The organism is Bacillus sp. OTU2372, assembly GCF_038440275.1.
GTDB lineage: Bacteria > Bacillota > Bacilli > Bacillales > Cytobacillaceae > Neobacillus > Neobacillus bataviensis_B.
In genome coordinates, this window is the sequence record NZ_JASATK010000021.1 from 1 (window position 1) to 56,174 (window position 56,174).

At 41.1% G+C, this 56,174-nt stretch carries 70 protein-coding genes and 2 other annotated features; of the genes, 68 read left to right on the plus strand and 2 right to left on the minus strand.

The window, feature by feature from the left end:
* The first annotated feature begins 243 nt into the window (after positions 1-243).
* From AAHB15_RS23445 to rpsI, 66 genes are all read left to right on the plus strand, one after another.
* The gene (locus tag AAHB15_RS23445; RefSeq protein WP_098533279.1) at positions 244-705 is read left to right on the plus strand and encodes a CtsR family transcriptional regulator; all 462 of its coding nucleotides are present in this window, start codon (positions 244-246) and stop codon (positions 703-705) included.
* 27 nt (positions 706-732) lie between these two features.
* Entirely contained in the window at positions 733-1,281 is a 549-nt protein-coding gene (locus AAHB15_RS23450) for a UvrB/UvrC motif-containing protein (RefSeq protein WP_098533277.1), read from the plus strand.
* A gap of 1 nt (position 1,282) precedes the next feature.
* Entirely contained in the window at positions 1,283-2,353 is a 1,071-nt protein-coding gene (locus AAHB15_RS23455) for a protein arginine kinase (RefSeq protein ID WP_144568222.1), read from the plus strand.
* 17 nt (positions 2,354-2,370) lie between these two features.
* Complete coding sequence (gene clpC / locus AAHB15_RS23460; RefSeq protein ID WP_342043488.1) at positions 2,371-4,812, plus strand: ATP-dependent protease ATP-binding subunit ClpC; 2,442 nt, start codon at positions 2,371-2,373, stop codon at positions 4,810-4,812.
* Positions 4,813-4,965: 153 nt separating this feature from the next.
* Positions 4,966-6,348, plus strand: coding sequence for a DNA repair protein RadA (radA, locus tag AAHB15_RS23465; protein ID WP_335573442.1), 1,383 nt, complete (start codon positions 4,966-4,968; stop codon positions 6,346-6,348).
* 3 nt (positions 6,349-6,351) lie between these two features.
* Positions 6,352-7,425, plus strand: coding sequence for a DNA integrity scanning diadenylate cyclase DisA (gene disA, locus AAHB15_RS23470; protein ID WP_335573443.1), 1,074 nt, complete (start codon positions 6,352-6,354; stop codon positions 7,423-7,425).
* 203 nt (positions 7,426-7,628) lie between these two features.
* Positions 7,629-8,717, plus strand: a complete 1,089-nt coding sequence (locus tag AAHB15_RS23475) for a PIN/TRAM domain-containing protein (RefSeq protein ID WP_335573444.1) — start codon at positions 7,629-7,631, stop codon at positions 8,715-8,717.
* 87 nt (positions 8,718-8,804) lie between these two features.
* Positions 8,805-9,497: a 2-C-methyl-D-erythritol 4-phosphate cytidylyltransferase gene (gene ispD / locus AAHB15_RS23480; RefSeq protein WP_335573445.1), complete on the plus strand. Its 693-nt coding sequence runs from the start codon at positions 8,805-8,807 to the stop codon at positions 9,495-9,497.
* Entirely contained in the window at positions 9,497-9,979 is a 483-nt protein-coding gene (gene ispF / locus AAHB15_RS23485) for a 2-C-methyl-D-erythritol 2,4-cyclodiphosphate synthase (RefSeq protein WP_335573446.1), read from the plus strand. The genes ispD and ispF overlap by 1 nt, the downstream gene beginning before the upstream one ends.
* Positions 9,980-10,052: 73 nt before the next feature.
* Entirely contained in the window at positions 10,053-11,510 is a 1,458-nt protein-coding gene (gltX, locus tag AAHB15_RS23490; RefSeq protein WP_335573447.1) for a glutamate--tRNA ligase, read from the plus strand.
* A 220-nt stretch (positions 11,511-11,730) separates the two neighbouring features.
* Positions 11,731-11,988, plus strand: a binding site (T-box leader).
* Between the two features lie 49 nt (positions 11,989-12,037).
* On the plus strand, positions 12,038-12,712 hold the full coding sequence (gene epsC, locus AAHB15_RS23495; protein WP_144568229.1) for a serine O-acetyltransferase EpsC: 675 nt from the start codon (positions 12,038-12,040) through the stop codon (positions 12,710-12,712).
* Positions 12,693-14,090 (plus strand): cysteine--tRNA ligase, encoded by a 1,398-nt coding sequence (gene cysS / locus AAHB15_RS23500; RefSeq protein WP_335573448.1) that lies wholly within the window; start codon positions 12,693-12,695, stop codon positions 14,088-14,090. The genes epsC and cysS overlap by 20 nt, the downstream gene beginning before the upstream one ends.
* Positions 14,091-14,093: 3 nt before the next feature.
* Positions 14,094-14,516 carry a Mini-ribonuclease 3 gene (locus tag AAHB15_RS23505; protein WP_335573449.1) on the plus strand — a complete coding sequence of 141 codons (423 nt, stop codon included), beginning with the start codon at positions 14,094-14,096 and terminating at the stop codon, positions 14,514-14,516.
* Positions 14,513-15,256 (plus strand): 23S rRNA (guanosine(2251)-2'-O)-methyltransferase RlmB, encoded by a 744-nt coding sequence (rlmB, locus tag AAHB15_RS23510; RefSeq protein ID WP_335573450.1) that lies wholly within the window; start codon positions 14,513-14,515, stop codon positions 15,254-15,256. The genes AAHB15_RS23505 and rlmB overlap by 4 nt, the downstream gene beginning before the upstream one ends.
* A 3-nt stretch (positions 15,257-15,259) precedes the next feature.
* Positions 15,260-15,769 (plus strand): NYN domain-containing protein, encoded by a 510-nt coding sequence (locus tag AAHB15_RS23515; protein ID WP_144568233.1) that lies wholly within the window; start codon positions 15,260-15,262, stop codon positions 15,767-15,769.
* Between the two features lie 43 nt (positions 15,770-15,812).
* The gene (gene sigH, locus AAHB15_RS23520) at positions 15,813-16,490 is read left to right on the plus strand and encodes an RNA polymerase sporulation sigma factor SigH (RefSeq protein WP_420491171.1); all 678 of its coding nucleotides are present in this window, start codon (positions 15,813-15,815) and stop codon (positions 16,488-16,490) included.
* 116 nt (positions 16,491-16,606) lie between these two features.
* The gene (rpmG, locus tag AAHB15_RS23525; RefSeq protein WP_335573451.1) at positions 16,607-16,753 is read left to right on the plus strand and encodes a 50S ribosomal protein L33; all 147 of its coding nucleotides are present in this window, start codon (positions 16,607-16,609) and stop codon (positions 16,751-16,753) included.
* 55 nt (positions 16,754-16,808) lie between these two features.
* Positions 16,809-16,991, plus strand: coding sequence for a preprotein translocase subunit SecE (gene secE / locus AAHB15_RS23530; protein ID WP_098533249.1), 183 nt, complete (start codon positions 16,809-16,811; stop codon positions 16,989-16,991).
* 182 nt (positions 16,992-17,173) lie between these two features.
* Positions 17,174-17,707, plus strand: coding sequence for a transcription termination/antitermination protein NusG (nusG, locus tag AAHB15_RS23535; RefSeq protein WP_144568237.1), 534 nt, complete (start codon positions 17,174-17,176; stop codon positions 17,705-17,707).
* A 246-nt stretch (positions 17,708-17,953) separates the two neighbouring features.
* Positions 17,954-18,379 (plus strand): 50S ribosomal protein L11, encoded by a 426-nt coding sequence (rplK, locus tag AAHB15_RS23540; RefSeq protein WP_141561102.1) that lies wholly within the window; start codon positions 17,954-17,956, stop codon positions 18,377-18,379.
* Between the two features lie 179 nt (positions 18,380-18,558).
* Positions 18,559-19,257 carry a 50S ribosomal protein L1 gene (gene rplA, locus AAHB15_RS23545; protein WP_098533243.1) on the plus strand — a complete coding sequence of 233 codons (699 nt, stop codon included), beginning with the start codon at positions 18,559-18,561 and terminating at the stop codon, positions 19,255-19,257.
* 53 nt (positions 19,258-19,310) lie between these two features.
* Positions 19,311-19,456, plus strand: a sequence feature (ribosomal protein L10 leader region).
* A 113-nt stretch (positions 19,457-19,569) separates the two neighbouring features.
* Positions 19,570-20,070: a 50S ribosomal protein L10 gene (gene rplJ, locus AAHB15_RS23550; protein WP_144568238.1), complete on the plus strand. Its 501-nt coding sequence runs from the start codon at positions 19,570-19,572 to the stop codon at positions 20,068-20,070.
* Positions 20,071-20,130: 60 nt separating this feature from the next.
* A complete protein-coding gene (rplL, locus tag AAHB15_RS23555) occupies positions 20,131-20,493 on the plus strand; it encodes a 50S ribosomal protein L7/L12 (protein ID WP_098533239.1) in 363 nt (120 codons plus the stop codon).
* 111 nt (positions 20,494-20,604) lie between these two features.
* Entirely contained in the window at positions 20,605-21,204 is a 600-nt protein-coding gene (locus tag AAHB15_RS23560; protein ID WP_335573452.1) for a class I SAM-dependent methyltransferase, read from the plus strand.
* Positions 21,205-21,458: 254 nt separating this feature from the next.
* Positions 21,459-25,019 carry a DNA-directed RNA polymerase subunit beta gene (gene rpoB, locus AAHB15_RS23565; RefSeq protein ID WP_342043489.1) on the plus strand — a complete coding sequence of 1,187 codons (3,561 nt, stop codon included), beginning with the start codon at positions 21,459-21,461 and terminating at the stop codon, positions 25,017-25,019.
* A gap of 216 nt (positions 25,020-25,235) precedes the next feature.
* The gene (gene rpoC, locus AAHB15_RS23570) at positions 25,236-28,835 is read left to right on the plus strand and encodes a DNA-directed RNA polymerase subunit beta' (RefSeq protein ID WP_335573453.1); all 3,600 of its coding nucleotides are present in this window, start codon (positions 25,236-25,238) and stop codon (positions 28,833-28,835) included.
* 162 nt (positions 28,836-28,997) lie between these two features.
* Entirely contained in the window at positions 28,998-29,246 is a 249-nt protein-coding gene (locus AAHB15_RS23575) for a 50S ribosomal protein L7ae-like protein (RefSeq protein WP_098533231.1), read from the plus strand.
* Positions 29,247-29,348: 102 nt separating this feature from the next.
* A complete protein-coding gene (rpsL, locus tag AAHB15_RS23580; protein ID WP_026565517.1) occupies positions 29,349-29,771 on the plus strand; it encodes a 30S ribosomal protein S12 in 423 nt (140 codons plus the stop codon).
* Positions 29,772-29,812: 41 nt separating this feature from the next.
* Positions 29,813-30,283: a 30S ribosomal protein S7 gene (gene rpsG / locus AAHB15_RS23585; RefSeq protein WP_101645932.1), complete on the plus strand. Its 471-nt coding sequence runs from the start codon at positions 29,813-29,815 to the stop codon at positions 30,281-30,283.
* A 48-nt stretch (positions 30,284-30,331) separates the two neighbouring features.
* Positions 30,332-32,413 (plus strand): elongation factor G, encoded by a 2,082-nt coding sequence (gene fusA, locus AAHB15_RS23590; RefSeq protein WP_335573454.1) that lies wholly within the window; start codon positions 30,332-30,334, stop codon positions 32,411-32,413.
* A 129-nt stretch (positions 32,414-32,542) separates the two neighbouring features.
* Positions 32,543-33,730: an elongation factor Tu gene (gene tuf, locus AAHB15_RS23595; protein ID WP_335573455.1), complete on the plus strand. Its 1,188-nt coding sequence runs from the start codon at positions 32,543-32,545 to the stop codon at positions 33,728-33,730.
* Between the two features lie 391 nt (positions 33,731-34,121).
* A complete protein-coding gene (gene rpsJ, locus AAHB15_RS23600; RefSeq protein ID WP_007085291.1) occupies positions 34,122-34,430 on the plus strand; it encodes a 30S ribosomal protein S10 in 309 nt (102 codons plus the stop codon).
* Positions 34,431-34,468: 38 nt separating this feature from the next.
* Complete coding sequence (gene rplC / locus AAHB15_RS23605; RefSeq protein ID WP_098533221.1) at positions 34,469-35,095, plus strand: 50S ribosomal protein L3; 627 nt, start codon at positions 34,469-34,471, stop codon at positions 35,093-35,095.
* A gap of 30 nt (positions 35,096-35,125) precedes the next feature.
* Positions 35,126-35,749, plus strand: a complete 624-nt coding sequence (gene rplD / locus AAHB15_RS23610) for a 50S ribosomal protein L4 (protein WP_144568244.1) — start codon at positions 35,126-35,128, stop codon at positions 35,747-35,749.
* Positions 35,746-36,033: a 50S ribosomal protein L23 gene (gene rplW, locus AAHB15_RS23615; RefSeq protein ID WP_176541446.1), complete on the plus strand. Its 288-nt coding sequence runs from the start codon at positions 35,746-35,748 to the stop codon at positions 36,031-36,033. Before rplD ends, rplW begins: the two co-directional genes overlap by 4 nt.
* Before the next feature lie 29 nt (positions 36,034-36,062).
* The gene (rplB, locus tag AAHB15_RS23620) at positions 36,063-36,893 is read left to right on the plus strand and encodes a 50S ribosomal protein L2 (RefSeq protein WP_098533215.1); all 831 of its coding nucleotides are present in this window, start codon (positions 36,063-36,065) and stop codon (positions 36,891-36,893) included.
* A 60-nt stretch (positions 36,894-36,953) separates the two neighbouring features.
* Positions 36,954-37,232 (plus strand): 30S ribosomal protein S19, encoded by a 279-nt coding sequence (gene rpsS, locus AAHB15_RS23625; RefSeq protein ID WP_026565526.1) that lies wholly within the window; start codon positions 36,954-36,956, stop codon positions 37,230-37,232.
* Positions 37,233-37,249: 17 nt separating this feature from the next.
* Positions 37,250-37,591, plus strand: a complete 342-nt coding sequence (rplV, locus tag AAHB15_RS23630; protein ID WP_098533214.1) for a 50S ribosomal protein L22 — start codon at positions 37,250-37,252, stop codon at positions 37,589-37,591.
* Between the two features lie 3 nt (positions 37,592-37,594).
* Positions 37,595-38,251 carry a 30S ribosomal protein S3 gene (gene rpsC / locus AAHB15_RS23635; RefSeq protein WP_098533212.1) on the plus strand — a complete coding sequence of 219 codons (657 nt, stop codon included), beginning with the start codon at positions 37,595-37,597 and terminating at the stop codon, positions 38,249-38,251.
* 2 nt (positions 38,252-38,253) lie between these two features.
* Positions 38,254-38,688, plus strand: a complete 435-nt coding sequence (gene rplP, locus AAHB15_RS23640; protein ID WP_098533210.1) for a 50S ribosomal protein L16 — start codon at positions 38,254-38,256, stop codon at positions 38,686-38,688.
* Entirely contained in the window at positions 38,678-38,878 is a 201-nt protein-coding gene (rpmC, locus tag AAHB15_RS23645; RefSeq protein WP_098533209.1) for a 50S ribosomal protein L29, read from the plus strand. The genes rplP and rpmC overlap by 11 nt, the downstream gene beginning before the upstream one ends.
* Before the next feature lie 23 nt (positions 38,879-38,901).
* Positions 38,902-39,165 (plus strand): 30S ribosomal protein S17, encoded by a 264-nt coding sequence (rpsQ, locus tag AAHB15_RS23650; protein ID WP_066094707.1) that lies wholly within the window; start codon positions 38,902-38,904, stop codon positions 39,163-39,165.
* 39 nt (positions 39,166-39,204) lie between these two features.
* Positions 39,205-39,573 (plus strand): 50S ribosomal protein L14, encoded by a 369-nt coding sequence (gene rplN / locus AAHB15_RS23655; RefSeq protein WP_034676100.1) that lies wholly within the window; start codon positions 39,205-39,207, stop codon positions 39,571-39,573.
* Between the two features lie 36 nt (positions 39,574-39,609).
* Positions 39,610-39,918 (plus strand): 50S ribosomal protein L24, encoded by a 309-nt coding sequence (gene rplX, locus AAHB15_RS23660; protein ID WP_144568245.1) that lies wholly within the window; start codon positions 39,610-39,612, stop codon positions 39,916-39,918.
* A gap of 26 nt (positions 39,919-39,944) precedes the next feature.
* Positions 39,945-40,484, plus strand: coding sequence for a 50S ribosomal protein L5 (rplE, locus tag AAHB15_RS23665; RefSeq protein ID WP_098533207.1), 540 nt, complete (start codon positions 39,945-39,947; stop codon positions 40,482-40,484).
* A gap of 24 nt (positions 40,485-40,508) precedes the next feature.
* Positions 40,509-40,694 (plus strand): 30S ribosomal protein S14, encoded by a 186-nt coding sequence (gene rpsN, locus AAHB15_RS23670; protein ID WP_007085277.1) that lies wholly within the window; start codon positions 40,509-40,511, stop codon positions 40,692-40,694.
* Positions 40,695-40,723: 29 nt separating this feature from the next.
* Complete coding sequence (rpsH, locus tag AAHB15_RS23675) at positions 40,724-41,122, plus strand: 30S ribosomal protein S8 (RefSeq protein ID WP_098533206.1); 399 nt, start codon at positions 40,724-40,726, stop codon at positions 41,120-41,122.
* 30 nt (positions 41,123-41,152) lie between these two features.
* A complete protein-coding gene (gene rplF / locus AAHB15_RS23680; RefSeq protein WP_335573457.1) occupies positions 41,153-41,689 on the plus strand; it encodes a 50S ribosomal protein L6 in 537 nt (178 codons plus the stop codon).
* Positions 41,690-41,721: 32 nt separating this feature from the next.
* Positions 41,722-42,084 (plus strand): 50S ribosomal protein L18, encoded by a 363-nt coding sequence (gene rplR, locus AAHB15_RS23685; RefSeq protein WP_144568247.1) that lies wholly within the window; start codon positions 41,722-41,724, stop codon positions 42,082-42,084.
* Between the two features lie 24 nt (positions 42,085-42,108).
* Positions 42,109-42,609, plus strand: coding sequence for a 30S ribosomal protein S5 (gene rpsE / locus AAHB15_RS23690; RefSeq protein ID WP_098533200.1), 501 nt, complete (start codon positions 42,109-42,111; stop codon positions 42,607-42,609).
* A gap of 13 nt (positions 42,610-42,622) precedes the next feature.
* Positions 42,623-42,802, plus strand: coding sequence for a 50S ribosomal protein L30 (rpmD, locus tag AAHB15_RS23695; RefSeq protein WP_098533198.1), 180 nt, complete (start codon positions 42,623-42,625; stop codon positions 42,800-42,802).
* A 32-nt stretch (positions 42,803-42,834) separates the two neighbouring features.
* Complete coding sequence (gene rplO / locus AAHB15_RS23700) at positions 42,835-43,275, plus strand: 50S ribosomal protein L15 (protein ID WP_098533196.1); 441 nt, start codon at positions 42,835-42,837, stop codon at positions 43,273-43,275.
* Positions 43,275-44,570: a preprotein translocase subunit SecY gene (gene secY / locus AAHB15_RS23705; protein ID WP_335573458.1), complete on the plus strand. Its 1,296-nt coding sequence runs from the start codon at positions 43,275-43,277 to the stop codon at positions 44,568-44,570. The genes rplO and secY overlap by 1 nt, the downstream gene beginning before the upstream one ends.
* Before the next feature lie 55 nt (positions 44,571-44,625).
* Entirely contained in the window at positions 44,626-45,276 is a 651-nt protein-coding gene (locus AAHB15_RS23710; protein ID WP_144568249.1) for an adenylate kinase, read from the plus strand.
* A gap of 276 nt (positions 45,277-45,552) precedes the next feature.
* The gene (infA, locus tag AAHB15_RS23715; protein WP_034676129.1) at positions 45,553-45,771 is read left to right on the plus strand and encodes a translation initiation factor IF-1; all 219 of its coding nucleotides are present in this window, start codon (positions 45,553-45,555) and stop codon (positions 45,769-45,771) included.
* 42 nt (positions 45,772-45,813) lie between these two features.
* A complete protein-coding gene (gene rpmJ / locus AAHB15_RS23720) occupies positions 45,814-45,927 on the plus strand; it encodes a 50S ribosomal protein L36 (protein ID WP_000868344.1) in 114 nt (37 codons plus the stop codon).
* Positions 45,928-45,948: 21 nt separating this feature from the next.
* Positions 45,949-46,314, plus strand: a complete 366-nt coding sequence (rpsM, locus tag AAHB15_RS23725; protein ID WP_098533190.1) for a 30S ribosomal protein S13 — start codon at positions 45,949-45,951, stop codon at positions 46,312-46,314.
* 22 nt (positions 46,315-46,336) lie between these two features.
* Positions 46,337-46,726 carry a 30S ribosomal protein S11 gene (gene rpsK / locus AAHB15_RS23730; protein ID WP_026574109.1) on the plus strand — a complete coding sequence of 130 codons (390 nt, stop codon included), beginning with the start codon at positions 46,337-46,339 and terminating at the stop codon, positions 46,724-46,726.
* A 174-nt stretch (positions 46,727-46,900) separates the two neighbouring features.
* Positions 46,901-47,845, plus strand: coding sequence for a DNA-directed RNA polymerase subunit alpha (locus AAHB15_RS23735; protein ID WP_144568250.1), 945 nt, complete (start codon positions 46,901-46,903; stop codon positions 47,843-47,845).
* A 52-nt stretch (positions 47,846-47,897) separates the two neighbouring features.
* On the plus strand, positions 47,898-48,260 hold the full coding sequence (rplQ, locus tag AAHB15_RS23740; RefSeq protein ID WP_098533186.1) for a 50S ribosomal protein L17: 363 nt from the start codon (positions 47,898-47,900) through the stop codon (positions 48,258-48,260).
* Positions 48,261-48,674: 414 nt separating this feature from the next.
* Entirely contained in the window at positions 48,675-49,514 is an 840-nt protein-coding gene (locus AAHB15_RS23745; protein ID WP_335573459.1) for an energy-coupling factor ABC transporter ATP-binding protein, read from the plus strand.
* A complete protein-coding gene (locus tag AAHB15_RS23750; protein ID WP_335573460.1) occupies positions 49,490-50,359 on the plus strand; it encodes an energy-coupling factor ABC transporter ATP-binding protein in 870 nt (289 codons plus the stop codon). Before AAHB15_RS23745 ends, AAHB15_RS23750 begins: the two co-directional genes overlap by 25 nt.
* Complete coding sequence (locus tag AAHB15_RS23755; RefSeq protein ID WP_335573461.1) at positions 50,356-51,153, plus strand: energy-coupling factor transporter transmembrane component T family protein; 798 nt, start codon at positions 50,356-50,358, stop codon at positions 51,151-51,153. The genes AAHB15_RS23750 and AAHB15_RS23755 overlap by 4 nt, the downstream gene beginning before the upstream one ends.
* A 12-nt stretch (positions 51,154-51,165) precedes the next feature.
* Positions 51,166-51,906 (plus strand): tRNA pseudouridine(38-40) synthase TruA, encoded by a 741-nt coding sequence (gene truA, locus AAHB15_RS23760; RefSeq protein WP_335573462.1) that lies wholly within the window; start codon positions 51,166-51,168, stop codon positions 51,904-51,906.
* Between the two features lie 252 nt (positions 51,907-52,158).
* Entirely contained in the window at positions 52,159-52,596 is a 438-nt protein-coding gene (gene rplM, locus AAHB15_RS23765) for a 50S ribosomal protein L13 (protein WP_335557755.1), read from the plus strand.
* 20 nt (positions 52,597-52,616) lie between these two features.
* Entirely contained in the window at positions 52,617-53,009 is a 393-nt protein-coding gene (rpsI, locus tag AAHB15_RS23770; protein WP_098533175.1) for a 30S ribosomal protein S9, read from the plus strand.
* 114 nt (positions 53,010-53,123) lie between these two features.
* On the opposite strand, the gene AAHB15_RS23775 is transcribed toward rpsI, so the two are convergent.
* Positions 53,124-53,456 (minus strand): tyrosine-type recombinase/integrase, encoded by a 333-nt coding sequence (locus AAHB15_RS23775; RefSeq protein WP_335573463.1) that lies wholly within the window; start codon positions 53,454-53,456, stop codon positions 53,124-53,126.
* Between the two features lie 100 nt (positions 53,457-53,556).
* Positions 53,557-54,126, minus strand: coding sequence for a TetR/AcrR family transcriptional regulator (locus AAHB15_RS23780; protein ID WP_335573464.1), 570 nt, complete (start codon positions 54,124-54,126; stop codon positions 53,557-53,559).
* Positions 54,127-54,244: 118 nt separating this feature from the next.
* Between AAHB15_RS23780 and AAHB15_RS23785 the strand changes: the two genes are divergently transcribed.
* The gene (locus tag AAHB15_RS23785; protein WP_335573465.1) at positions 54,245-55,255 is read left to right on the plus strand and encodes an NADP-dependent oxidoreductase; all 1,011 of its coding nucleotides are present in this window, start codon (positions 54,245-54,247) and stop codon (positions 55,253-55,255) included.
* Positions 55,256-55,352: 97 nt separating this feature from the next.
* Entirely contained in the window at positions 55,353-55,652 is a 300-nt protein-coding gene (locus AAHB15_RS23790) for a putative quinol monooxygenase (protein WP_335573466.1), read from the plus strand.
* The last annotated feature ends 522 nt before the right edge of the window (positions 55,653-56,174 follow it).

Here is a 56,174-nt window from a genome sequence, read left to right on the forward strand (position 1 = left end):
AAAAAGACAACCTTAGATGGTTGTCTTTTTTTTTGTATATTTATCTTTAAGGTCTATTATTCCGTATAGTATTCATGAATTACGAAAATAGTCGAATTATATAAAGCTTATTTCTGGGCTTTCTAGGTTTCACAACCGTGAAATTTGGAGAAAATCTGTAGTAGTGAATCGTTGCATCTTCATAAAATTTTCAGTATAATTAAAGTCAAAGATAGTCAAAGTCAGAAGATGGGAGGTGGGAAGATGAGAAACATCTCCGATATTATTGAAAAGTATCTGAAGCAGGTTTTGGAAATGAGTGAAGAAGACCTTGTTGAGATTAAAAGAAGCGAAATTGCTGATAAATTTCAATGTGTCCCTTCACAAATAAACTATGTTATAAATACCCGTTTTACAATCGAAAGAGGATATATTGTTGAAAGTAAACGGGGCGGCGGTGGATATATTCGGATAATGAAGGTTCAATCCCACGACTTAGCCCATTTAATTGACCATTTGCTTTCCCTTTTCAACAATCGAATAAGTCAAACAAGTGCTGAGGACGTTATCGTAAGACTTGTTCAAGAGGAGGTCATTACAAAACGAGAGGCTAAAATCATGCTAAGTGTCATTGATCGTTCTGTATTATATATTGATCTTCCGTTTCGCGATGAATTAAGAGCAAGAATGTTAAAGGCGATGTTAACTTCCTTAAAATATAAATAATTGTGCAGCCTAAAGAGGTGAAATTAGATGATTTGTCAGGAATGCAACCAAAGGCCTGCAGCACTTCACTTTACTAAAATTATTAATGGTGAAAAAACAGAAGTTCATCTTTGTGAGAAGTGTGCTCAGGAAAAAGGTGAAATGTTTATCTTAAATGGAGAAACAGGATTTGCCTTTAATAATCTTTTGGCCGGTTTATTAAATATTGACCCAACTTTTCAAAAGCCGAGCCAAAGTCCGTTTCAGCAAGAGGAAATCCTTCAATGTCAGGATTGTTCGATGACTTTTCCACAGTTTTTAAAGGTAGGCCGCTTTGGCTGTGCTCATTGCTATGAGACGTTTAAAGATCAGTTAAAGCCAGTTTTAAGGCGTCTTCACAGTGGAAACTGGACTCATAATGGTAAAATTCCGAAAAGAATTGGTGGAGAGTTTCAACTTCGCAAACAGCTTGAAGAGTTGAAAATAGAGTTAAGAGAAGCCATCAACCATGAAGAATTTGAAAAGGCAGCAGAAATTCGCGATCAGGTCAGAAGATTAGAGAAACAATTAGCTGGAAACGAAGAAGGAGGGGAATAGCGTGTCGCTTGAACGATTTTTTAATCAAGCCGTCAGCTCTTGGATGAGCGAGGAGGGACCGGATTCCGATATTGTTCTTAGTTCCAGGATTCGTCTAGCACGAAATTTTGAAGCTTATAATTTCCCGACTGTTTTTTCACATGAAGAAGCAAAAGTTATAATTGATACAATGGAGGATATTCTTTATAACTCTCCTGTTGAGAACTACGGAAATATGGAACTTTTGAAAATGGATGAAATGCAGCCTCTTCAGAAACGGGTTTTAGTAGAAAAGCATTTAATTAGTCCATTATTGGCAGAGGATTCTCCATATGGCGCGGTTCTATTAACCGAAAATGAAGAAGTTAGTATTATGTTAAATGAAGAGGACCATATTCGAATTCAGTGTTTATTTCCAGGTCTGCAAATAGCAGAAGCTTTACATGCTGCGAATGAAATAGATGATTGGCTTGAAAATCATATCCATTATGCATTTGATGAAAAGTACGGTTATTTGACTAGTTGTCCAACCAATGTTGGAACGGGTCTTAGAGCATCTGTAATGATGCATCTGCCTGGGTTAATTTTAACACAGCAAATTAATCGAATTATTCCTGCTATCCACCAGTTAGGACTTGTCGTCAGAGGGATATATGGAGAGGGCAGCGAGGCGTTAGGGAATATTTTTCAAATTTCTAATCAGATAACCCTAGGAAAATCAGAAGAAGATATCAGCCGTGATTTAAAAGGAGTAGCCAGTCAGCTAATTTCACAAGAAAGGTCTGCTCGTGAAGCATTACGCAAAACTTCTAACATACAATTAGAAGACAGGGTGTTCCGCTCATTAGGGGTGTTATCTAATAGCCGGATTATTGAATCAAAGGAAGCAGCCCGCTGCTTATCGGATGTTCGGCTTGGTATAGATATGGGGTATATAAAAAATATGTCGAAGTCGATTTTAAATGAATTAATGATTTTAACCCAGCCGGGTTTTCTTCAGCAATATGCGGGCGGTCCATTACGGCCGCATGAAAGGGATATCCGAAGAGCCGCATTAATTAGGGACCGTATAAAATTGGAGAACGAAAAATAGGTGAGGAGGAAGAGGATATGATGTTTGGACGATTTACTGAAAGAGCACAAAAGGTACTAGCACTAGCACAAGAGGAAGCGATTCGTCTTGGTCATAATAACATTGGAACTGAGCATGTTTTATTGGGGCTTGTACGCGAAGGTGAAGGGATTGCCGCAAAAGCACTTTATGGACTTGGGTTAGGTTCAGAAAAAATTCAAAAAGAAGTGGAAAATTTAATCGGTAAAGGACAGGAAACTTCTCAAACCATACACTATACTCCGAGAGCTAAAAAGGTTATTGAACTATCAATGGATGAAGCTCGAAAATTAGGACACTCCTATGTTGGTACTGAGCATATTCTCCTTGGTTTAATCCGTGAAGGAGAAGGGGTTGCAGCAAGGGTATTAAATAATCTTGGTGTCAGCTTAAATAAAGCTCGTCAGCAAGTACTACAGCTATTAGGCAGTAATGAATCGGGCTCACACCAAGGCGGTGCGTCCGCGAATGCCAATACACCTACACTTGATAGCCTTGCAAGAGACTTAACAGCGATTGCCCGTGAAGGCAGCCTGGATCCAGTTATTGGCCGCAGTAAAGAAATTCAACGTGTTATTGAGGTATTAAGCCGTAGAACAAAAAATAACCCTGTGTTGATTGGGGAGCCCGGTGTAGGTAAGACAGCCATTGCGGAAGGGCTTGCTCAACAAATTGTCAACAATGAAGTACCAGAGATCCTTCGTGATAAGCGTGTGATGACACTTGATATGGGAACGGTAGTTGCTGGGACTAAATATCGTGGTGAATTTGAAGACCGTCTGAAAAAAGTGATGGATGAAATCCGCCAAGCCGGAAATATTATTCTCTTTATTGACGAACTTCATACCTTAATTGGTGCGGGTGGAGCAGAAGGGGCGATTGATGCTTCTAACATCTTAAAGCCATCACTTGCACGTGGAGAACTTCAATGTATTGGTGCTACTACACTAGATGAATATCGTAAGTATATTGAAAAAGATGCTGCCCTTGAACGACGTTTTCAGCCGATTCGGGTAGATGAACCAACTGCTGAGGAATCTATTCAAATTTTAGCAGGCTTACGAGACCGTTATGAGGCCCATCACCGCGTTTCAATCACGGATGAAGCAATTGAAGCAGCAGTTAAGTTATCGGACCGTTATATCTCTGACCGATTCCTGCCTGACAAAGCTATTGATTTAATTGATGAAGCCGGTTCTAAGGTGAGACTTCGTTCCTACACAACCCCTCCTAATTTAAAAGAGTTAGAGGTTAAACTTGAGGACGTTAGAAAAGAAAAGGATTCAGCTGTTCAAAGTCAAGAATTTGAAAAAGCTGCTTCGTTAAGAGATACAGAGCAGCGCCTCCGTGAACAGTTAGAAGAAACAAAGAAAACTTGGAAAGAAAAACAAGGTAAAGAAAATAATGAAGTGACGGTAGAGGATATTGCCAGTGTTGTCTCAAGCTGGACGGGTGTACCGGTCTCTAAGCTTGCGGAAACTGAAACTGCGAAATTATTGAATTTAGAAGAAGCCTTACACTCCCGTGTTATTGGGCAAGAGGAAGCGGTTATAGCTGTTTCTAAGGCAGTTCGCCGTGCGAGAGCAGGATTAAAGGATCCAAAACGTCCAATTGGTTCATTTGTGTTCCTTGGTCCTACTGGAGTAGGGAAAACGGAATTAGCCCGTGCCCTTGCGGAAGCCATGTTTGGTGATGAGGATTCGATGATTCGAATTGATATGTCGGAGTATATGGAGAAACACTCCACATCCCGGCTTGTCGGATCTCCTCCAGGATATGTTGGTTATGAAGAAGGCGGCCAACTAACAGAGAAGGTTCGCAGAAAACCATACTCTGTCATCTTGCTGGATGAAATTGAAAAAGCACATCCAGATGTCTTCAATATCTTGCTGCAAGTTCTTGAAGATGGCCGCTTAACAGATTCAAAGGGAAGAACAGTTGATTTCCGAAATACTGTACTCATAATGACCTCCAACGTCGGTGCGGAAGCTTTAAAACGGAATAAGTATGTGGGCTTCAATATTCAAGACGGAGCACAGGATTATAAAGATATGAAGGGGAAGGTAATGGATGAACTGAAAAAAGCCTTCCGTCCGGAATTCTTGAACCGTATTGATGAAATTATTGTCTTCCATGCTTTAGAGAAAAAGCATCTTGAAGAAATTGTGACTCTATTATCTGATCAGCTGGTAAAACGACTAAAAGAGCAAAATATTTCGTTAGAGTTAACCCCTGCAGCAAAAGAGAAGATCTCTCAGGAAGGTTACGATCCAGAGTATGGTGCAAGACCACTGCGCCGCGCTATTCAAAAGCATATTGAAGATCGTCTCTCTGAAGAATTATTAAGAGGAACCTTATTAACAGGTCAGCATGTTATAATTGATGTAGTTGATGGTGAGTTCGTTGTTAGAATGGCAGAGAAAACAAGCTTAGCAAAATAGGATTACACGGCTAACGAATAATTTTAAGTGTCTAACAACACATGCAAGAGGTACACGTGAATAAAGTCAACCCGTGTACCTCTTTTTTCGTTTTTTAATAACCGCCATCATAGGAACAAACTGTGCATGATGGTTAGGAAAGGTTTGAAGGTAATGGTAAAAAGGAAAACAAAGTTCATCTGCCAAGAATGCGGCTATGAATCTCCAAAATGGATGGGGAAATGCCCAGGCTGTGGACAATGGAATAAGATGGTTGAGGAAGTAGAAGTAACGGGGACTCAAAGAAGAGGGGCATTTGCTCATGCACAGCCCGGTTCAAATCTACTTACAAAACCAATGAAAATTAATGCCATTGAAATGGAGAATGAACCGAGAATTTTGACCGATTTAAATGAACTTAACCGCGTATTGGGCGGCGGTGTCGTTAAGGGCTCGTTAGTTTTAATTGGCGGCGACCCGGGGATCGGAAAATCTACACTTCTTCTGCAGGTGTCTTCACAACTTGCGAATAAAGGGAATTCGGTTCTTTACATATCTGGTGAAGAATCATTAAGACAGACGAAGCTTCGCGCAGAACGACTGGGAATTTCGTCTGAAAACTTGTTAGTCTATTCCGAAACTAATCTTGAAGAGATAAGCCGAACGATTGAAAGTGAGAATCCAAGCTTTGTCATTATTGACTCTATTCAGACAGTTTTTCATCCAGAAGTAACTTCAGCACCAGGGAGTGTTTCTCAAGTACGAGAATGTACCGCAGAATTGATGCGGATTGGAAAAACCAAAGGGATTGCCATTTTTATCGTTGGGCATGTGACCAAAGAAGGTTCCATTGCCGGACCAAGGTTATTGGAACATATGGTCGATACAGTGCTTTATTTTGAAGGGGAAAGACATCATACTTACCGAATCCTCAGAGCAGTTAAAAACCGTTTTGGTTCCACAAACGAAATGGGCATTTTTGAAATGAAAGAATTTGGACTCGAAGAAGTAGAAAATCCATCGGAAATCTTCTTGGAAGAGCGGTCTCGCGGAGCAGCCGGTTCGACGGTTGTCGCTTCAATGGAAGGGACACGCCCGGTTCTGGTCGAAATACAGGCACTTATTTCACCTACGAGCTTTGGAAATCCACGAAGAATGGCGACTGGAATTGACCATAATCGAGTGCCGCTTTTAATGGCGGTCTTAGAAAAGCGGGTTGGAATGCTTCTTGCCAACCAGGACGCCTACTTAAAGGTAGCCGGAGGAGTAAAGTTAGATGAACCAGCGATTGATTTAGCGATTGCCGTAAGCATTGCTTCCAGTTTTAGAGACCGCCCGACAAACCCAACCGACTGTATTATCGGCGAAGTAGGTTTGACAGGTGAGGTAAGAAGGGTGTCAAGAATTGAGCAGCGTGTTCAGGAAGCGGCAAAGTTAGGCTTTGAGCGCGTGATTCTACCAGCCAATAATTTAAGCGGCTGGACGGGCCCAAAGGGTATTAAACTTATCGGTGTTTCCTCTGTTAGTGAGGCACTTCAAGCGGCGTTAGGAGGGTAGCAGATGGAAAATAAGAAGCATGGAGAGGTTACTATAAGCGATGTATTACAGTTAATTGCCCCTGGCACGCCGCTTCGAGAGGGAATTGATAATGTATTAAGAGCCAATACCGGCGGTCTGATTGTGATAGGCTATAATGAAAAAGTAAAAAGCATTGTCGATGGCGGTTTTTCAATTAATTGCCCTTTTTCGCCCAGCTTTTTATATGAACTTGCCAAAATGGATGGTGCCATTATTTTAAATGAGGCAGGCAACAAAATTTTATTTGCAAATGCCCAACTGGCACCTAACGCCGAGATTCCTTCATCGGAAACAGGAATGCGGCACCGGACAGCAGAAAGAGTCGCCAAACAAACGAAAGCGCTGGTAATTGCTATTTCTCAAAGAAGAAATGTGATTACCCTTTATCAGGGGAACTTTCGTTATTCATTAAAAGATATTGGTGTCATGTTAACAAAGGCGAATCAAGCTATACAGACACTTGAAAAGTATAAAGTTGTACTTGAACAGAGCATCACGAATTTAAGTATTTTAGAATTTGAAGAATCGGTTACCTATAACGACTTTTTACTTGTTCTTCATCGGTTTGAAATGGTATTGAAAATAAAAAATGAATTATTAACCTTTTTACATGAGCTGGGGACAGAGGGAAGGCTGATTCGGCTGCAAATGAATGAGATCCTAACAGACCTTGAAGAAGAAATTATGCTGATCATTAAAGATTATGCTAACGAACGGGAAATCCAAGCACGGGATGTACTTCAGCGGATGCAGTCATTGGCAAATACCGGCACCATTGAGGATATGGTCTTGCTGAAATTAATGGGCTACTTAGGCTATGTCCATCTTGATGAAAATAAATTTCCGCGTGGTTATCGGATATTGCATAAGATTCCGAGGTTGCCTACGATTATCATAGAGAACTTAATCACAAATTTTGGGGAGCTGGCCAAAATAATCACGGCAACTGTTGAACAACTCGACGATGTCGAGGGGATCGGGGAAGTACGAGCAAAGAAAATTAAAGAGGGCTTTAAACTAATTAAAGAGCGGCTATATACGGACCGCCATCTATAAAATAATTGAAATAAAAAAACATGTATGCTAAAATGTTCAGCCCCAATTTGTTTGACAGAGAAAATTTCCAATGATACCCTATGAGGAGTAAGAATTTTACAAAACAAATTTATTTCAAAAAGATTACAATTGGGAAAAATAATCACGAAATCAACGTTTCAATTTTAAGAATATGTTTATAATGAATTAGAGGAGGTGAAGGAATGTTAAAAAGAATTGTGCAGGCATGCTTCCTCATTATTGGAGGTACGCTGGGAATACTTTTACTGCCGGAATTGTTCAAATTACTTCATATCAATGACATTCCACTGATTAATAATTCATATGTTACTGCTATTATAGGTGCTATTATTTTTTACCTTATTACCTTTTGGGCAGTAGATTATGTCTTTAATTTCATTAAATGGACGGAAGATTCTTTAGTTAAGATTCCTGTAACAGATGTACTATTTGGCAGTGTCGGATTAATTTTCGGTTTGTTTGTTGCCTTTTTGATTAGTTTTGCTCTTAATGCTGTACAGGTGCCGATTTTAAATGCGGTTGCACCAATCCTTTTGACTTTATTATTTGGGTATCTTGGTTTTCAAGTTGGTTTTAAAAAGCGTGATGAACTTCTAGGTCTATTTGGAAATCGTGGTAATAAGAAAAAGTCCGGTGAAGAAGAGGCAGATCCCGCAGCTGGAAAAGAATTAAAAATATTAGATACAAGTGTGATTATTGATGGCCGGGTTGCTGATATTTGTCAGACTGGCTTTTTGGAAGGAACAATCGTTATTCCGCAGTTTGTTCTTGAGGAATTACAACATATCGCAGATTCCTCTGATGTATTAAAACGAAATCGCGGCCGTAGAGGCTTAGATATATTAAATCGAATTCAAAAGGAGCTATCCATTAAGGTAGAAATCTATGAAGGTGATTTTGATGAGATTAGCGAGGTTGACTCAAAACTCGTGAAATTGGCAAAATTAACAAATGGGATCCTTGTAACCAACGATTTTAATTTAAACAAAGTATGTGAATTACAGAATGTCTCTGTATTAAATATTAATGACTTAGCAAATGCAGTGAAACCAGTTGTCCTTCCTGGGGAGGAATTGACCGTTCAAGTGATTAAAGACGGCAAAGAATACCATCAAGGTGTTGCCTATTTAGATGATGGAACAATGATTGTTGTTGAAGAAGGAAGAGAATATATTGGTAAGAGAATTGAAGTTCTAGTCACAAGTGTTCTTCAAACCTCTGCTGGCCGGATGATATTTGCCAAACCAAAATTATTAGAAAAAGCACTTTAGAAAGAAAAGCATATTCGCCTTGACCTGGGGAAAAAGCAGTTCATTTTTTCCTAGGTGCGACAGCTAGACAGATAGAGAGGTATTTTTATGACTTACCAAGTCATTATCCCGGCGGCTGGTCTGGGAAAAAGAATGCGGGCGGGGAAAAATAAACTTTTATTAGAGCTTAATGGGGTGCCAATTCTGGTCCATACCTTAAGAGTATTTGAGGAGGACGAAGCCTGCGATGGAGTAATATTAGCCATACATCCTCAGGATAATAAGGAAATTAATAGGCTGCTTCAAAAGTACCAAATCAGGAAGGTTTCTGATTTGGTACCGGGCGGGGACGAACGTCAGCACAGTATATTCAATGCTCTTAAAACAGTCGAAGCAGATGGTATAATTCTTGTACATGACGCAGCTCGACCATTTATTCAAAAAGTCCATATCCACCGCTTAACACAGAAAGCAGAAGAAACAGGCGCTGCGATTATAGGCGTTCCGGCCAAAGACACTATGAAAAAACAAAAAGATGGTGTGGTAGAGGAAACTGTCGAACGTTCTAGCTTGTGGGCTGTTCAAACCCCACAGGCTTTTCGCATTTCCTTACTTAAGAGGGCTTATCAAAAAGCAGAAGAGGACAAATTTCTCGGAACAGATGATGCGAGTTTAGTGGAACGTTTAGACTTCCCTGTGTCCATTGTCGAAGGGGATTACGATAATATTAAGCTGACAACACCCGAGGATTTATATTTTGCTGAGGCAATCATAAAAAAGAGAGAGAAGGAGTTTTACTGATGTTTCGAATTGGACAGGGCTTTGATGTACACCAATTAACAGAAGGGCGCCCGCTAATCATCGGCGGCATTACAATCCCGTATGAAAAGGGGCTCTTGGGACATTCGGATGCAGATGTTTTATTACATACCGTTTGTGATGCTTGTCTTGGGGCGATTGGCGAAGGTGATATTGGCAAACATTTTCCTGATACAGACCCTAATTTTAAAGATGCCGACTCGGCAAAGCTTACCGAACATGTATGGCAGCTAGTCAAAGATAGAGGATATGAGTTGGTTAATGCAGACTGTACGATTATTGCTCAAAAGCCTAAAATGGCTCCATATATTGAGCAGATGCGGGCGCGGATTGCTGAATTATTAGAGGCGGCCCCAGATCAAATAAATGTAAAAGCCACTACAACAGAAAAACTGGGCTTTACCGGCAGAGGCGAGGGGATTGCTTCTCAAGCAGTTGTTTTATTAAAAAAGGTTAATGGTTAGACTTTATAGATACAAAACACAGTGGTAAAATAAATCGGTTGAGACAATATATATCGATGGAGGCATTATTATTATGTCAAATGAAGTTCGTGTAAGGTATGCTCCAAGTCCAACGGGACATTTACATATTGGAAACGCCCGTACTGCACTATTTAATTATTTATTTGCTCGGAATAAAGGTGGTAAATTTATTATCCGGATAGAGGATACCGATAAGAAACGCAATATCGCCGGCGGTGAAGAAAGCCAATTAAAATATTTAAAATGGCTCGGTATGGATTGGGATGAAAGCGTTGATGTCGGCGGCGAGTACGGTCCTTACCGCCAATCAGAAAGAAATGATATTTATGAAACTTACTATAATCAGTTATTAGAAACCGGCCATGCGTATAAATGTTACTGTACGGAAGAAGAGCTTGAAGCAGAACGCGAAGCTCAAACCGAGAGAGGCGAAACTCCTCACTATTCTGGTAAATGCCGCCACTTAACAGAAGAGCAGCGCCATCAATTACAAGCAGAAGGCAGACAGCCAAGTCTTCGGATTGCTGTACCAGAAGGTAAAACCTATACATTTGACGATATGGTCAAAGGGGCTGTTTCGTTCGAATCTGAAGGTATGGGTGACTGGGTTATTGTGAAAAAGGATGGGACCCCAACCTATAACTTTGCGGTTGCTATCGATGATCACTTAATGGAAATCAGTCACGTACTCCGTGGTGATGACCATATTTCAAATACGCCAAAACAGTTAATGGTTTATGAAGCACTAGGCTGGGAGCCTCCTGTTTTTGGACATATGACCCTTATTGTAAATGAAAGCCGGAAAAAATTAAGTAAGCGTGATGAGTCGATTATTCAATTTATTGAACAATATGAGGAACTAGGATATCTTCCGGAAGCATTATTTAATTTTATTACGCTATTGGGGTGGTCACCTGCTGGTGAAGAGGAACTATACTCTAAAGAGGAATTTATCGAGATTTTTGATGCGAATCGTCTCTCAAAATCACCGGCATTATTTGATCAGCAAAAGCTAACATGGATGAACAATCAATACATGAAAAAAATTGAGGTTGATCGCGCCTTGGAGCTTGCTTTGCCACATCTAATTAAAGCAGGCCGCCTTAGTGAAAGTTTAACAGATGAGGAACATCAATGGGCTCGAAGTCTAGTTGCTCTTTTACAGGAAAAAATGAGCTTTGGTGCTGAAATCGTAGAATTATCTGATATGTTCTTCCAGGATGATGCAGTCTATGAAGAAGATGCGAAGGAAGTCTTAACGGGTGAAACGGTCCCTGAAGTTTTAAGGGCATTTTCTCATGAACTTGACCAACTTGACAGCTTCCGCGCAGATGGAATTAAAGCAGCCATGAAGGCCGTCCAAAAATCCACCGGTCAAAAGGGGAAAAATCTGTTTATGCCGATTCGTGCGGCTGTAACAGGTCAAACACATGGGCCAGACCTGCCGCAGGCAATCGAATTATTGGGGAAAGCTAAAGTTCAAAACAGAATTAATAAAATTATTAGTTAACAAGATAAAGAAAATGTAATATAGTAAAAGAAACAAGAAAAGCGGAAGCACCCGTTTAGCGGCGTATGGGCTGGAGTGCTTCGACTGAGATAAAGGAAACACGGAGAGCGATAGCGATCCGATGTTGACTTATCGTAGGGAGAAGAGCGAAGTCCACTAGCTGCTGGGTGCTGGAGCTGGACAGTTATCGAGGTCCAATGTTAGAATCCTAATCATATAAGCCAAAGCGAAGAAGAGGAAAAGTAAAAAAATGATGCTTTTAAGAGAGAACCATCACCGGCTGAAAGTGGTTTAAGCCTCCCATTTTTTGAAATGCACCTCTGAGCCCCATTTCGAAAGGAGTCAACTCGAGTAGATTTGGGCGGAACCATCCGTTAACAAGTAGAGTGAGGTTTTGTTTTGCTAAAATTCCTATCAAATTGGAAATTAGCTTGGGGAGGCCTAATCAGAGTGGAACCACGTATTATGCGTCTCTGTCGATTGCGACAGGGGCGCTTTTTATATATAAAAACAAAGGGGGAAGAGCGATGTTCAAAAAGATGAGGGAGGACATTGAGGTTGTTTTTGAACAAGATCCTGCGGCCCGGAGCACTTTAGAAGTTGTTTTGACATATTCAGGTTTACATGCCATTTGGGCACATCGGATTGCACATGCACTCTTCAAGCGAAAATTATATTTCCCTGCACGTGTAATTTCACAGGCAAGCCGTTTCTTTACAGGAATCGAAATTCATCCTGGGGCAAAAATAGGCAGGAAATTTTTTATTGACCATGGTATGGGGGTTGTCATAGGGGAAACCTGTGAAATTGGGGATAATGTAACTATATACCAAGGTGTTACACTTGGCGGGACAGGGAAAGAAAAGGGAAAACGCCATCCGACCATTAAGGATAATGTCCTTATATCGACCGGTGCGAAGGTGCTGGGCGCCATTACAATTGGTGAAAATTCTAAAATTGGCGGCGGTTCGGTTGTATTGAAAGAAGTACCTCCCAACTCAACCGTAGTCGGGATACCAGGAAGGGTAGTCATTCAAGATGGCGTCCGGATACCAAAAGTAAAAGATTTAAATCATTGTGATCTTCCTGATCCAGTCGCTGACCGCATTCGTGAGATGGAAAGTGAAGTATATCTGTTAAGACAAGAGCTTCAAGAATTAAGAAATGAAAGGACAAAAGTCAATGGCCATTCAAATATATAATACATTATCTAGAAAAAAAGAAACCTTCGTTCCACAGGAAGAGGGAAAGGTAAAAATGTATGTCTGCGGTCCAACTGTCTATAATTATATTCATATAGGAAATGCCCGTCCGGCCATCGTTTTTGATACTGTACGGCGATACTTGGAATACCGCGGCTTTGATGTGAAATATGTTTCAAACTTTACAGACGTCGATGATAAATTAATTCGCGCAGCTAATCAGCTTGGGGAGGATGTTCCGACCATTGCAAATCGTTTTATCGATGCCTACTTTGAAGATGTCTCAGCATTAGGCTGCCAAAAGGCCGATGTCCATCCTCGCGTAATGGAGAATATGGACATCATTATCGATTTCATCAGCCGGTTAGTAGATAAGGGCTTTGCTTATGAATCAGAAGGGGATGTATATTTCCGTACCAGAAGCTTTGATGAATACGGAAAACTTTCACATCAATCAATTGATGACCTCCAAGTGGGTGCTAGAATCGAGGTCGGTGATAGGAAAGAAGACGACTTAGACTTTGCCCTTTGGAAAGCGGCTAAAGAAGGGGAAATCTATTGGGAAAGCCCTTGGGGACTAGGACGTCCAGGCTGGCATATTGAATGCTCAGCAATGGCGAAGAAGTACCTTGGTGAGACAATTGATATCCATGCAGGCGGACAGGATTTAACGTTCCCGCATCATGAAAATGAAATTGCTCAATCAGAAGCTCTTTCCGGTAAATTATTCTCTAGGTACTGGATGCATAATGGTTATATTAATATCGATAACGAAAAAATGTCAAAGTCACTTGGGAACTTTGTCCTTGTCCATGACATTATCAAAAGACATAATCCGCAAGTATTGCGATTCTTTATGCTGTCAGTCCATTATCGGAATCCTATTAACTACAGTGAAGAATTATTAGAAAGTACAAAGGCTGCGTTTGAACGATTAACAACCTCTTATCAAAATTTAAACCATCGGAAAGAGGCAAGTACCGATTTAACTGACCATAATCAAGAGTGGCTGGATAAGCTGACTGCCTTGCATGAACAATTTATTGAGGCGATGGATGATGATTTCAATACAGCTTTAGCCATTTCGGTCCTATTTGAACTATCTAAACTGGCAAATTATTATCTCCTAGAAAAAAATACGGCTGTTGAAGTTATTGAGGCTTTTACAAATAAATTTGAAGAGTTATTCGGGGTATTAGGATTAACGCTTGAAAGTGAAGAAATGCTAGATGAAGAAATTGATGCACTGATTGAAAAGCGGAACCAGGCACGGAGAGACCGAAATTTCCAATTGTCAGATCAAATTCGCGATCAATTAAAAGAAATGAATATTATTTTAGAGGATACACCGCAAGGTACAAGGTGGAAAAGAGGCTAATACATGTTTGACTATGAGAATAATGTCGATGCCAAACAATTGAATAGTCTTGCCCTTGCTTATATGGGAGATGCCGTTTTTGAATCTTATGTAAGACGGCATCTCCTGTATAGTGGCAAGGTAAGGCCTAATCAATTGCACCGGCTTGCGACGCGATACGTATCAGCAAAGGCACAGTGCCAAATACTCTTTCAAATGATGGATGAGAAGCTCTTGAATGAGGAGGAAATAGCTGTTGTCATGCGCGGCAGAAATGCAAAATCAGGAACGGTCCCTAAAAATACAGATGTCCAAACCTATCGATATAGCACCGCGTTTGAAGCGTTAATGGGCTATTTATTTTTAGAAGAAAGATTAGAACGATTAGAAGAGCTTGTTAAGACGGCGTTTAAATATGTAGATGAGAAAGGGGGCGTGTCAATATGAGTCAAGAATACATCGTTGGAAAAAACCCGGTGATTGAAGCACTTAAATCAGAAAGGGATATTAACAAAATATTAATTGCTGAAGGCTCACAAAGAGGTCAAATGCAGCAGATTACGCAATTAGCCAAAGAAGCTAATGTCCTGGTGCAATTTGTTCCAAAGAAAAAACTAGACCAAATATCGGAAGAAAATCATCAAGGTGTGCTTGCCTATGTGGCAGCTTACCAATATGCAGAAATAGATGATTTGTTTGCTGCGGCAGAGAAGAAAAATGAGGCACCGTTTTTTTTACTGCTGGATGAAATAGAAGATCCCCATAACCTAGGTTCTATTATGAGAACCGCGGATGCAGTCGGAGCACATGGTATTATTATTCCAAAACGCAGAGCGGTCGGATTAACCGCAACTGTTGCAAAGGCTTCAACAGGTGCAATTGAATATATACCAGTGGTACGGGTAACGAATATGGCACGTACGATTGAAGAATTGAAAGAACGGGGCGTATGGATTGCTGGAACAGACGCGAAGGGAAAAGAAGATTACCGTCAAATGGATGGGACACTTCCACTTGGCTTAGTGATTGGCAGTGAAGGGAAAGGAATGGGAAGGTTAATCCGTGAAAAATGTGACTTTCTCATCCATTTACCAATGGCTGGAAAAGTAACTTCGTTGAATGCTTCTGTTGCTGCATCTCTGCTCATGTATGAGGTATATCGCAAACGTCATCCACTCGGCAGGTAGTATATGGACATCCTGCTTGTCGATGGATATAACATTATTGGAGCATGGCCAGAACTAAAAGTACTAAAGGATCGGGACCTGCCGGCAGCAAGGGATCGACTGATCGAAAAAATGGCTGAATATCAAGCCTACTCTGGTTATCGTGTAATTGTTGTTTTTGATGCCTACTATGTCCAAGGAATAGAGAAAAAGTATAAAAATCATAAGGTAGAGGTCATCTTTACAAAGGAAAATGAAACGGCGGATGAGCGGATCGAAAAAATGGCGATTAGCTTAAGCAATCGAAGAACACAAATCCACGTGGCAACCTCCGATTTTACGGAGCAATGGGCGATATTTGGGCAAGGGGCATTAAGAAAGTCCGCACGTGAATTGTTGATCGAAATGTCCTCCGTTGAAAAAGGAATAGAAAAGAAGGTAAAAAAGATCCAAGAGAAAAAACCCGCCTCAAAAATACCGATTAGCGATGAAATGGCAGAAATTTTTGAAAAATGGCGCAGAGACGAAAAATGAGCTCTCGACTTCAAAATTTTTCTAATGTATACTAATAATATGTATGCACGTTCGGTGGAGGGGATCTACTTTGAATACGGACTATGGAACAAAAATTAACGAACATTTTTTCGTAATGGAAGACGAGGAAATTGTTGACTTGGTACACCAAGGTGAGAGTGAAGCATTGGATTATTTAATTCACAAGTATCGTAATTTTGTGCGTGCAAAAGCAAGATCCTATTTTTTAATTGGAGCAGATAAAGAAGATATTGTTCAGGAGGGAATGATTGGCTTATATAAGGCGATTCGTGACTTTCGTGAGGACAAGCTAACTTCTTTTAAAGCGTTTGCTGAACTATGTATTACCCGCCAAATTATCACGGCGATTAAGACAGCAACACGGCAAAAGCATATTCCGTTAAACTCGTATGTATCATTGGACAAGCCTATTTATGATGAAGAATCTGACCGCACATTAATGGATGTTTTATCAGGTACCAAGGTGCTGGATCCGGAAGAATTAATCATTAATCAAGAGGAATTCGACCATATAGAAGTGAAAATGACTGAATTATTAAGTGACCTAGAACGAAAGGTATTGGCACTTTATTTAGATGGCCAATCCTATCAGGAAATTTCAGAAGAACTAAATCGCCATGTGAAATCCATTGATAATGCTCTGCAGCGGGTAAAGCGAAAACTAGAACGGTATCTGGAAATCCGAGAATTTTCTTTGTAGGGTAAAAAATCTATTATTTGTCAATATTATTAATCCATTTTAGGAGTTATTGACATTAAATAGGGGTCATGATACATTTTTAGTGATACACAAGAAGAACAGTCAGGTGAACGAAAATGAGCAAAAAAGTCATCTTAGCTTGTGTGGAATGCGGTTCACGAAATTATTCGACAGCCGGCAAAGAAACACAAACAGAACGTTTAGAACTTAAAAAATTTTGTAAGACTTGTGCGACCCATACTATCCATCGTGAAACAAAATAAAGATAGATATAGATACTAGCATTGCTTACTTAAGATTGTTGGGGGTTACGAAATAATGCAGCGCATAACGAAATTCTTCAGTGATATATTCCGTGAAATGAGAAAAGTCAGCTGGCCAAAGCGTGGGGAATTGATTCGTTCAACTGTTACTGTTTTAACAACAGTAGTCTTTTTCGCAGCGTTTTTTGCTGTTTTAGATTTAGGAATCTCAAAATTGATTCGTTTAATTCTTGAATAAATAGCCATCATTCATGGTATAATGGAAACTAATAAAGGAAGTTTTATCTAAACCCGTATAAACGGGTTTTTTAATTTGTCTAAAAAAAGCGGAAGCGTTCGGTTTAGAGTCGTTAGACGCAGGAAATAGGCACTAAAATTTCCACAAAATTGAGGGAGGGACGGACGAACTAGTCCTCTTAAATGGAAAAGAATTGGTACGTTGTTCATACTTACTCTGGTTATGAAAATAAGGTAAAAGCAAACTTAGAAAAAAGGGTTGAATCAATGGGCATGGCAGATAAGATATTCCGTGTCGTTGTACCTGAAGAAGAAGAAACAGAAATTAAAAACGGTAAAAAGAAGGTTGTCAAACGGAAGGTGTTCCCTGGTTATGTATTAGTTGAACTAGTGATGACAGATGATTCCTGGTATGTCGTCCGTAATACTCCCGGCGTAACGGGTTTTGTCGGCTCAGCGGGTTCAGGGTCCAAACCAACACCGTTACTGCCTGAAGAAGTAACCGTATTACTTAAACGTATGGGTGTGGAAGAAAAACGTGTGGATGTTGATTATGAAATTGGGGAAACGGTTCGCGTTAAGGAAGGTCCTTTTGCAAACTTTACAGGATCTGTTGAAGAAATGGACAAGGACCGAGCAAAACTTAAGGTGCTTGTTAATATGTTTGGCCGTGATACCCCAGTAGAACTTGATTTTACACAGATTGAAAAATTATAAAAGCGGAAACGCCCTGTGGAGTTTCGAGGAATATATATATATATTTTAAAAGAAAATAATCTGTTATTGTAAAAAAACTTGAAATCATTTAAAAAAAGTGTTACTATTTCATAGGTCAGTATGTCTCGTTGTGAGACAAGACTAATGTTTTAAGTTCTTTATGATTAATATATAAAGACATATGATGAGTGGGAGGGGTCAAAAGGTCCCTATTACCACATCACGGACTTTAAGGAGGTGTGTCTCGTGGCTAAAAAAGTAATTAAAGTCGTTAAATTACAAATTCCTGCTGGTAAAGCAAACCCAGCGCCACCGGTTGGTCCTGCACTAGGTCAAGCAGGTGTTAATATCATGGGATTCTGTAAGGAATTTAACGCTCGTACAGCAGATCAAGCTGGATTAATCATTCCTGTTGAAATTACGGTATTTGAAGACCGTTCATTTACATTTATTACGAAAACTCCTCCTGCTGCCGTTCTTTTAAAAGTAGCAGCTGGAATTCAGTCTGGTTCAGGTGAGCCTAACCGTAATAAAGTAGCAACAGTAAAGCGTGATAAAGTACGCGAGATTGCGGAACAAAAGATGCCTGACCTTAACGCAGCTAGCGTTGAAGCAGCAATGCGCATGGTTGAAGGTACTGCACGCAGCATGGGTATCGTTATCGAAGACTAATCCATGTTACTGAAGCACAAAGGTAAAATGAGGGGGTTGCGATATTTTAATATACTCGCAACCTTTGTTCTGTCTAGCAGTGGCACTAGCTATAAGTCATATGATGATTATAAGTAGTGCCTCGGCTTTTCGGCGTGGGAGAATAATTCGCTAAAACCACAATCTAGGAGGAAATAAAAATGGCTAAAAAAGGTAAAAAGTATTTAGAAGCTTCAAAGCTTGTAGATCGCTTAAAAGCATACCCAATTGCAGAAGCAATTGATCTTGCTAAGAAAACAAACTTCACTAAGTTTGATGCAACTCTTGAAGTGGCTTTCCGTTTAGGCGTAGATCCTAAGAAAGCTGACCAACAAATCCGTGGTGCAGTTGTGCTTCCTAACGGAACTGGTAAAACTCAACGCGTTTTAGTATTCGCTAAGGGTGAGAAAGTGAAAGAAGCAGAAGCAGCTGGTGCTGATTATGTAGGAGATTCTGAATATATCAACAAAATCCAACAAGGTTGGTTTGATTTTGATGTAATCGTAGCAACTCCAGACATGATGGGTGAAGTTGGTAAACTTGGTCGTGTATTAGGACCTAAAGGCTTAATGCCAAACCCTAAGACTGGTACTGTTACATTTGATGTAACAAGAGCTATCAATGAAATTAAAGCAGGTAAAGTTGAATACCGTGTAGATAAGTCTGGTAACATTCATGTTCCTATCGGTAAATCATCTTTCGAAAACGAAAAGCTTGTTGAAAACTTCAACACTATTTTCGATACAATGCTTAAAGCTAAACCTGCAGCTGCAAAGGGTACTTACATGAAGAACGTAACTGTATCTTCAACAATGGGACCTGGCGTAAAAGTAGATCCATCTACTGTTGCGGCGAAGTAATTTATTACCAATTGACAATTTAGAGTATATTTTATATAATCTATTTTGTTGTTTAAAATAAAACATTTGTACTGTAGACAGCAGGTGCGATTATCGCTTAATTTCCTGCCGAGGTAGAGCGATATAGAATTGGCTGATTATTCAGCTGTTGTATGCTGCCTCCATGTCTCGATTGATGTGGAGGTTTTTACTTGGCAAATAAAATTCTTATTTGCATAAGTGCAACTATGCCTTGTCCTCGCCTGACGGCTTGTCAGTCGGCAAGTTTACTTTACCTGGTATAAATGTAGATAATCTACAGGAGGTGTAAAGATGAGCAGTGTAATCGAACTAAAGAAACAATTAGTTGACGAAATTACTGATAAGTTAAAAGCAAGTGTATCAACTGTCGTTGTGGATTACCGTGGTCTTTCAGTTGCAGAAGTAACTGAACTTCGTAAACAACTTCGTGAAGCAGGCGTTGAATTTAAAGTTTATAAAAACTCAATGGTACGCCGTGCAGCTGATGCAGCTGAGCTTTCTAGCTTGAACGATGCATTAACAGGTCCGAACGCAATTGCGTTCAGTACTGAAGATGTAGTAGCACCAGCAAAAATCTTGAATGACTTTGCTAAAAAACACGAGGCGCTTGAACTTAAAGCAGGTGTTATCGAAGGTAACGTCGCAACAGCTGAAGAGATTAAGGCTCTTGCAGATCTACCATCACGCGAAGGATTGCTTTCTATGCTACTCAGCGTACTACAAGCTCCAATTCGCAATCTTGCCCTTGCTGCAAAAGCAGTGGCAGACCAAAAAGAAGAACAAGGCGCGTAAGCTAACACTAACAGCCTAAAAAAAATAAAACGTAACGAAAACTAAGGAGGAAACATAATCATGACTAAAGAACAAATCATTGAAGCAGTTAAATCTATGACTGTTTTAGAACTTAACGATCTTGTAAAAGCAATCGAAGAAGAATTCGGCGTAACTGCTGCTGCTCCTGTAGCAATGGCTGGCGGAGCTGGAGCTGCTGCTGTTGAAGAGCAAACTGAATTTGATGTAATCCTAGCTAGCGCTGGCGATCAAAAAATTAAAGTTATCAAAGTTGTTCGTGAAATCACTGGTCTTGGTCTTAAAGAAGCAAAAGATCTTGTTGATAACACTCCTAAAGCAATTAAAGAAGGCGTTGCTAAAGAAGAAGCTGAAGCAATCAAAGCTAAGCTTGATGAAGTTGGAGCTAACGTTGAAGTTAAGTAATTCTACTATAAAAAAGCTCGCTGCATAAGCGGGCTTTTTTTGGCTTAAATTAATTAACGATTGCGCCAGTCCTCTTTTATTCTTCAATTACTACTCTCCGGAGGTGAGCTTATGTCAGAACACTACTACTCTCGAACTCAAAAGGTGGAAAGTAATCCGAAGTTTTGGGATTTTACATTGCGAAAGCATGTCTTTAGCTTTAAAACCGATAATGGTGTTTTTTCAAAAAGAGAAGTAGATTTTGGCTCACGTATACTCATAGAGTCATTTATCATGCCAGAGGTGAAAGGCTGCGTTTTAGATGTAGGCTGCGGCTATGGACCTATTGGTTTATCGATAGCAAAAGAATTTAGTAACCGTATTGTTCACATGGTCGATGTTAATGAACGAGCGATTGAACTGGCAAAGGAAAATGCATCCTTAAACAAGATTACTAATGTCGACATCTATGAAAGTGATCGCTTGTTAAATGTTAAAGGGGATACCTTCGCAGCCATCTTAACAAATCCGCCCATTAGAGCTGGTAAACAGACTGTTCATGATATTTTTGAACAAAGCTATGAGCATCTTGTTTCAAATGGCGAGCTTTGGATTGTTATTCAAAAGAAACAAGGAGCGCCGTCTGCGATTGAAAAATTAAAAACTCTTTTTTCTGATGTCGAGACAGTTGACAAATCCAAAGGTTATTTTATTATTAAGGCTATAAAATAGTTGACTCGTATTTGTCGTTGTGGTAGCATTATAAAATGCCATCATAATAATTTCCGAATTATTCCTAAAAATACTTATTTATAAGTATAAAAAAGGCATAAGAAGGAAATGATGACAAAATAATAATCAAAATGTGAAAATGTGGTTTTTGAGTAAAAAACCCTTTTTCTTTTTGTCTAATTGGTGGAGTCTTTGGTTCTACTGTTAGACGTAATAGATTTATTAAAAAACGCTTGATTTGAGGGGTGAATCAGTTGACAGGTCAACTAGTTCAGTATGGACGACACCGCCAACGTAGAAGTTACGCACGAATCAGTGAAGTTTTAGAATTACCAAATCTCATTGAAATCCAAACCTCTTCTTATCAATGGTTTCTGGATGAGGGATTACGTGAAATGTTTCAGGATATTTCACCTATTGAGGATTTTACTGGTAACCTATCACTGGAATTTATTGATTACAGCCTTGGCGATCCAAAGTATTCTGTAGAAGAATCTAAAGAACGGGACGTTACATATTCTGCTCCATTACGTGTAAAAGTACGTCTTGTAAACAAAGAAACTGGTGAAGTAAAAGACCAAGATGTATTTATGGGTGATTTCCCGCTAATGACAGAAACAGGTACATTTGTCATTAATGGGGCAGAACGCGTTATAGTATCACAATTAGTGCGTTCACCGAGCGTTTACTTTAGTGGAAAACTTGATAAAAATGGCAAAAAAGGTTTTACTGCGACAGTAATTCCGAACCGCGGAGCTTGGCTGGAGTATGAAACAGATGCCAAAGATGTGGTTTATGTAAGAATAGATCGTACTCGGAAACTGCCCGTTACGGTTCTTTTGCGTGCATTAGGCTTTGGTTCCGATCAAGAAATCATTGAATTGATTGGTGATAACGAGTACATCCGCAATACCCTTGAGAAGGATAATACAGAGGGTGTTGACAAAGCACTATTAGAAATTTATGAGCGTCTTCGTCCGGGCGAACCGCCGACAGTTGATAACGCTAAGAGTTTGTTAGTATCTCGTTTCTTTGATCCGAAGCGTTATGATCTGGCGAATGTTGGTCGTTACAAAATCAATAAAAAGCTTCATATTAAAAATCGCTTATTCAACCAACGTTTAGCCGAATCGCTTGCCGATCCTGAAACTGGTGAGATCATTGCGGAAAAAGGAACTCTCCTCGATAGGAGAAACCTTGACAGAATTATACCTGCCCTTGAAAAGAATATTAATTTCAGAGGCCATAATCCTGTTGGTGGTGTAGTAGAAGAAGAAATAATTCTTCAAGGCATTAAGATTTATGCACCTGGCGATGAAAATGAAAAAGTTATTAACGTATTAGGTAATGCATATATTGCTGAGCCAATTAAAAATATCACACCTGCGGACATCATTGCATCGATTAGCTACTTCTTTAATTTATTACATGGAGTAGGCGATACAGATGATATCGACCACTTAGGTAACAGACGTCTACGTTCTGTTGGTGAACTATTGCAGAACCAGTTCCGGATTGGATTATCCCGTATGGAACGTGTTGTCCGTGAGAGAATGTCTATCCAAGACACTGCAACTATTACACCGCAGCAATTGATTAACATTCGTCCGGTTATTGCATCAATCAAAGAGTTCTTCGGAAGCTCGCAATTATCACAATTCATGGACCAAACCAACCCGCTTGCTGAGTTAACTCATAAGCGCCGTCTATCAGCATTAGGACCTGGTGGTTTAACGCGTGAACGTGCAGGGATGGAAGTACGTGACGTACACTATTCCCACTACGGACGTATGTGTCCAATTGAAACACCTGAAGGTCCAAACATTGGTTTGATCAACTCGCTTTCATCCTATGCGAAGGTAAACCGTTTTGGATTTATTGAAACACCATACCGCCGTGTTGATCCAGATACCGGTAAGGTTACAAGCCGAATCGATTACCTGACAGCGGATGAAGAAGATAACTATGTAGTTGCACAGGCGAACTCTCGTCTTGGTGATGACGGCGCCTTCCTCGATGATGAGGTAGTGGCTCGTTTCCGTGGTGAAAACACAGTAGTTAAACGTGAACGAATTGACTACATGGATGTATCGCCAAAACAGGTAGTATCTGCAGCGACTGCGTGTATTCCGTTCCTTGAAAATGATGACTCAAACCGTGCCTTGATGGGTGCGAACATGCAGCGTCAAGCGGTGCCGCTTATGCAGCCAGAGGCACCAAGAGTTGGAACTGGTATGGAATATGTATCAGGTAAAGACTCCGGTGCAGCGGTCATCTGTAAGCAGGATGGTATTGTTGAACATGTTGAGGCCCGTGAAGTTTGGGTTCGTGAAGTGAAAGAAGTAGATGGCCAAGAAGTAAAAGGCGATCTTAAAAAATATCGTTTATTGAAATTTATCCGTTCGAACCAAGGTACGTGTTATAACCAACGTCCAATCGTGGCTGTTGGCGACCGTGTGAAAAAAGGCGAGATTTTAGCTGACGGTCCATCCATGGAATTGGGAGAGTTAGCGCTTGGACGAAACGTTCTCGTTGCCTTCATGACATGGGATGGTTATAACTATGAAGATGCCATCATTATGAGCGAACGTCTTGTAAAAGATGATGTCTATACTTCTATTCATATTGAAGAATATGAATCAGAATCTCGTGATACAAAACTTGGACCTGAGGAAATTACCCGTGATATTCCAAACGTAGGGGAGGATGCTCTTCGTAATTTGGATGAACGAGGTATTATTCGTACAGGTGCAGAAGTAAAAGACGGTGACCTTCTTGTTGGTAAAGTTACGCCAAAAGGTGTAACTGAATTAACTGCAGAAGAACGCCTTCTCCATGCTATTTTTGGTGAAAAAGCTCGTGAAGTCCGCGATACGTCACTAAGAGTTCCGCATGGCGGCGGTGGTATCGTACATGATGTTAAAGTGTTTAACCGTGAAGATGGCGATGAATTGCCACCAGGTGTAAACCAGCTAGTCCGTGTCTATATCGTTCAGAAACGTAAGATTCACCAAGGGGATAAAATGGCGGGTCGTCACGGTAACAAAGGGGTTATCTCACGGATTTTACCGGAAGAAGATATGCCTTACTTACCAGACGGTACACCGGTAGATATCATGTTAAACCCATTAGGGGTACCATCTCGTATGAATATCGGTCAGGTGCTTGAGCTCCATTTAGGTATGGCAGCAAGATACCTCGGCATTCATGTTGCAACACCGGTATTTGACGGTGCACGTGAGGAAGATGTTTGGGGTACGATTGAAGAAGCAGGCATGGCTCGTGATGCCAAAACTGTTCTGTATGATGGCCGTTCAGGGGAACCGTTTGATAACCGTGTATCAGTTGGTGTCATGTATATGATTAAATTGGCGCACATGGTTGACGATAAACTCCATGCCCGTTCTACAGGACCATACTCACTTGTTACACAGCAGCCGTTGGGTGGTAAAGCTCAATTCGGTGGTCAGCGTTTCGGTGAGATGGAGGTTTGGGCGCTTGAAGCATACGGTGCAGCCTATACACTTCAAGAAATCCTTACAGTTAAATCCGACGATGTTGTTGGCCGTGTGAAAACATATGAAGCCATCGTTAAAGGTGAAAATGTTCCGGAGCCAGGTGTTCCTGAATCATTCAAAGTATTAATTAAAGAACTTCAAAGCTTAGGTATGGATGTAAAAATCCTTTCTGGTGATGAAGAAGAAATTGAAATGCGAGATACGGAAGATGATGACGACTTACAACAAGTTGACACATTAAACATCGCACCAGATGCACCAAGTTTCGAATCTGAAAAAGTAGGTTCAAAAGAGTAATTTCTCGAGCTGAAGCGCACACAACATGTGTGTGCGCTTCCGCTTAGATGATTGTCTAGCTGCAGCGCACAGCCCCTCGAGGTCGTAAGCCAAAATCAGCCAAAAGGCAAAAAACGCCATCCGGCTGATTTCGTCTTACGCTGGTCGGGGCTAAGACGTGCGCTTCCGCTTTTCTAATAAGGGTAGAACCTGGATATCGAAAGGGAGGTAGGCCCCTTGCTTGACGTTAATAATTTTGAATATATGAAAATTGGTCTTGCTTCACCGGATAAAATCCGTTCATGGTCATTCGGAGAAGTGAAAAAGCCAGAAACCATTAACTATCGTACGTTAAAACCTGAGAAAGACGGCTTATTCTGTGAGCGAATCTTTGGTCCAACAAAGGACTGGGAATGTCATTGCGGAAAATATAAGCGTGTCCGTTACAAAGGTGTCGTTTGTGACCGCTGTGGTGTTGAAGTAACACGTGCAAAAGTACGTCGTGAACGTATGGGTCATATCGAGCTAGCTGCACCTGTCTCACATATTTGGTATTTTAAAGGGATTCCAAGCCGGATGGGTCTTGTATTAGACATGTCCCCTCGTGCTTTGGAGGAAGTTATCTACTTTGCTTCTTATGTTGTGACAGAATCAGGTGATACTCCACTTGATAAAAAACATCTTTTATCCGAAAAAGAATATCGTGCCTATCGTGAAAAGTACGGAAATAAATTCCAAGCTGCCATGGGGGCAGAAGCGATTAAAAAGCTTCTTTCTGATATTGATTTAAATAAAGAAGTAGACATCCTTAAGGAAGAACTTAAGACAGCACAAGGCCAGCGCCGTACTCGCGCTATTAAGCGCCTTGAAGTGCTCGAGGCCTTCCGTAACTCAGGAAATGAGCCATCATGGATGATTCTGGACGTACTTCCAGTAATCCCGCCTGAGCTTCGTCCAATGGTACAATTGGATGGAGGACGTTTTGCAACATCTGACCTAAACGATCTTTATCGTCGAGTTATTAACCGTAATAACCGCTTAAAGCGTTTATTGGATCTTGGTGCGCCTAGCATTATCGTTCAAAACGAAAAGCGTATGCTTCAAGAAGCAGTGGATGCATTAATCGATAACGGCCGCCGCGGCCGACCAGTTACTGGTCCTGGTAACCGTCCGTTAAAGTCGCTTTCTCATATGCTTAAAGGTAAACAAGGCCGTTTCCGCCAAAACTTGCTCGGTAAACGTGTTGACTATTCCGGCCGTTCCGTTATCGTTGTAGGTCCAAACTTAAAAATGTATCAGTGCGGACTTCCTAAAGAAATGGCTCTTGAACTATTCAAGCCATTTGTGATGAAGGAACTTGTTGAAAAAGGATTGGCACACAACATTAAATCTGCGAAACGTAAAATCGAACGAGTATCTCCGGATGTATGGGATGTACTTGAAGATGTTATTAAGGAGCATCCGGTTCTATTGAATCGTGCCCCTACATTGCATAGATTAGGGATCCAGGCATTTGAACCAACACTCGTTGAAGGACGGGCAATTCGCCTGCATCCACTGGTATGTACTGCCTACAACGCAGACTTTGACGGTGACCAAATGGCTGTTCACGTACCACTATCATCTGAAGCCCAAGCAGAGGCTCGTCTGTTGATGTTAGCGGCTCAAAATATCTTGAACCCTAAAGATGGTAAGCCAGTTGTTACTCCTTCTCAGGACATGGTATTAGGTAACTATTACTTAACCTTAGAGCGTGAAGGCACGATTGGTGAAGGTATGGTTTTTAAAGACACTAGTGAAGCGATCCTTGCCTACCAAAACGGCTATGTACACTTCCATACACGTGTAGCTGTTCATGCTGGTTCATTGGGTAATGAAACATTTACAGAAGAACAAAATAATAAGTTATTAATGACAACGGTTGGTAAACTTATTTTTAATGAAATTCTTCCGAAGTCATTCCCATATATTAATGAGCCAACAAGGCATAATTTAGAAGTCGAAACACCTGCCAAGTATTTTATTGAAAAAGGTGAAGACGTAAAAGCTAGAATTAAAGAAATGCCGTTGATTGATCCATTCAAAAAGAAAATTCTTGGAAATATCATTGCTGAGGTCTTTAAACGATTCAAAATTACCGAAACATCAAAAATGCTTGACCGCATGAAGGATTTAGGCTTTAAGCATTCAACTAAAGCTGGTTTAACAGTTGGTGTGTCTGATATTGTCGTACTTCCTGAAAAACCGCAAATTCTCCATGAAGCTCAAGAAAAAGTTGATAACGTATTGAAGCAATTCAGACGTGGTCTTATTACTGAAGATGAGCGTTACGATCGTGTTATTGCGATCTGGAGTGCTGCGAAGGACACTATTCAAGGTAAGCTGATGAAGTCCTTGAATAAATCGAATCCGATCTTTATGATGAGTGATTCCGGTGCCCGTGGTAACGCCTCTAACTTTACACAGCTTGCTGGTATGCGTGGTCTGATGGCCAACCCGGCAGGACGTATCATTGAATTACCGATTAAATCAAGTTTCCGTGAAGGATTAACTGTATTAGAGTACTTTATCTCGACTCACGGTGCACGTAAAGGTCTTGCCGATACGGCTCTTAAAACTGCTGACTCAGGTTACTTAACTCGTCGTTTAGTTGACGTTGCTCAAGATGTCATTGTTCGTGAGGACGATTGCGGTACTGACCGCGGCTTCTTAATCAGTGCCTTAAAAGATGGAACAGAAACAATCGAAGGTTTGGATGAACGTCTAATCGGCCGTTATGCTCGTACACCAATTAGACATCCAGAGACAAAAGAAGTTCTTGTACCTGAAAATGGCTTAATTACTGAGGATCTAGCAGAAGTGATCGTAAATGCAGGAATTGAAGAAGTAAAAATTAGATCTGCTTTTACATGTAACACTCGTCATGGTGTATGTAAGAAGTGTTATGGCCGTAACTTGGCAACAGGCCAAGAGGTTGAAGTGGGTGAAGCAGTCGGAATTATTGCTGCCCAATCGATCGGTGAGCCAGGTACACAGTTAACAATGCGTACATTCCATACCGGTGGGGTTGCTGGAGACGATATTACCCAAGGTTTACCGCGTATCCAAGAGATTTTTGAAGCGCGTAACCCTAAAGGTCAAGCTGTCATCTCTGAAATTGAAGGTATAGTTGTCGGGATTAATGAAGGCCGTGACCGCCAGCATGAAATCGTGGTTCAAGGTGAAGTGGAATCTCGTACCTATAATGCTCCATATACAGCCCGTTTGAAAGTAGCAATCAATGATCGTGTTGAACGTGGTCAGGAACTAACAGAAGGTTCGATTGATCCGAAAGAATTAATCAAAGTAAAAGACGTTACTTCCGTTCAAGAATACCTATTGCGTGAGGTTCAAAAAGTTTACCGTATGCAAGGGGTTGAAATTGGCGATAAGCACGTCGAAGTAATGGTTCGTCAAATGCTGCGTAAGATTCGCGTCAGCGATGCAGGGGAAACAGATGTTCTTCCAGGTACACTTCTTGATATTCATCAGTTTACTGATGCTAACGAGAAGGCGCTTCTTGAAGGTAAACTTCCTGCGACTGGTCGTCCAGTCTTACTTGGTATTACCAAAGCATCACTTGAAACAGATTCATTCTTGTCTGCAGCATCGTTCCAAGAAACAACCAGAGTTCTTACTGATGCCGCAATTAAAGGAAAACGTGATGAGTTACTCGGCTTGAAAGAAAATGTTATCATCGGTAAACTTGTTCCTGCGGGTACAGGAATGCAGCGTTACCGTAAAGCAGAGCCAGTATTACGCGATACAACATCCGAAGAAACTGTTGCAATTGACTAATTAAATTCTCGGTACCTGCCAATTAAGCAGGTACCGATTTTTAAGAATTCTTTTTCCAATACCTGGATTGAATAAAAAATCGAAACATTAGTTGACATCTTTTTGGTAAGATGATACTATATCAAAGGTGCTTCTATTCCAGATACTTTGGAGGATGTAGTTATGTCTTATGAAAAAGTATTACAAGCACGCAAGACTGTTATAGGAACAAAACAAGCAGTGAAAGTACTAAAAGAAGGAAACGTTCAAGAGATTCTCGTTGCGAGCGACGCTGAGCCGAGATTAACGGCAAAAGTCGTTGAAGAAGCACTCTTAATGGATGTTCCTGTCCACTATGTCGATTCGATGAAAAAACTCGGAAAAGCATGTGGAATAGAAGTAGGTGCTGCAACTGTTGCTATTATCCGTTAAAAACTGTTTTTGTAGATAGAGGATCTGCAAGAACTTTGTTTTTGCAAAAAAATGAACCACCTGGATGTGTGGGCTTACAAATAACGAAGGGAGGAAAAATTCATGCCTACTATTAACCAATTAGTGCGCAAGCCTCGTCAATCAAAAGAGGAAAAGTCAAAATCACCTGCGCTTAACAAAGGTTACAACAGCTTCAAGAAATCACAAACAAATGTATCTTCACCACAAAAACGTGGAGTATGTACTCGTGTTGGTACAATGACTCCAAAGAAACCAAACTCAGCGTTACGTAAATATGCTCGTGTACGTTTGACAAATGGTATCGAGGTGACTGCTTACATTCCTGGTATCGGCCACAACCTTCAAGAGCACAGTGTTGTTCTTATTCGCGGAGGACGTGTAAAGGACTTACCGGGGGTACGTTATCACATCGTACGTGGAGCGCTTGATACTGCTGGTGTAAACAACCGTATGCAAGGCCGTTCTAAATATGGTACTAAGAGACCAAAAGCAGCTAAGAAATAAATCACACTAAAATAGAAGCTTCTTTGAAAGGAGGAAACAAAATGCCACGTAAAGGTCCTGTAGCAAAAAGAGACGTGTTACCTGATCCACTTTACAACTCAAAATTAGTTACTCGTCTAATCAATAAAATGATGATCGATGGTAAAAGAGGTAAATCTCAAGAAATTCTTTATTCTGCGTTTGACACAATTCGCGAACGTACTGGCAAAGAGCCAATGGAAACTTTTGATGCAGCTATGAAAAACATCATGCCTGTACTTGAAGTTAGAGCTCGTCGTGTAGGTGGTGCGAACTACCAAGTACCAGTTGAGGTGCGCCCTGATCGCCGTACAACTTTAGGTCTTCGTTGGTTAGTAAACTATGCGCGTCTTCGCGGTGAAAAGACGATGGAAGAGCGTTTAGCAAACGAAATCATGGATGCAGCTAACAACACAGGTGCATCTGTTAAGAAACGTGAAGATACACACAAAATGGCAGAAGCAAACAAAGCGTTTGCTCACTATCGTTGGTAATTTAACCTTCAATATAAAAACTTTCATACTAGGAAGGAGAAAGACCCAATGGCAAGAGAGTTCTCCTTAGCAAATACTCGTAATATCGGTATCATGGCTCACATCGATGCCGGTAAAACGACTACCACTGAGCGTGTCCTTTATTACACTGGTCGTATTCATAAGATTGGTGAAACACATGAAGGTGCTTCTCAGATGGACTGGATGGAGCAGGAACAAGAACGCGGAATCACAATCACTTCCGCAGCAACAACAGCACAATGGAAAGGCCACCGTGTTAACATCATTGACACTCCAGGGCACGTAGACTTCACAGTAGAAGTTGAACGTTCCCTTCGTGTACTTGATGGTGCGGTTGCCGTTCTTGATGCGCAGTCTGGTGTTGAACCTCAAACTGAAACAGTTTGGCGTCAAGCAACAACTTACGGTGTACCACGTGTTGTTTTCGTTAACAAGATGGATAAAATCGGAGCGGACTTCTTATATTCTGTAGGAACCATTCATGACCGTCTTCAAGCGAATGCACACCCTATTCAACTTCCAATTGGTGCAGAAGACCAATTCGAAGCGATTATCGACCTTGTTGAAATGAATGCAGTATTCTACAGCAATGACTTAGGTACAGACATTGAAGTACGTGAAATTCCTGAGGAATTCCGTGCTCAAGCAGAAGAGTACCATGAGAAATTAGTAGAAGCAGTTGCAGAGTTAGATGAAGAGTTAATGGAAAAATACCTTAGTGGAGAGGAAATCTCTAAAGAAGAGCTTAAAGCTGCTATTCGTAAAGGTACTGTTAACGTTGAATTCTATCCAGTAATCTGTGGATCAGCATTCAAAAATAAAGGTGTTCAGTTAATGCTAGATGCCGTTATTGACTACCTTCCATCTCCGCTAGATGTTCCTGCAATCAAGGGACATGCTGTGGATGATGAAGAGGATGTTGTTGAACGTCATTCAAGCGATGAAGAGCCATTCTCAGCTCTTGCATTTAAAGTTATGACTGACCCTTATGTTGGTAAATTAACGTTCTTCCGCGTTTACTCTGGTACTTTAGAATCTGGATCATACGTTCAGAACTCAACTAAAGGTAAGCGTGAGCGTATCGGACGTATCCTGCAAATGCACGCGAACAGCCGTCAAGAAATCTCTAAGGTTTATGCTGGTGACATTGCTGCTGCAGTAGGTTTGAAAGATACAACAACTGGTGATACTCTATGTGATGACAAAAACCCTGTTATCCTTGAGTCAATGCAATTCCCAGAGCCTGTAATCCAACTTTCAGTTGAACCTAAATCAAAAGCTGACCAGGACAAAATGACTACAGCTCTACAAAAACTTCAAGAAGAAGATCCAACATTCCGTGCGCACACTGACCAGGAAACTGGACAAGTAATCATCGCTGGTATGGGTGAACTTCACCTAGATATCATCGTTGACCGTATGCGTCGTGAATTTAAAGTTGAAGCTAACGTAGGTGCGCCTCAGGTTGCATACCGCGAAACTTTCCGTGCTTCTGCACAAGTTGAAGGTAAATTCGCACGTCAATCTGGTGGTCGTGGACAGTATGGTCACGTTTGGATTGAGTTCTCACCTAATGAAGAAGGTAAAGGATTTGAATTCGAAAACGGTATCGTCGGTGGTGTTGTTCCTCGTGAATACATCCCTGCTGTTCAAGCTGGTCTAGAAGATGCACTTGATCGTGGAGTTCTTGCTGGATTCCCGTTAGTCGATGTAAAAGCTCGTCTATTTGACGGTTCATATCATGATGTTGACTCATCTGAGATGGCGTTTAAGATTGCTGCTTCGATGGCACTTAAAAATGCCGCTTCTAAGTGTAGCCCTGTTATCCTTGAACCTATGATGAGGGTTGAAGTTGTAATCCCTGAAGAGTATTTAGGGGATATCATGGGACAAATCACTGCACGTCGCGGCCGCGTAGAAGGTATGGAAGCTCGTGGTAACGCCCAAGTAGTTCGTGCAATGGTTCCACTTTCAGAAATGTTTGGTTATGCAACTGCACTTCGTTCAAGTACTCAAGGTCGTGGAGTATTCTCTATGCACTTTGATCACTACGAGGAAGTTCCAAAATCAGTTTCTGAAGAAATTATCAAAAAAAATAAAGGTGAATAATTGATTTTCACCTTTGTTTAAAGTATAACTACTTATGTAAGAATAGAGACTGTGAAATATGGATAACTATATTCGCAGTTTCTACCTAATATACTTATAACCTTTATAATCCAAAGGAGGATTTTCCAAATGGCAAAAGCTAAATTCGACCGTTCAAAGCCACACGTTAACATTGGTACAATCGGACACGTTGACCACGGTAAAACTACTTTAACTGCTGCAATCACTTCTGTTCTTGCTAAATCAGGTAAAGCAGAAGCTCGTGCATACGATCAAATTGATGGTGCACCAGAAGAAAAAGAGCGTGGTATCACAATCTCAACTGCACACGTTGAGTATGAAACTGATGCTCGTCACTATGCACACGTTGACTGCCCAGGACACGCTGACTATGTTAAAAACATGATCACTGGTGCTGCTCAAATGGACGGCGGTATCCTTGTAGTATCTGCTACTGACGGTCCTATGCCACAAACTCGTGAGCACATCCTTCTTTCTCGTCAGGTAGGCGTACCTTACCTTGTTGTATTTATGAACAAGTGTGATATGGTTGATGACGAAGAACTTCTTGAGTTAGTAGAAATGGAAATTCGTGACCTATTAACAGAATACGATTTCCCTGGCGATGACACTCCAGTTATCAAAGGTTCTGCTCTTAAAGCATTAGAAGGCGAAGCAGCATGGGAAGAAAAAGTACTTGAATTAATGGCTGCTGTTGACGAGTTCATCCCAACTCCAACTCGTGACACTGATAAGCCTTTCATGATGCCAGTTGAGGATGTATTCTCAATCACTGGTCGTGGAACAGTTGCTACAGGACGTGTTGAGCGTGGTGTAGTTAAAGTTGGTGACGTTGTTGAAATCGTTGGTTTCACTGAAGAGCCAAAATCTACAACTGTAACAGGTGTTGAAATGTTCCGTAAGCTTCTTGATTTCGCTGAAGCTGGTGACAACATCGGTGCCCTTCTTCGTGGTGTTGCTCGTGAAGAAATCGAGCGTGGACAAGTTTTGGCTAAACCAAAATCAATCACTCCACACACAAAGTTTAAAGCACAAGTTTACGTATTATCAAAAGAAGAAGGTGGACGTCATACTCCATTCTTCACAAACTATCGTCCACAATTCTATTTCCGTACTTCTGATATTACAGGTATCTGTAATCTTCCAGAAGGTACTGAAATGGTTATGCCTGGCGACCATATCGAAATGACTGTTGAACTTATCGCTCCAGTTGCGATCGAAGAAGGAACTAAGTTCTCTATTCGTGAAGGCGGACGTACAGTCGGTTCAGGTTCAATCACTACAATTCAAGAGTAATAACTCTATAAAAGCAGATGGATGACGATCCATCTGCTTTTTTTATGTCTAAAAAAGCCGATAATCGTGTTTCTTCTATTATAATTATTATTCAAAATATTATAACGTTCACTTAATAACTAGGAATTTTTGGAGATTGCTATTAATAGTTGAAAAACGTATAAACAGCCGCTATAATAGGAAAAGTGTTCAGGACAGAAACATAAAGAAAAAAAATCATAATAATTGTTGCGTTTGCTTTATGTTTTATGTATAATAGACAATGTTGGTCTTTGACTGCGATGATGTGAAAGGTTGCTGACACACCCGGCCGCTTTGCCATGGCGAGTGTGTGGGAAATTTTCACTGAGAATGTCTATTTTGAAAATAGGCGAATAAAGGAGGGAAAATAATGGCAAAACAAAAAATTCGTATCCGTCTTAAAGCATATGATCACAGAATTCTTGATCAATCTGCAGAAAAAATCGTTGAAACAGCAAAACGTTCAGGTGCAGCAGTTTCGGGTCCGATCCCGCTTCCAACTGAAAAGTCTGTTTACACAATTCTTCGTGCAGTTCATAAGTACAAAGATTCTCGTGAACAGTTTGAAATGCGGACACATAAGCGTCTAATCGACATCGTTAACCCAACTCCACAAACAGTTGATGCGTTAATGCGTTTAGATTTACCATCTGGTGTTGATATCGAAATTAAACTTTAATCAAATAAACTATTATAAAATTAGGAGGTGTGACTTACATGACCAAAGGAATCTTAGGAAGAAAAATTGGTATGACTCAAGTATTTGCAGAAAACGGGAACTTAATTCCTGTAACTGTTGTTGAGGTAGCTCCAAACGTAGTACTTCAAAAGAAATCAGTTGATAGCGATGGATATGTTGCTGTACAAGTAGGTTTTGAAGATAAGCGTGAGAAGTTAGCTAACAAGCCTGAAAAAGGACATGTTGCAAAAGCAAATACTGCTCCTAAGCGCTTCATTCGCGAATTCCGCGGAGACGACTTAGCAGCACTTGAAGTTGGTCAGGAAGTCAAAGTTGATATTTTCGCTGCAGGAGATATCGTAGATGTAACAGGAATCTCAAAGGGTAAAGGTTTCCAAGGTGTTATCAAACGCCACGGACAATCACGCGGCCCAATGGCTCACGGTTCACGTTATCATCGTCGTCCTGGTTCAATGGGACCTGTTGCTCCAAACCGTGTATTCAAAGGTAAATTATTACCTGGCCGTATGGGTGGAGATCAAGTTACAGTTCAAAACCTTGAAATCGTTAAGGTTGATACAGAACGTAACTTACTTTTAATTAAAGGTAACGTACCAGGTGCAAAGAAAGCATTATTAAAAATCAAAGGTGCGGTTAAAGCATAAGTCACTTTGTAAGAAAGGAGGAACAAAGGAATGCCTAAAGTAGCATTATTAAACCAAAACGGTTCACAAGTTGGTGATATCGAACTTAATGAAGCGGTTTTTGGTATTGAGCCTAACCAAAGCGTATTATTTGAAGCGATTGTTATGCAAAGAGCTTCTTTACGTCAAGGAACTCATAAAACTAAAGTTCGTTCAGAAGTAGCAGGCGGTGGCCGTAAGCCATGGAGACAAAAAGGAACTGGCCGTGCTCGTCAAGGGTCAATCCGTTCACCACAATGGCGCGGAGGTGGTACTGTATTCGGTCCAACACCTCGCAGCTATAGCTATAAATTACCGAAAAAAGTACGTCGCTTAGCGATTAAATCTGCACTTTCATCTAAAGTGTTAGAAGAAAATATCTTAGTACTTGAAACATTAACTTTCGATGCACCAAAAACTAAAGAATTCAAATCAGTATTAGGTGGACTTTCTGTTGAGAAGAAAGCACTTATCGTTACTGCTGACCTAGATGAGAATGTAGCATTGTCTGCACGTAACATCCCTGGTGTAACAGTTGTGACAGCTGATGGAATTAACGTATTAGACGTTGTAAATCATGATAAATTGATCATGACTAAAGCAGCTGTTGAAAAAGTAGAGGAGGTGCTTGCATAATGGATGCACGCGATATCATTAAGCGCCCCGTTATCACTGAGCGGTCTACTGACCTAATGTCTGAAAAGAAATATACGTTTGAAGTTGATGTTAGAGCTAACAAAACACAAGTTAAAGATGCTATTGAAGAAATCTTTGGCGTAGATGTTGATAAAGTAAACATCATGAACTATAAAGGTAAGTTCAAGCGTATGGGTAAATTCGGCGGTTACACAAACAAGCGTCGTAAAGCTATCGTTAAATTAACTGCGGATAGCAAAGAAATCGAAATCTTTGAAGCATAAGAAGCTATCAAGAAGAGGAGGGAAATAAAATGGCGATTAAAAAGTACAAACCTACCTCCAATGGTCGTCGCGGAATGACAGTTTCTGATTTCGCTGAAATCACAACTAGCACTCCAGAAAAGTCTCTATTAGCTCCATTAAAGAGCAAAGGCGGCCGTAATAACCAAGGTAAGTTAACTGTTCGTCATCAAGGTGGCGGCCATAAGCGTCAATATCGTTTAATTGATTTTAAACGTAACAAAGATGGCATTCCAGGACGCGTTGCTACAATTGAGTACGATCCAAATCGTTCTGCGAATATCGCATTAATTAATTATGTTGATGGAGAAAAGCGTTATATCTTAGCTCCTAAAAACTTAGAAGTTGGTATGGAAGTAATGTCTGGCCCTGAGGCTGATATTAAAGTGGGTAACGCACTTCCATTAGCTAATATTCCTGTTGGTACAGTTGTGCACAACATCGAATTAAAACCAGGTAAAGGTGGTCAGCTTGTACGTTCAGCTGGTACATCTGCACAAGTACTTGGTAAAGAAGGTAAATACGTACTTGTACGTTTAACTTCTGGTGAAACTCGCATGATCCTTGCTGAGTGCCGTGCTTCTATCGGTCAAGTAGGTAACGAGCAACACGAACTTATTAACATTGGTAAAGCAGGTCGTTCACGCTGGTTAGGCAAGCGCCCAACAGTACGTGGATCTGTAATGAACCCTAACGATCACCCACACGGTGGTGGTGAAGGACGTTCACCAATCGGACGTAAGTCACCTATGTCTCCATGGGGTAAACCAACTCTTGGATACAAAACTCGTAAGAAGAAAAACAAATCAGATAAGTTTATCGTACGTCGTCGTAAAAAATAACGGGACTAGAGCTACGGTTCATAGAAGAACCGTAGAACAGTCACGAAGGGAGGTTCCTTCATGGGTCGCAGCTTGAAAAAAGGACCGTTTGTTGATGATCATTTAATGGTTAAGGTCGAAAAGTTAAATGAAACTGAGAGTAAACAAGTTATTAAAACTTGGTCTCGCCGTTCTACGATCTTCCCACAATTTATCGGACACACTATCGCTGTTTATGATGGTCGCAAACATGTGCCTGTATATGTTACTGAAGACATGGTAGGACACAAGCTTGGAGAATTCGCTCCAACTCGTGCTTACAAAGGCCATGGTAATGATGACAAGAAAACAAGACGTTAAGAGAGGAGGGCATCCAAATGCAAGCTAAAGCTGTTGCAAGAACAGTTCGTATTGCTCCTCGTAAAGCACGTTTAGTCGTTGATCTAATCCGAGGTAAGCAAGTTGGTGAAGCGGTGGCGATTTTAAATCTCACTCCTAAGGCTGCTTCTCCAATCGTAGAGAAAGTATTAAAATCTGCTATGGCAAACGCTGAGCACAACTATGAAATGGACGTTAACAATCTAGTTGTTGCACAAGCATTCGTCGACGAAGGACCAACTTTAAAACGTTTCCGTCCTCGCGCTATGGGCCGTGCAAGCCAAATTAACAAACGCACAAGCCACATTACTATCGTTTTAACAGAAAAGAAGGAGGGATAAGCTGTGGGTCAAAAAGTAAATCCAGTCGGTTTGCGTATCGGAATCATCCGTGATTGGGAATCAAAGTGGTACGCAGGTAAAGACTTCGCTGATCTTTTACACGAAGACCTTAAAGTTCGTGAGTATATCACGAAGCGTTTAAAAGATGCTTCTGTTTCTAAAGTAGAAATCGAACGTGCTGCTAACCGTGTGAATGTAACAGTTCATACTGCGAAACCTGGTATGGTTATCGGTAAAGGCGGTACTGAAGTTGAAGCACTTCGTAAAGCATTAAATCAATTAACTGGCAAACGCGTTCACATCAATATTCTTGAAATCAAGAGAGCTGATGTAGATGCTAAATTAGTTGCTGAAAATATTGCTCGTCAATTAGAAAACCGTGTATCCTTCCGTCGTGCACAAAAGCAAGCTATTCAACGTGCAATGCGTGCAGGTGCAAAAGGTATTAAAACAATGGTATCTGGTCGTTTAGGAGGAGCTGATATCGCTCGTTCTGAACACTACAGCGAAGGAACTGTTCCACTTCATACACTTCGTGCAGATATCGACTATGCTACAGCTGAAGCTGATACTACTTATGGTAAGCTAGGCGTTAAAGTATGGATCTATAAGGGAGAAGTCCTTCCTACTAAGAAGAAAAATGCGGAAGGAGGCAAATAATTATGTTATTGCCAAAACGCGTAAAATATCGCCGTCAACACCGTGGAAAGATGCGTGGTCAAGCTAAAGGCGGTACTGAAGTAACTTTCGGTGAATACGGCCTTCAAGCTTTAGAAGCTTCATGGATTACAAACCGTCAAATTGAGGCTGCTCGTATTGCAATGACTCGTTACATGAAACGTGGCGGTAAAGTTTGGATCAAAATTTTCCCTCACAAGCCTTACACAGCTAAGCCGTTAGAAGTGCGGATGGGTTCCGGTAAAGGGGCACCTGAAGGCTGGGTAGCTGTTGTTAAGCCTGGAAAAATTATGTTCGAAATCGCTGGGGTTTCTGAAGAAATCGCACGTGAAGCACTTCGGCTTGCAATGCACAAACTTCCTGTAAAGTGTAAGTTTGTAAAACGTGAAGAAATTGGTGGTGAATCAAGTGAAAGCTAATGAACTACGTGAACTTACCACTGCTGAAATTGAACAAAAAGTTAAATCTTTAAAAGAAGAGCTTTTTAACCTTCGCTTTCAATTGGCGACAGGACAACTTGAAAACACAGCTCGTATTCGTGAAGTACGCAAATCGATTGCTCGCATGAAAACAGTTGTTCGTGAAAGAGAAATCAGCGTTAACAAGTAATTATCCGAGAGGAGGTTCACACAATGAGTGAACGTAACCAGCGCAAAGTTTACACTGGACGCGTTGTTTCTGACAAAATGGATAAAACCGTTACTGTTCTTGTAGAAACACATAAAAAGCATCCTTTATACGGTAAACGCGTGAAATACTCTAAAAAGTTTAAGGCTCATGATGAGCAAAACGAAGCAAAAATCGGCGATGTTGTACGCATCATGGAAACTCGCCCACTTTCAGCTACTAAACGTTTCCGTTTAGTTGAAATCGTAGAAAAAGCAGTTATTATTTAATTGTTCGGATAAGCTTCATTCCGAAGGGAGGTTACACACATGATTCAACAAGAATCACGTTTAAAAGTTGCTGACAACTCTGGTGCTCGTGAAGTACTTACGATTAAAGTTCTTGGTGGTTCTGGTCGCAAAACTGCTGGTATTGGTGATGTGATCGTTTGTACAGTAAAACAAGCAACACCTGGTGGCGTTGTTAAAAAAGGTGACGTTGTTAAGGCGGTTATTGTTCGTACAAAGAGCGGTGCGCGTCGTCCTGATGGTTCTTACATTCGTTTTGATGAAAACGCATGTGTCATTATTAAAGATGATAAAAGCCCTCGTGGAACTCGTATCTTCGGACCAGTTGCCCGCGAACTTCGCGACAACAACTTTATGAAAATTGTATCATTAGCTCCAGAAGTACTATAATTTAAATCCAAATTGCCTTTAAGGAGGTGCTTACGGATGCATGTTAAAAAAGGTGATAAGGTCAGAGTGATCTCTGGTAAGGATAAAGGCAAAACAGGAGTAATTCTTGCTGCTTATCCTAAAGAAAGCCGTGTTCTTGTCGAAGGTGTAAACATCGTTAAGAAACACTCTAAGCCTTCTCAAGTGAATCCACAAGGCGGAATTGTCAGCTTTGAGGCTCCAATCCATGTATCAAATGTTATGCCTATCGATCCTAAAACAGGTAACCCAACTCGTGTAGGTTACACAACGGTTGATGGCAAAAAAGTTCGCGTAGCAAAATCCGGTGAAGTATTAGATAAATAGTTTAAAAAAGAAGGGAGGTACAATGAATGAACCGCCTAAAAGAAAAATTTGTTAAAGAAGTAACACCTGCTCTAATGAGCAAGTTCAACTATAAATCAGTTATGGAAGTACCAAAACTTGAGAAAATCGTGATCAACATGGGTGTAGGTGACGCAGTTGCAAATGCTAAAGCATTAGACAATGCTGTTGAAGAGCTAGCAACTATTACTGGTCAAAAACCTGTTGTAACTCGTGCGAAAAAATCTATCGCTGGTTTCCGTCTTCGTGAAGGTATGCCAATCGGTGCAAAGGTTACACTTCGCGGTGAGCGCATGTACGAATTCTTGGATAAATTAGTTTCCGTTTCTTTACCTCGTGTACGTGACTTCCGTGGTGTTTCTAAGAAAGCATTTGATGGTCGCGGTAACTACACTTTAGGTATTAAAGAACAATTAATCTTCCCTGAAATTGATTACGATAAAGTAAGCAAAGTTCGTGGTATGGATATCGTTATCGTAACGACTGCAAACACTGATGAAGAATCTCGTGAACTTTTAACTCAATTTGGAATGCCATTCCAAAAGTAATCGTTAAATAAGGGAGGCGAAAACGTGGCTAAAAAGTCAATGATTGCGAAACAACAACGCACGCCTAAATTCAAAGTACAAGAGTACACTCGCTGCGAACGTTGCGGACGTCCACACTCTGTATACCGTAAATTTAAGCTTTGCCGTATTTGTTTCCGTGAATTAGCATACAAAGGACAAATTCCTGGTGTAAAGAAAGCTAGCTGGTAAAACTAGAAGTTGGGAAGGAGGTAAAAATAATGGTCATGACAGATCCAATTGCTGATATGCTTACTCGCATTCGTAATGCGAACATGGTACGTCACGAAAAGTTAGAAGTGCCTGCTTCTAATTTAAAGAAAGAAATCGCTGAAATTTTAAAGCGCGAAGGTTTCGTACGTGATGTTGAGTTTATCGAAGACAATAAACAAGGTATCATCCGTATCTTCTTAAAATACGGTGCAAATAACGAACGTGTAATTACTGGTCTTAAGCGCATAAGCAAGCCTGGACTTCGTGTTTACGCTAAATCAAATGAAGTACCACGCGTACTTAACGGTCTTGGTATCGCATTAGTTTCAACATCTACTGGTGTTGTTACAGATAAAGAAGCTCGTGCAAAACAAATCGGCGGCGAAGTTTTAGCTTACGTTTGGTAATCAGTTTTTGAATGAATGGAGGTGCACTAAATGTCTCGCGTAGGAAAAAAACCAATCGAAATTCCAGCAGGAGTTACGGTTACATTAAACAACAATACTGTAACAGTTAAAGGACCTAAAGGCGAACTTACTCGTACTTTTAATCCTGATATAGCAATTAACGTAGAAGAAAACACTGTAACAATTACTCGTCCTTCTGACGTGAAAGAACACCGCGCATTACATGGTACAACTCGCGCTGTGATCGCTAATATGGTTGAAGGTGTTTCTACTGGCTTCACAAGAGGCTTAGAATTAATCGGGGTTGGTTACCGTGCTCAAAAGCAAGGTAACAAGCTTGTATTAAACGTTGGTTACTCACATCCGGTTGAAATTGAACCTGAAGCTGGCCTTGAAATCGAAGTACCTGCTAATACAAAAATCGTTATTAAAGGTACTGACAAAGAACGTGTTGGTGCATTAGCAGCCAATATCCGTCAAGTTCGTCCTCCAGAGCCATATAAAGGCAAAGGAATCCGTTACGAAGGCGAATTCGTCCGTCGTAAAGAGGGTAAAACCGGTAAGTAATGCCGCATAAGTAAACGAAAGGAGTGACGTAAATGATTACGAAGCAAGATAAGAACGCTACTCGCAAGAAGAGACACGCTCGTGTTCGTGCGAAACTTAGCGGTACTTCTGCTCGTCCACGTCTAAATGTGTACCGTTCAAATAAACACATTTATGCTCAATTAATCGATGACATGAATGGAGTCACTTTAGCAAGTGCTTCTACAATAGAAAAAGATTTCGGTCTTGAATCTACAAGTAATGTTGAAGCTGCACAAAAGGTCGGAGAATTAGTCGCTAAACGTGCGGTTGAAAAAGGTATCACTGCTGTTGTCTTTGACCGTGGGGGATACCTATATCACGGACGTGTGCAAGCATTAGCTGATGCAGCTCGCGCAAACGGCTTACAATTTTAATAGACAAAGGAGGGACACAAAAAGATGCGTCGTATTGATCCAAACAAACTTGAACTAGAAGAACGCGTAGTAACGGTTAACCGTGTTGCGAAAGTTGTTAAAGGTGGACGTCGTTTCCGTTTCTCTGCTCTTGTAGTAGTTGGGGATAAAAACGGTCATGTAGGTTTCGGCACTGGTAAAGCACAAGAAGTACCAGATGCAATCCGTAAAGCCATCGAAGATGCGAAGAAAAACTTAGTCGAAGTACCAATGGTTGGAACTACAATTCCTCACCAAGTAATTGGACGTTTTGGTGCTGGTGAAATCCTATTAAAACCTGCTTCTGAAGGTACTGGAGTTATCGCTGGGGGTCCAGTTCGTGCTGTCCTAGAATTAGGCGGTGTTGCTGACATCCTTTCTAAGTCACTTGGAACAAACACTCCGATTAACATGGTTCGCGCAACAATTGATGGTTTAAAACAATTAAAACGTGCTGAAGACGTAGCGAAATTACGCGGTAAATCAGTAGAAGAACTGTTAGGATAAGGGGGGAAATCAAATGGCGAAACTTTTAATTACCCTCAACCGAAGCGTAATTGGTCGCCCTGAGGACCAACGTGAAACAGTTAAAGCGCTAGGTTTGCGTAAATTAAATCAAACAGTTGAGCATCAAGATAATGCTGCTATCCGCGGTATGATCAATAAAGTTGCTCACCTTGTAACAGTTAAAGAACAATAATTAATTGTTTTCTTTCATAAGGAGGTGCCAATATGAAACTTCATGAATTAAAACCTGCAGAAGGTTCACGTCAAGAACGCAAGCGTTTAGGCCGTGGTATCGGTTCTGGTCAAGGTAAAACAGCAGGTAAAGGTCATAAAGGTCAAAACGCTCGTTCTGGCGGCGGTGTGCGCTTAGGTTTCGAAGGTGGTCAAACACCTTTATTCCGTCGTTTACCAAAACGTGGTTTTACCAATATCAGCCGCAAAGAATATGCTGTTGTCAATCTTGATGCTTTAAATCGCTTTGAAGAAGGTACAGAAGTTACTCCAGAACTTCTTATCGAAACAGGCGTTGTAAGTAACGAAAAAGCAGGAATCAAAATTCTTGCTAAAGGGAACGTAGAGAAAAAGTTGACTGTTAAAGCTCACAAATTCTCCTCTGCTGCTAAGGAAGCTATCGAAGCTGCTGGTGGAACTACTGAGGTGATCTAATGTTCCAGACTATCTCCAATTTTATGCGCGTGGGTGAGATAAGACGTAAAATAGTATTCACGCTTTTGATGTTAGTCGTTTTTCGACTAGGTACATTTATTCCAGTACCGAACGTAAATGCTGATGTTCTTGCTAATCAAGATAAGCTAAGTGTTTTCGGTATCCTTAATACCTTCGGAGGTGGAGCATTAAAACAATTCTCCATCTTTGCAATGGGTATTATGCCGTATATCACTGCTTCGATTATCATTCAGCTTTTACAAATGGACGTTGTTCCAAAATTCACGGAATGGTCCAAGCAAGGTGAAGCGGGCCGTCGTAAGATTGCTCAGGTCACTCGATACTTTACTGTTGTGCTTGGATTTATCCAAGCATTAGGTATGTCCTACGGTTTTAATAACTTAGCCAGCGGACAATTGATAGAGAATCCAGGTATTGGTACGTATTTATTAATTGCTGTTACATTAACTGCCGGAACATCATTTTTAATGTGGCTTGGTGAGCAAATTACTGAAAAGGGTGTAGGAAATGGAATTTCCATTATCATCTTTGCAGGGATAGCTGCTGGGATCCCGTCCACTGTTAATCAGATTTATGTTCAACAGTTTGAGAATGCCGGTGAAGCATTATTCTTACGTATTGTGACGGTTATCCTAATCGTTATTGCGATTATCGCTATTGTTGTTGGTGTTATTTTCATTCAACAGGCCAATCGTAAAATACCAATTCAATATGCAAAACGTATGGTTGCAGGACGTAATCCTGTTGGCGGACAGTCCACACATATGCCGTTAAAGGTTAACGCTGCGGGTGTTATCCCAGTTATCTTTGCGGTTTCATTTATTGTAACGCCAAGAACAATTGCATCATTTTTTCCAACAAATGATGTAACGCTCTGGATTACAAAAAACCTTGACTATACTCATCCTATTGGGATGACGCTATATGCTATATTAATTATCGCGTTCACTTATTTCTATGCTTTTATCCAAGTTAACCCTGAACAAGCAGCGGAAAACTTACAAAAGCAGAGCGGCTATATTCCTGGTATTCGACCAGGAAAGAGTACGCAGGAATACTTAACTCGCGTCTTATACCGTTTAACCTTTGTTGGTGCCCTGTTCTTAACCATTATTGCGATTCTTCCAACTATTTTTATTAAATTAGCGAATTTACCGCAATCGGCTCAAATTGGTGGAACAAGTCTATTGATCGTTGTCGGCGTTGCGCTCGATACGTATAAACAGCTTGAAGCACAGCTTGTTAAACGTCATTATAAAGGCTTTATAAAATAGGTTTTAGGGACCCTTTGGCCCCTGAAACCCACTTAAAGCACGAGGGGGAATACGTGTGAATTTAGTATTAATGGGGCTTCCAGGTGCAGGTAAAGGCACACAAGCTGAAAGAATCGTCGAGGAATACGGCATCCCTCATATCTCAACTGGAGATATGTTCCGTGCAGCGATGAAAGAAGGAACAGAACTAGGCTTACAAGCAAAATCTTTCATGGATAAAGGCGAACTTGTTCCAGATGAGGTAACGATCGGTATCGTTCGTGAAAGACTTAGCAAGGATGATTGTCAAAAAGGTTTCCTTTTAGATGGATTTCCTAGAACTGTACCTCAAGCTGATGCTTTGGAAAACCTACTAACTGATTTAAATAAAAAGATAGATTATGTTATCAATATCAATGTTGATAAAAGTATCTTAATGGATCGTTTGACAGGACGTCGGATTTGTAAAGAATGTGGTTCAACCTATCATCTAATCTTTAATCCTCCTGCAAAAGAGGGTGTCTGCGACAAATGTGGCGGAGAACTGTACCAAAGAGCAGATGATAATGCTGAAACAGTTCAGAATCGTTTAGATGTTAATATCAAACAACAAGAGCCATTACTAACTTTTTATGAAACAAAAGGCTATCTTCGTACGATTGATGGCCAGCAAGATATACGAAAAGTATTTGTTGATATCCAGCAATTACTTGGGGATCTACGTTAATGGTCAATGGTATAACCGTGCGAGCGACTCTCGATAACTCTTCCAATAGCTTCAAAGGTATGTGCTAGAAAATAGCTTTTCTATAGTATTGAGTATGTTGAACCGAGAGTTGGGCAAGACTTACATGAGGAATTACTTATTCTTGCATATGTAGAAAAAACTTGCGGACAGAAGACGAACAATATGGTAATATTATAAGGTTGCTATTATTGTGCGATTGATAGGTTTGCAATACATTTTCGAACACTATTTTTGATGAAGAAGGGAGACGAGACGATGGCCAAAGACGATGTTATTGAAATTGAAGGTAAAGTGCTTGAAACTTTGCCGAATGCGATGTTTAAGGTAGAATTAGAAAATGGTCATACAGTGCTGGCTCATGTTTCCGGTAAAATTCGTATGCATTTTATTCGAATTCTTCCTGGTGACAAAGTAACAGTTGAGCTTTCTCCATATGACTTAACACGCGGAAGAATTACCTACCGCTTCAAATAAAAATGCTTGCTTGCACTCCGTACTATTAAGGAGGTTAGGATAATGAAAGTAAGACCATCTGTCAAACCGATCTGCGAAAAGTGCAAAGTTATCCGTAGACGCGGAAAAGTTATGGTTATCTGTGAAAACCCTAAACATAAACAAAAACAAGGTTAATTTTAAGGAGGTGCGCTCATTATGGCACGTATTGCTGGTGTAGATATTCCACGTGAAAAACGTGTAGTTATCTCTTTGACTTACATTTATGGTATTGGTAAAGCTACTGCACAAAAAGTATTGGCTGAAGCTGGTGTTTCTGAAAATACTCGTGTACGTGATTTAACTGAAGATGAATTAAATAAAATCCGTGACATCATCGACAAATTAAAAGTCGAGGGTGATCTTCGCCGTGAAATTTCTCTTAACATTAAGCGTTTAATGGAAATCGGCTGCTACCGCGGATTACGTCATCGTCGTGGTTTACCGGTTCGTGGACAAAATACGAAAAACAACGCTCGTACTCGCAAAGGTCCTCGTAAGACTGTTGCGAACAAGAAGAAGTAATCGGCAAAGGAGGTTAATTTAAATGGCACGTAAAACTAATACACGTAAGCGTCGTGTTAAAAAGAATATTGAATCTGGTATCGCTCATATTCGTTCAACTTTTAACAATACGATTGTAACTATCACTGATGTTCATGGTAATGCAATTTCTTGGTCAAGTGCAGGTGCGCTTGGATTTAAAGGTTCTCGTAAATCTACTCCATTCGCAGCTCAAATGGCAGCAGAAACTGCAGCTAAGACTTCCATTGAACATGGTATGAAAACTCTTGAAGTTACTGTAAAAGGACCTGGTGCAGGCCGTGAAGCTGCTATCCGTGCTCTTCAAGCTGCTGGTCTTGAAGTAACTGCTATTAAAGACGTTACACCTGTTCCTCATAATGGATGCCGCCCACCAAAACGTCGTCGTGTTTAATTTTTCTGTATAAGATTCGTATCATATGTCTATAATGGGATATGATATTAATTATTTGCACTAATACAGAAGATTTATTCCAGTTGTTGTGCACAAAACGGGAACGTATACATGGGGGAATTTCAGTTTAGGAATACCTAATGAAGTTTCGACGTTTTGAAGGAGGGTTATTTGATGATCGAAATAGAAAAACCAAAAATCGAAACGATTGAGATCAACGATGATGCCAAGTACGGTAAGTTCGTCGTAGAACCACTTGAGCGTGGATATGGTACCACTTTGGGTAACTCCTTACGTCGTATCCTATTATCTTCACTCCCAGGTGCCGCTGTTACATCGATTCAAATCGATGGGGTACTTCATGAGTTCTCAACAATTGAAGGCGTCGTAGAGGATGTAACATCCATCATTTTAAACATTAAAAAATTAGCTTTAAAAATCTACTCTGACGAAGAGAAAACACTTGAATTTGATGTACAGGGTGAAGGACCTGTCAAGGCTGGCAATATTACCCATGACAGTGATGTTGAGATTTTAAATCCTGACCTTCATATTGCTACATTGGCTGCAAATGGACATCTTCGCATGCGTTTAACGGCTAAACGCGGACGTGGATATACACCGGCTGAACAGAACAAAAGAGAAGATCAACCGATTGGTGTTATTCCTATTGACTCCATCTTTACGCCAATTTCTCGTGTGTCCTATCAGGTAGAAAATACTCGTGTAGGTCAATTATCAAATTTTGATAAGCTAACACTTGATGTTTGGACAGATGGAAGCACTGGGCCTAAAGAGGCGATTGCTCTTGGTTCGAAAATTTTGACCGAGCATTTGAATATATTCGTAGGTTTAACCGACGAAGCTCAAAATGCTGAAATTATGATTGAAAAAGAAGAAGATCAAAAGGAAAAAGTTCTTGAAATGACAATTGAAGAACTAGATCTTTCTGTTCGTTCTTATAACTGCTTAAAGCGTGCTGGAATCAACACTGTTCAGGAATTAGCAAATAAGACTGAAGAAGATATGATGAAAGTTCGTAACTTAGGCCGCAAATCACTCGAAGAAGTGAAGGCAAAACTAGAAGAGCTTGGATTAGGCTTACGTAAAGACGACTAGTCAAGCGTTGCTTACATCCGTTTTATGACTTCAACAAAGGAGGGAACCCTTCATGGCATACAGAAAGTTAGGACGCACAAGTGCACAGCGTAAAGCTATGCTACGTGATTTAACTACAGATTTAATTATCAACGAGCGCATCGAAACAACAGAAACTCGTGCGAAGGAAATTCGTTCGACTGTTGAAAAAATGATCACACTTGGTAAGCGCGGAGATCTACATGCTCGCCGTCAAGCTGCTTCTTACGTTCGTAATGAAGTTGCTAATGCTGAAAATGGTCAAGATGCTGTTCAAAAACTTTTCGCTGATATCGCTCCACGTTACCAAGAGCGTCAAGGTGGATACACTCGTATTATGAAACTTGGACCTCGCCGCGGTGACGGTGCGCCAATGGTTATTATCGAGTTAGTTTAATACACTTTAACAGACAACAAGGGCGCTGGACAGTTTACAATCAAACTTGTTCTTTGCCCTTTTTCTGTAAATGGAATTTTTATAATTGTCCGACACAAGCCAAACGAGTGTTATGATGAGCGTAACTCCATTATCATGGAGAGATCTTAAGAGTCCAAGTTGATATCGGATATTCATTATGTTGATTTGCCTGATTTCTTGATTCTTTTAATATATCGCATTCATTTGATTGCGTTGATTGAAATACGTCTCGTCTAGCTCATGCACCTCCTCCCATTTCTTTTCAGAAATCCCTTTATCCGCAGTTGAATACGTGCTGCTTAGGGACGAGGTGCAGGCTTTTTTTGTTATATAGAAAGTTAAATATTTTTTGCAACAAAAGCGGAGTATAGTCTAGCTAGGGAGAATGGCGCGATGAAAAAGTCAATTGTTTCTCTTAAGGGAGTATCCTTTCAATATGATACAAAGGAACGGTATGCCCTGAAAAATGTAAGCTTTGATATTTATGAAGGGGAATGGCTTGCGATTGTCGGACATAATGGTTCTGGTAAGTCAACAATGGCGAAATTATTAAATGGTCTTCAGTTTGCCCAAGAAGGTGAAATCAGCATTGCTAACATAATGTTGAATGAAGAGACGATATGGGATGTTAGGAAGAAGATCGGTATGGTCTTTCAAAATCCTGACAACCAATTTGTTGGAACCACTGTACAGGATGATGTGGCTTTTGGTTTAGAAAATAATGGGGTACCCCGTGAAGAAATGGTGCATCGTGTTGAGGATTCATTAAAAAGAGTAAAAATGGATCAATTTCTATATCAAGAGCCCCACCATCTATCAGGTGGACAGAAGCAGCGTGTAGCGATTGCTGGTGTATTGGCATTACGACCGTCCATTATTATCCTCGATGAAGCCACTTCTATGCTAGACCCAAGAGGGCGTGAGGAGGTATTGGAGACCGTACGACTTCTCAAACAAGAAAAGTCCCTTACGGTAATTTCCATTACCCATGACCTCGATGAGGCAGCCAAAGCTGATCGTATTATTGTCATGAATCAGGGAGAAGTATTTCGTGAGGGTACACCGGAAGAGATTTTTGCCATGGATGAACAATTGGTTCAATTGGGATTGGACATTCCTTTCTCGGTAAAAATGAGCAAAGCTTTCCGTCAAAATGGGATTACACTATCAAAGCATTATTTATCGGAAGAAGAGTTGGTGACAGAGTTATGGACATCTCGCTTCAGCATGTAGAATACCGGTATCAGGCAAACACCCCTTTTGAGCGGCTGGCCATTGAAGATGTTTCAATTGATATCCCAGCTGGCACTTATATGGCTATTATCGGCCATACCGGCTCAGGGAAATCGACAGTCCTGCAGCACTTAAATGCATTGCTGCAGCCTTCGAAGGGGACTGTGAAAATCGGTAATCATGAAATTAAATCAGGACAGAAAAATAAACATTTAAAACCTGTCCGACAAAAGGTCGGTATCGTTTTTCAATTCCCGGAGCATCAGTTGTTTGAAGAAACGGTGGAAAAGGATATTATTTTTGGGCCGATGAATTTTGGTGTATCTGAAACAGAGGCAAAAGAGCGTGCACGACTTGCATTAAAACAAGTGGGTCTTGCAGAGGATATCCTAGAAAAATCCCCATTTGACCTTTCTGGGGGGCAAATGCGGCGTGTAGCGATTGCTGGTGTATTAGCGATGGAACCTGACGTGATTGTCTTAGACGAGCCCACAGCGGGGTTAGACCCGAGAGGCCGGAAAGAAATCATGGATATGTTTTATGCACTTCACCATGAAAGACAGCTATCTACCATTTTAGTTACTCATAGTATGGAAGATGCAGCAAGGTATGCCGACCAGATCGTCATCATGCAGCATGGCAAAGTCGCTAAAAAAGGAACACCAGAGGAAATTTTCTCTTCGCCGGTTGAATTAATGCAAATGGGACTTGATGTTCCAGAAGTTGTCCGGTTTCAGCTCAAATTAGAAAAACAAACAGGCATAAAACTAGATAAAATCTATCTCACAATTGACGAGTTATCGTCTAAGATAACCGAGGTATTAAGCAGAGGTGTTCGCTCATGATGGAAAAAATGATTTTTGGCCGTTATGTACCTGCTGATTCGACCGTTCACAAAATGGATCCTCGGTCAAAACTTTTAATTATCTTTTTATTTGTCTGTATTATCTTTTTTGCTAATAACTGGATTACCTATGCACTTATTGGTATTTATACTTTTTATATGCTTGGCATGTCGAAGATTCCGGTTCGCTTTTTATACGGTGGTCTCAAACCGGTTATATGGCTTGTTTTATTTACATTAGTTCTTCAGTTGTTTTTCACGAAGCAGGGTGACCTCCTATTTAAATTTGGTCCATTGGAGATCTATGAAGAAGGCGTAAGACAGGGGATCTTTATTTCACTAAGATTCTTTTTCTTAATCCTCATGACCTCCTTATTAACTTTAACGACTAGTCCTATAGAGATCACCGATGGGATGGAAACACTTTTAAATCCGTTAAAAAGGGTCCGGTTTCCGGTACATGAAATGGCGCTAATGATGTCTATTTCCTTACGGTTTATCCCAACGCTGATGCAAGAAACAGACAAAATTATGAAAGCGCAAATTGCCCGTGGAGTAGAGTTTGACAGCGGACCCCTAAAGGAGCGAATTAAGTCGGTCATTCCACTTTTAATTCCTTTGTTTGTCAGCGCCTTTAAACGGGCAGAGGAGCTTGCGATCGCCATGGAGGCACGAGGATACCGCGGTGGTGAAGGAAGGACAAAATACCGTCAGCTGAGCTGGAGGACAGTGGATACGCTCCAAATCCTTTTATTAGTTGTCTTAACTATTTTACTAATTCTATTACGGTCATAATGGAGCTAAATGATGCAAAGGTATAAGTCGATTATTTCTTATGATGGTTCAGGTTTTTCCGGTTACCAAGTTCAACCAAATAAACGGACCGTACAATCCGATTTGGAAGCTGTCTTAGCCAAGATGCATAAAGGGGAACATATTAAAGTTTCTGCATCAGGAAGAACAGATGCCGGTGTCCACGCAAAAGGGCAGGTTATTCACTTTGATTCTCCACTTCCGATTTCGGAGCAAAAATGGGAATTAGCTCTTACTTCGTTGCTGCCGGAGGATATATCTGTTCTTTCTGTCATAAAAGTAGATTCCTTGTTTCATGCCCGTTTTGATGCGATTGGAAAAGAATATCGCTATGTCCTGCAGCTTTCGAAAAAGAGGGATCCTTTTCAACGGAATTTCTCTTTTCTGTACCCTTATGATTTAAATATAGAGGCCATGAAGGAAGCTAGCCGCTTTTTCATTGGAACCCATGATTTTACTAGTTTTTGTTCGGCAAAGACGGAAGTAAAGGATAAAATTCGCACCATCGAGACGATTGATTTTTTACTAGAGGATAATTTCCTTACTCTACGTTTTGTTGGCAATGGATTTTTATATAATATGGTTCGTATCCTTACAGGAACGTTATTGGAAGTGGGCAGTGGAAAGCAAAGACCGGAAGAAATGGCGGATATTTTGGTTAAAAAGGACCGCCGATTTGCCGGAAAAACTGCTCCAGCCCAGGGTCTATACCTCTGGAAAGTATTTTATGAATAAATTTTCTAAAGCAACCTAACCTGGTGTAACATTTTCTTGACATTTAGACCTGTAGTATTTATTATATTAGATGTGCGTGTTTTTAATCCCACGATAAAGCCCCGGAAAGTCTTCATCGTGATTGAAAATATATGATTTGAAAAATTACTGCACAAGGGCATTAGATGTTTATTCCCGGAACAGAATAGAACGCTAATAGCTTTAAAAGTGCGAAAATAATAATCTTTAATGGATTTAATAGGAGGGAAACTCATGCGTTCAACGTTTATGGCTAATGCCAACAATATCGAGCGTAAATGGTATGTGATTGATGCTGAAGGCAAAACTCTTGGTCGTCTTGCTTCTGAAGTAGCTTCAATCTTACGCGGTAAAAACAAACCAACTTTTACACCACATGTTGACACTGGTGATAATGTAATCATTCTTAACGCTTCTAAAGTAGAACTAACTGGTAAGAAATTAACTGACAAGATCTACTACCGTCACACAATGCACCCAGGTGGTTTAAAGCAAAGAACTGCTCTTGAAATGCGTACAAACTACGCTGAGAAAATGATTGAGCTTGCGGTTAAAGGCATGCTTCCAAAGAATTCTCTTGGTCGTCAAATGTTTAAAAAATTACACGTGTATGCAGGCAGTGAGCATCCACACCAAGCACAAAAACCTGAAGTTTACGAACTTCGCGGTTAATTTAGAGGGAGGGAAATAACTTGGCACAAGTTCAATATATCGGTACTGGTCGTCGTAAGAGCTCTGTCGCACGTGTGCGCTTAGTTCCAGGCACAGGCAAAATTGTAGTTAATGGTCGTGAAATTGAAGATTATATCCCATTCGAAGCATTACGTGTTGTTGTAAGACAACCACTAGTTGCAACTGAAACAGTTGGCAGCTATGATGTTCTTGTAAACGTAAGCGGCGGTGGATACACTGGTCAAGCTGGCGCAATCCGCCACGGTATTGCTCGTGCATTACTTCAAGCTGATCCAGAATTCCGTCCAACATTAAAGCGCGCAGGTTTATTAACTCGTGATGCACGTATGAAAGAGCGTAAGAAATACGGTCTTAAAGGTGCTCGTCGTGCGCCTCAGTTCTCAAAGCGTTAATTATCAACGTTTCAAGACTCTTTTCACTTCTGTGGAAAGGGTCTTTTTTATTCCCGAAAAGCACTTTTGACCACATTTTGACCACGAAAAATTTTTTGACCACCAATCATAACTCTATATACTTTTGAAACATTGAAGCGGTTTGCTCTTTAAGGATATTTGTACATGGGTGTAGATATTCATTGTCATTTGAATATCGGTGTGCCCTAGCCACTCTTGTACTTCTTTTATACTCGTACCAGCTTTAAATAATAAGGAGGCGTGAGTGTGACGTAAACCGTGTATAGTTATAGAGTGAAGATTGTGTTTCTTAATTAAAATATTTAGCTTTTCATTAAGATATGCTAAGCGTGAAGGGATTCCATCTTCCCTCGTAAAAACAAGATTATTTCCACCATTTGCTCCGTTAGCAAAATCCTCTCCTATTTGGTATTTTTTTGTAATCAAGCTGCTGACGATCGTTTTAGCGAAAATAAGACCTTTGCTATTATAAAAAAGGCAAAGAGGACGCTCGCTTGGAGTGTCCTTTTTGTTGGTTGGTCGATGGCTACGCTCTGAAATCGCTGCTCGGTCGATTCGTCAAGATCGCGCTCGCGATAATACTGAAGAGATGCTCAGCTCGTGGCGCGGACGAGGGTTGGTTGCTGAGCCACGCAAGCGCAGCAGCTAGCGAGAACAGGTCATCACCATCCATGTCGGTACGCGCCAGACCCTTGGCCTGAGCGCGAGCGAGAAGCCGCGTGCCTGCCGTGCGCATCGTGACGCATGAAGCGTGGAGTGCGGACTCCGTGTCCTCCTTGGCTGCCATCATTGCGTCCACAACACCTTGATAGTTGCCGGTGAATGCAACGACGTCACGTAGCCACGACACGAGTGCATCATCGGGTGAACTCGCAGATTCGAGCTCATGTGCCTTTGTCGTAAACTCGTCGAAGCTTGCGCGGAGCAAAGCTTCGAGCAGCGCCTCCCTCGTCGGGAAATGACGATATAGTGTGCCGAGCCCGACACCAGCTCTGCGAGCGATATCGCGCAGCGATGCATCGACGCCGTGCTCCGTTACAACGACGCTCGCGACTGCGAGTATGTGCTCATAGTTTTTCTTCGCATCGGCTCGCATCTGATTCCTCCTTGACAAGCGGAGCGGTGCTCCGTATAATAATAAACGGAACGGTGCTCCGTTTAAGTGGAGCACTGCTCTAAATAATGTTAACACATTTGTGTGAAAGGAGAAAGCGATGTCTACAAACACAATGAAGGCGATTCGGCTGCACGAATTCGGCGGTCCTGAGGTACTGCGTTACGAGGAGGACTCGCTTCCTGAACTGAAACCGGGTGAGGTGCTTGTCCGCGTTCACGCGGTTGGCATCAACCCCCCCGACTGGTACCTGCGCGAGGGGTATAAGGATCTTCCTCCTGAGTGGCAGCCGGCGGTGTCCTTTCCTTTCATTCTGGGGTCGGACATGTCGGGCGTCGTCGAGGCGGTAGCCACGGATGTGCAAGGCTTCTCCATCGGCGATGAAGTTTTCGGCATGGTTCGCTTTCCTAGCATGGGGGAGAGCGCTGCTTATGCCGAGTACGTCGCCGCTCCAGCGTCGGATCTTGCACTCAAACCGGCTGGCATCGATCACGTGCACGCCGCAGGAGCGCCGATGGCAGGTCTCACCGGATGGCAGTTCCTGATCGAGTTGGGGCACAATGAAGCGAATCCGTTTCAACCGGAGTCGCATCGCCCGCTGCCGCTCAACGGCAAGACGGTACTCGTCAATGGTGCCGCGGGCGGCGTGGGGCACTTAGCGGTGCAACTGGCTAAATGGAAGGGTGCGCATGTCATCGCGGTGGCATCGGGCAAGCATGAGTCGTTCCTGCGAGAGCTCGGTGCCGACGAATTCATCGACTACACCAAGAGCCCTCCCGAGGACATCGCCCATGACGTTGATCTCGTCCTCGATACCCTCGGAGGTCCAACCACCGGTCGTTTCTTGCGTACGCTCAAGCGTGGCGGCGCTTTGTTCCCCGTGTTCATAGGCTTCTCCGACGCCGAGGAGGCCGCAAAGCTGGGCGTCACGGTCTCGATGACCCAAGTGCGCTCAAACGGCCCGCAGCTAGCGGAATTAGGGCGCTTGCTCGATACAGGTACGGTTCGCGTCGCCATCGACAGCACGTTTCCACTTGCGGATGCTCGCAAGGCGCACGAACGAGCCGCCCGTGGGCACATCCAAGGCAAGATCGTGCTCACGGTTGTGTAAGGACGACAGCTCGAATGATTATCGCACTCCTAGTGGAACGCGAATGAGCTTTGAATAAATTTGCTAACTTAAATTAAGAAAAAAAGGATGAACAACAATGATTATACTCATGGGTTACGTTCTCCTAAATCCGTCTGATGTGAATGAGTTCACTGCAGACGTTCAGGCCGTCGTTTCCAGCACGAGAGCTGAAAATGGATGCCTCTTTTATGCCTTTACTTTGGAAGATGCGCGCGCCGGACGCATGCTGACTGTCCAGCGGTGGCAAGATCAAGAATCGCTGACGGCCCATGTTGAAAGACATGAGTCGGCGCCGTTTTTAAAAAAGTGGGGAAACAGGATGAGAATGGACATTCTAAAATACGATGCCTCGAACGAACGCTCGTTCATGGAGTAAAAGAGGGTGAGTAGACCGAGGGAATTTCCCCCCAGTCTCTCACAGAACAGAACGTGAAGGTCCCCCTTCATTCGGCTCTTGTTATCCAATCGTGTGCAATAGCCCTATTTGCCACTGGTAAAAGAGATTAGGGCTGCTCTTGGCAATACGCTCTAACAATCTCATCGCCTTTAACATACTTCCCTTCATCGTGTAGGTTTAGAATAAAGATTGATCAAAATGCAACTACAAACGTTGATTTAAAAATATAATAAACCCATCTATTTTGAAAAAAGATTGATCAAAATAGAATGGGTTTATTATATTAGATGTTTAGGGTTTTATAAAAAAGTTTGATTAAACTTAATTTGTTCATTTGTTAGTGTTATTGGAACACATAATATCCATTATTTAAGTTTGGGATCTTCTTTCTCTAATACCCATAAAAAACTCCTAATAACAAAAATAACCTCTTACGGATATCGTATCCGAAGAGGTTATTTTTAAATAATCGAACTTTGTTTTAAATGATCAATTCTTTTT

Excerpts from the sequence above, each read along its gene's own strand:
- AAHB15_RS23445 (WP_098533279.1), top strand. The coding sequence starts at position 244 with ATGAGAAACATCTCCGATATTATTGAAAAGTATCTGAAGCAGGTTTTG.
- AAHB15_RS23450 (WP_098533277.1), top strand. The coding sequence starts at position 733 with ATGATTTGTCAGGAATGCAACCAAAGGCCTGCAGCACTTCACTTTACT.
- clpC (WP_342043488.1), top strand. The coding sequence starts at position 2,371 with ATGATGTTTGGACGATTTACTGAAAGAGCACAAAAGGTACTAGCACTA.
- radA (WP_335573442.1), top strand. The coding sequence starts at position 4,966 with ATGGTAAAAAGGAAAACAAAGTTCATCTGCCAAGAATGCGGCTATGAA.
- disA (WP_335573443.1), top strand. The coding sequence starts at position 6,352 with ATGGAAAATAAGAAGCATGGAGAGGTTACTATAAGCGATGTATTACAG.
- AAHB15_RS23475 (WP_335573444.1), top strand. The coding sequence starts at position 7,629 with ATGTTAAAAAGAATTGTGCAGGCATGCTTCCTCATTATTGGAGGTACG.
- ispD (WP_335573445.1), top strand. The coding sequence starts at position 8,805 with ATGACTTACCAAGTCATTATCCCGGCGGCTGGTCTGGGAAAAAGAATG.
- ispF (WP_335573446.1), top strand. The coding sequence starts at position 9,497 with ATGTTTCGAATTGGACAGGGCTTTGATGTACACCAATTAACAGAAGGG.
- gltX (WP_335573447.1), top strand. The coding sequence starts at position 10,053 with ATGTCAAATGAAGTTCGTGTAAGGTATGCTCCAAGTCCAACGGGACAT.
- epsC (WP_144568229.1), top strand. The coding sequence starts at position 12,038 with ATGTTCAAAAAGATGAGGGAGGACATTGAGGTTGTTTTTGAACAAGAT.
- cysS (WP_335573448.1), top strand. The coding sequence starts at position 12,693 with ATGGCCATTCAAATATATAATACATTATCTAGAAAAAAAGAAACCTTC.
- AAHB15_RS23505 (WP_335573449.1), top strand. The coding sequence starts at position 14,094 with ATGTTTGACTATGAGAATAATGTCGATGCCAAACAATTGAATAGTCTT.
- rlmB (WP_335573450.1), top strand. The coding sequence starts at position 14,513 with ATGAGTCAAGAATACATCGTTGGAAAAAACCCGGTGATTGAAGCACTT.
- AAHB15_RS23515 (WP_144568233.1), top strand. The coding sequence starts at position 15,260 with ATGGACATCCTGCTTGTCGATGGATATAACATTATTGGAGCATGGCCA.
- sigH (WP_420491171.1), top strand. The coding sequence starts at position 15,813 with ATGCACGTTCGGTGGAGGGGATCTACTTTGAATACGGACTATGGAACA.
- rpmG (WP_335573451.1), top strand. The coding sequence starts at position 16,607 with ATGAGCAAAAAAGTCATCTTAGCTTGTGTGGAATGCGGTTCACGAAAT.
- secE (WP_098533249.1), top strand. The coding sequence starts at position 16,809 with ATGCAGCGCATAACGAAATTCTTCAGTGATATATTCCGTGAAATGAGA.
- nusG (WP_144568237.1), top strand. The coding sequence starts at position 17,174 with ATGGAAAAGAATTGGTACGTTGTTCATACTTACTCTGGTTATGAAAAT.
- rplA (WP_098533243.1), top strand. The coding sequence starts at position 18,559 with ATGGCTAAAAAAGGTAAAAAGTATTTAGAAGCTTCAAAGCTTGTAGAT.
- rplJ (WP_144568238.1), top strand. The coding sequence starts at position 19,570 with ATGAGCAGTGTAATCGAACTAAAGAAACAATTAGTTGACGAAATTACT.
- rplL (WP_098533239.1), top strand. The coding sequence starts at position 20,131 with ATGACTAAAGAACAAATCATTGAAGCAGTTAAATCTATGACTGTTTTA.
- AAHB15_RS23560 (WP_335573452.1), top strand. The coding sequence starts at position 20,605 with ATGTCAGAACACTACTACTCTCGAACTCAAAAGGTGGAAAGTAATCCG.
- AAHB15_RS23575 (WP_098533231.1), top strand. The coding sequence starts at position 28,998 with ATGTCTTATGAAAAAGTATTACAAGCACGCAAGACTGTTATAGGAACA.
- rpsL (WP_026565517.1), top strand. The coding sequence starts at position 29,349 with ATGCCTACTATTAACCAATTAGTGCGCAAGCCTCGTCAATCAAAAGAG.
- rpsG (WP_101645932.1), top strand. The coding sequence starts at position 29,813 with ATGCCACGTAAAGGTCCTGTAGCAAAAAGAGACGTGTTACCTGATCCA.
- fusA (WP_335573454.1), top strand. The coding sequence starts at position 30,332 with ATGGCAAGAGAGTTCTCCTTAGCAAATACTCGTAATATCGGTATCATG.
- tuf (WP_335573455.1), top strand. The coding sequence starts at position 32,543 with ATGGCAAAAGCTAAATTCGACCGTTCAAAGCCACACGTTAACATTGGT.
- rpsJ (WP_007085291.1), top strand. The coding sequence starts at position 34,122 with ATGGCAAAACAAAAAATTCGTATCCGTCTTAAAGCATATGATCACAGA.
- rplC (WP_098533221.1), top strand. The coding sequence starts at position 34,469 with ATGACCAAAGGAATCTTAGGAAGAAAAATTGGTATGACTCAAGTATTT.
- rplD (WP_144568244.1), top strand. The coding sequence starts at position 35,126 with ATGCCTAAAGTAGCATTATTAAACCAAAACGGTTCACAAGTTGGTGAT.
- rplB (WP_098533215.1), top strand. The coding sequence starts at position 36,063 with ATGGCGATTAAAAAGTACAAACCTACCTCCAATGGTCGTCGCGGAATG.
- rpsS (WP_026565526.1), top strand. The coding sequence starts at position 36,954 with ATGGGTCGCAGCTTGAAAAAAGGACCGTTTGTTGATGATCATTTAATG.
- rplV (WP_098533214.1), top strand. The coding sequence starts at position 37,250 with ATGCAAGCTAAAGCTGTTGCAAGAACAGTTCGTATTGCTCCTCGTAAA.
- rplP (WP_098533210.1), top strand. The coding sequence starts at position 38,254 with ATGTTATTGCCAAAACGCGTAAAATATCGCCGTCAACACCGTGGAAAG.
- rpsQ (WP_066094707.1), top strand. The coding sequence starts at position 38,902 with ATGAGTGAACGTAACCAGCGCAAAGTTTACACTGGACGCGTTGTTTCT.
- rplN (WP_034676100.1), top strand. The coding sequence starts at position 39,205 with ATGATTCAACAAGAATCACGTTTAAAAGTTGCTGACAACTCTGGTGCT.
- rplX (WP_144568245.1), top strand. The coding sequence starts at position 39,610 with ATGCATGTTAAAAAAGGTGATAAGGTCAGAGTGATCTCTGGTAAGGAT.
- rplE (WP_098533207.1), top strand. The coding sequence starts at position 39,945 with ATGAACCGCCTAAAAGAAAAATTTGTTAAAGAAGTAACACCTGCTCTA.
- rpsH (WP_098533206.1), top strand. The coding sequence starts at position 40,724 with ATGGTCATGACAGATCCAATTGCTGATATGCTTACTCGCATTCGTAAT.
- rplF (WP_335573457.1), top strand. The coding sequence starts at position 41,153 with ATGTCTCGCGTAGGAAAAAAACCAATCGAAATTCCAGCAGGAGTTACG.
- rplR (WP_144568247.1), top strand. The coding sequence starts at position 41,722 with ATGATTACGAAGCAAGATAAGAACGCTACTCGCAAGAAGAGACACGCT.
- rpsE (WP_098533200.1), top strand. The coding sequence starts at position 42,109 with ATGCGTCGTATTGATCCAAACAAACTTGAACTAGAAGAACGCGTAGTA.
- rpmD (WP_098533198.1), top strand. The coding sequence starts at position 42,623 with ATGGCGAAACTTTTAATTACCCTCAACCGAAGCGTAATTGGTCGCCCT.
- rplO (WP_098533196.1), top strand. The coding sequence starts at position 42,835 with ATGAAACTTCATGAATTAAAACCTGCAGAAGGTTCACGTCAAGAACGC.
- secY (WP_335573458.1), top strand. The coding sequence starts at position 43,275 with ATGTTCCAGACTATCTCCAATTTTATGCGCGTGGGTGAGATAAGACGT.
- infA (WP_034676129.1), top strand. The coding sequence starts at position 45,553 with ATGGCCAAAGACGATGTTATTGAAATTGAAGGTAAAGTGCTTGAAACT.
- rpmJ (WP_000868344.1), top strand. The coding sequence starts at position 45,814 with ATGAAAGTAAGACCATCTGTCAAACCGATCTGCGAAAAGTGCAAAGTT.
- rpsM (WP_098533190.1), top strand. The coding sequence starts at position 45,949 with ATGGCACGTATTGCTGGTGTAGATATTCCACGTGAAAAACGTGTAGTT.
- rpsK (WP_026574109.1), top strand. The coding sequence starts at position 46,337 with ATGGCACGTAAAACTAATACACGTAAGCGTCGTGTTAAAAAGAATATT.
- AAHB15_RS23735 (WP_144568250.1), top strand. The coding sequence starts at position 46,901 with ATGATCGAAATAGAAAAACCAAAAATCGAAACGATTGAGATCAACGAT.
- rplQ (WP_098533186.1), top strand. The coding sequence starts at position 47,898 with ATGGCATACAGAAAGTTAGGACGCACAAGTGCACAGCGTAAAGCTATG.
- AAHB15_RS23745 (WP_335573459.1), top strand. The coding sequence starts at position 48,675 with ATGAAAAAGTCAATTGTTTCTCTTAAGGGAGTATCCTTTCAATATGAT.
- AAHB15_RS23750 (WP_335573460.1), top strand. The coding sequence starts at position 49,490 with ATGGACATCTCGCTTCAGCATGTAGAATACCGGTATCAGGCAAACACC.
- AAHB15_RS23755 (WP_335573461.1), top strand. The coding sequence starts at position 50,356 with ATGATGGAAAAAATGATTTTTGGCCGTTATGTACCTGCTGATTCGACC.
- truA (WP_335573462.1), top strand. The coding sequence starts at position 51,166 with ATGCAAAGGTATAAGTCGATTATTTCTTATGATGGTTCAGGTTTTTCC.
- rplM (WP_335557755.1), top strand. The coding sequence starts at position 52,159 with ATGCGTTCAACGTTTATGGCTAATGCCAACAATATCGAGCGTAAATGG.
- AAHB15_RS23780 (WP_335573464.1), bottom strand. The coding sequence starts at position 54,126 with ATGCGAGCCGATGCGAAGAAAAACTATGAGCACATACTCGCAGTCGCG.
- AAHB15_RS23785 (WP_335573465.1), top strand. The coding sequence starts at position 54,245 with ATGTCTACAAACACAATGAAGGCGATTCGGCTGCACGAATTCGGCGGT.
- AAHB15_RS23790 (WP_335573466.1), top strand. The coding sequence starts at position 55,353 with ATGATTATACTCATGGGTTACGTTCTCCTAAATCCGTCTGATGTGAAT.